At 65.9% G+C, this 55289-nt stretch carries 57 protein-coding genes and 1 tRNA gene (1 of these 58 running past the window's edge); 32 read left to right on the top strand and 26 right to left on the bottom strand.

Annotation, left to right across the window (positions count from 1 at the left end; all coding sequences use genetic code 11):
- Window positions 1–53 precede the first annotated feature (53 nt).
- Both RSO01_RS02520 and RSO01_RS02525 read right to left on the bottom strand, forming a co-directional pair.
- Window positions 54–329 carry a hypothetical protein gene (locus RSO01_RS02520; protein ID WP_147145873.1) on the bottom strand — a complete coding sequence of 92 codons (276 nt, stop codon included), beginning with the start codon at window positions 327–329 and terminating at the stop codon, window positions 54–56.
- Between the two features lie 57 nt (window positions 330–386).
- Window positions 387–710 (bottom strand): hypothetical protein, encoded by a 324-nt coding sequence (locus RSO01_RS02525; RefSeq protein ID WP_147145876.1) that lies wholly within the window; start codon window positions 708–710, stop codon window positions 387–389.
- 233 nt (window positions 711–943) lie between these two features.
- Here RSO01_RS02525 and recJ point away from each other — a divergent pair, with 233 nt between their 5' ends.
- Both recJ and RSO01_RS02535 read left to right on the top strand, forming a co-directional pair.
- A complete protein-coding gene (gene recJ / locus RSO01_RS02530; protein ID WP_147145879.1) occupies window positions 944–2764 on the top strand; it encodes a single-stranded-DNA-specific exonuclease RecJ in 1821 nt (606 codons plus the stop codon).
- Between the two features lie 45 nt (window positions 2765–2809).
- A tRNA-Glu gene (locus RSO01_RS02535) sits at window positions 2810–2885 on the top strand.
- Between the two features lie 182 nt (window positions 2886–3067).
- On the opposite strand, the gene RSO01_RS02540 is transcribed toward RSO01_RS02535, so the two are convergent.
- Complete coding sequence (locus RSO01_RS02540) at window positions 3068–3994, bottom strand: LysR family transcriptional regulator (protein ID WP_147145882.1); 927 nt, start codon at window positions 3992–3994, stop codon at window positions 3068–3070.
- Window positions 3995–4124: 130 nt separating this feature from the next.
- Here RSO01_RS02540 and RSO01_RS02545 point away from each other — a divergent pair, with 130 nt between their 5' ends.
- From RSO01_RS02545 to RSO01_RS02565, 5 genes are read left to right on the top strand one after another with little or no spacing between them, the layout of a single operon-like run.
- Complete coding sequence (locus RSO01_RS02545; protein ID WP_147145885.1) at window positions 4125–5192, top strand: LLM class flavin-dependent oxidoreductase; 1068 nt, start codon at window positions 4125–4127, stop codon at window positions 5190–5192.
- 39 nt (window positions 5193–5231) lie between these two features.
- Window positions 5232–6230, top strand: a complete 999-nt coding sequence (locus RSO01_RS02550; RefSeq protein ID WP_147145888.1) for an ABC transporter substrate-binding protein — start codon at window positions 5232–5234, stop codon at window positions 6228–6230.
- Window positions 6231–6235: 5 nt separating this feature from the next.
- A complete protein-coding gene (locus RSO01_RS02555; RefSeq protein ID WP_246157991.1) occupies window positions 6236–7081 on the top strand; it encodes an ABC transporter permease in 846 nt (281 codons plus the stop codon).
- 8 nt (window positions 7082–7089) lie between these two features.
- Window positions 7090–7881 carry an ABC transporter ATP-binding protein gene (locus tag RSO01_RS02560; protein ID WP_147145889.1) on the top strand — a complete coding sequence of 264 codons (792 nt, stop codon included), beginning with the start codon at window positions 7090–7092 and terminating at the stop codon, window positions 7879–7881.
- A 22-nt stretch (window positions 7882–7903) separates the two neighbouring features.
- Window positions 7904–9061, top strand: a complete 1158-nt coding sequence (locus RSO01_RS02565) for a M24 family metallopeptidase (protein WP_147145892.1) — start codon at window positions 7904–7906, stop codon at window positions 9059–9061.
- A 2-nt stretch (window positions 9062–9063) separates the two neighbouring features.
- Here RSO01_RS02565 and RSO01_RS02570 read toward each other — a convergent pair whose 3' ends face one another.
- Window positions 9064–10368: an NAD(P)/FAD-dependent oxidoreductase gene (locus tag RSO01_RS02570; RefSeq protein ID WP_147145894.1), complete on the bottom strand. Its 1305-nt coding sequence runs from the start codon at window positions 10366–10368 to the stop codon at window positions 9064–9066.
- Between the two features lie 38 nt (window positions 10369–10406).
- Window positions 10407–11501, bottom strand: coding sequence for a calcium/proton exchanger (gene cax / locus RSO01_RS02575; protein ID WP_147145897.1), 1095 nt, complete (start codon window positions 11499–11501; stop codon window positions 10407–10409).
- 52 nt (window positions 11502–11553) lie between these two features.
- Here cax and RSO01_RS02580 point away from each other — a divergent pair, with 52 nt between their 5' ends.
- From RSO01_RS02580 to RSO01_RS02605, 6 genes are all read left to right on the top strand, one after another.
- Complete coding sequence (locus tag RSO01_RS02580) at window positions 11554–12534, top strand: SphA family protein (protein ID WP_170302803.1); 981 nt, start codon at window positions 11554–11556, stop codon at window positions 12532–12534.
- Window positions 12531–13193, top strand: coding sequence for a VIT1/CCC1 transporter family protein (locus tag RSO01_RS02585; RefSeq protein ID WP_147145903.1), 663 nt, complete (start codon window positions 12531–12533; stop codon window positions 13191–13193). The genes RSO01_RS02580 and RSO01_RS02585 overlap by 4 nt, the downstream gene beginning before the upstream one ends.
- A 92-nt stretch (window positions 13194–13285) precedes the next feature.
- On the top strand, window positions 13286–15433 hold the full coding sequence (locus RSO01_RS02590; protein ID WP_147145906.1) for a DUF3141 domain-containing protein: 2148 nt from the start codon (window positions 13286–13288) through the stop codon (window positions 15431–15433).
- Window positions 15426–16391: a phosphate acetyltransferase gene (locus tag RSO01_RS02595; RefSeq protein WP_147145909.1), complete on the top strand. Its 966-nt coding sequence runs from the start codon at window positions 15426–15428 to the stop codon at window positions 16389–16391. The genes RSO01_RS02590 and RSO01_RS02595 overlap by 8 nt, the downstream gene beginning before the upstream one ends.
- A 9-nt stretch (window positions 16392–16400) precedes the next feature.
- Window positions 16401–17177: an enoyl-ACP reductase FabI gene (gene fabI, locus RSO01_RS02600; protein ID WP_147145912.1), complete on the top strand. Its 777-nt coding sequence runs from the start codon at window positions 16401–16403 to the stop codon at window positions 17175–17177.
- Complete coding sequence (locus tag RSO01_RS02605) at window positions 17174–18373, top strand: acetate/propionate family kinase (RefSeq protein WP_308933080.1); 1200 nt, start codon at window positions 17174–17176, stop codon at window positions 18371–18373. Before fabI ends, RSO01_RS02605 begins: the two co-directional genes overlap by 4 nt.
- A gap of 2 nt (window positions 18374–18375) precedes the next feature.
- On the opposite strand, the gene RSO01_RS02610 is transcribed toward RSO01_RS02605, so the two are convergent.
- Entirely contained in the window at window positions 18376–19143 is a 768-nt protein-coding gene (locus RSO01_RS02610; RefSeq protein WP_170302804.1) for a GNAT family N-acetyltransferase, read from the bottom strand.
- A gap of 23 nt (window positions 19144–19166) precedes the next feature.
- Window positions 19167–19862 (bottom strand): hypothetical protein, encoded by a 696-nt coding sequence (locus tag RSO01_RS47070; RefSeq protein WP_170302805.1) that lies wholly within the window; start codon window positions 19860–19862, stop codon window positions 19167–19169.
- A 114-nt stretch (window positions 19863–19976) separates the two neighbouring features.
- Here RSO01_RS47070 and RSO01_RS02615 point away from each other — a divergent pair, with 114 nt between their 5' ends.
- A complete protein-coding gene (locus RSO01_RS02615; protein WP_147145918.1) occupies window positions 19977–20492 on the top strand; it encodes a GNAT family N-acetyltransferase in 516 nt (171 codons plus the stop codon).
- Window positions 20493–20509: 17 nt separating this feature from the next.
- On the opposite strand, the gene RSO01_RS02620 is transcribed toward RSO01_RS02615, so the two are convergent.
- The 3 genes from RSO01_RS02620 to RSO01_RS47075 form a co-directional block, all read right to left on the bottom strand.
- Window positions 20510–20815: a hypothetical protein gene (locus RSO01_RS02620; RefSeq protein ID WP_147145920.1), complete on the bottom strand. Its 306-nt coding sequence runs from the start codon at window positions 20813–20815 to the stop codon at window positions 20510–20512.
- 217 nt (window positions 20816–21032) lie between these two features.
- A complete protein-coding gene (locus RSO01_RS02625) occupies window positions 21033–21956 on the bottom strand; it encodes a DUF2950 domain-containing protein (RefSeq protein WP_147145923.1) in 924 nt (307 codons plus the stop codon).
- Window positions 21953–23203 carry a DUF3300 domain-containing protein gene (locus RSO01_RS47075; RefSeq protein WP_281291401.1) on the bottom strand — a complete coding sequence of 417 codons (1251 nt, stop codon included), beginning with the start codon at window positions 23201–23203 and terminating at the stop codon, window positions 21953–21955. Before RSO01_RS47075 ends, RSO01_RS02625 begins: the two co-directional genes overlap by 4 nt.
- 169 nt (window positions 23204–23372) lie before the next feature.
- Between RSO01_RS47075 and RSO01_RS02635 the strand changes: the two genes are divergently transcribed.
- Window positions 23373–23954 carry a tetratricopeptide repeat protein gene (locus RSO01_RS02635; protein WP_170302807.1) on the top strand — a complete coding sequence of 194 codons (582 nt, stop codon included), beginning with the start codon at window positions 23373–23375 and terminating at the stop codon, window positions 23952–23954.
- 8 nt (window positions 23955–23962) lie between these two features.
- On the opposite strand, the gene RSO01_RS02640 is transcribed toward RSO01_RS02635, so the two are convergent.
- Window positions 23963–25537 (bottom strand): DHA2 family efflux MFS transporter permease subunit, encoded by a 1575-nt coding sequence (locus RSO01_RS02640; RefSeq protein ID WP_147145929.1) that lies wholly within the window; start codon window positions 25535–25537, stop codon window positions 23963–23965.
- A gap of 31 nt (window positions 25538–25568) precedes the next feature.
- Between RSO01_RS02640 and RSO01_RS02645 the strand changes: the two genes are divergently transcribed.
- On the top strand, window positions 25569–26039 hold the full coding sequence (locus RSO01_RS02645; protein ID WP_170302808.1) for a MarR family winged helix-turn-helix transcriptional regulator: 471 nt from the start codon (window positions 25569–25571) through the stop codon (window positions 26037–26039).
- Window positions 26036–27115, top strand: coding sequence for an HlyD family secretion protein (locus tag RSO01_RS02650; RefSeq protein ID WP_147145933.1), 1080 nt, complete (start codon window positions 26036–26038; stop codon window positions 27113–27115). Before RSO01_RS02645 ends, RSO01_RS02650 begins: the two co-directional genes overlap by 4 nt.
- Before the next feature lie 30 nt (window positions 27116–27145).
- On the opposite strand, the gene RSO01_RS02655 is transcribed toward RSO01_RS02650, so the two are convergent.
- From RSO01_RS02655 to RSO01_RS02665, 3 genes are all read right to left on the bottom strand, one after another.
- Window positions 27146–28957: a sulfatase-like hydrolase/transferase gene (locus tag RSO01_RS02655; protein WP_147145934.1), complete on the bottom strand. Its 1812-nt coding sequence runs from the start codon at window positions 28955–28957 to the stop codon at window positions 27146–27148.
- 104 nt (window positions 28958–29061) lie between these two features.
- Window positions 29062–30114, bottom strand: coding sequence for a WD40/YVTN/BNR-like repeat-containing protein (locus tag RSO01_RS02660; RefSeq protein WP_147145936.1), 1053 nt, complete (start codon window positions 30112–30114; stop codon window positions 29062–29064).
- 15 nt (window positions 30115–30129) lie between these two features.
- Window positions 30130–31341: an ABC transporter substrate-binding protein gene (locus RSO01_RS02665; protein ID WP_147145938.1), complete on the bottom strand. Its 1212-nt coding sequence runs from the start codon at window positions 31339–31341 to the stop codon at window positions 30130–30132.
- A 210-nt stretch (window positions 31342–31551) separates the two neighbouring features.
- On the opposite strand from RSO01_RS02665, the gene RSO01_RS02670 reads away from it, so the two are divergent.
- The 3 genes from RSO01_RS02670 (at window position 31552) to RSO01_RS49815 (ending at window position 34017) form a co-directional block, all read left to right on the top strand.
- Complete coding sequence (locus RSO01_RS02670) at window positions 31552–32292, top strand: dienelactone hydrolase family protein (RefSeq protein ID WP_147145940.1); 741 nt, start codon at window positions 31552–31554, stop codon at window positions 32290–32292.
- A 10-nt stretch (window positions 32293–32302) separates the two neighbouring features.
- Entirely contained in the window at window positions 32303–33718 is a 1416-nt protein-coding gene (locus RSO01_RS02675) for a 4-hydroxyphenylacetate 3-hydroxylase N-terminal domain-containing protein (protein WP_147145942.1), read from the top strand.
- A 104-nt stretch (window positions 33719–33822) separates the two neighbouring features.
- Window positions 33823–34017, top strand: a complete 195-nt coding sequence (locus RSO01_RS49815) for a GIY-YIG nuclease family protein (protein WP_373867864.1) — start codon at window positions 33823–33825, stop codon at window positions 34015–34017.
- Here the strand turns inward: RSO01_RS49815 and RSO01_RS02685 are convergent.
- Genes RSO01_RS02685 through RSO01_RS02695 form a run of 3 tightly spaced genes read right to left on the bottom strand, consistent with a single transcriptional unit; the run spans window position 34014 to window position 36327 of the window.
- On the bottom strand, window positions 34014–35111 hold the full coding sequence (locus tag RSO01_RS02685; RefSeq protein ID WP_147145946.1) for an NHL repeat-containing protein: 1098 nt from the start codon (window positions 35109–35111) through the stop codon (window positions 34014–34016). The two genes, RSO01_RS49815 and RSO01_RS02685, sit on opposite strands and share 4 nt — an antisense overlap.
- A 23-nt stretch (window positions 35112–35134) precedes the next feature.
- Window positions 35135–35635: a VOC family protein gene (locus RSO01_RS02690; protein WP_147145948.1), complete on the bottom strand. Its 501-nt coding sequence runs from the start codon at window positions 35633–35635 to the stop codon at window positions 35135–35137.
- A gap of 14 nt (window positions 35636–35649) precedes the next feature.
- Window positions 35650–36327 carry a glutathione S-transferase family protein gene (locus tag RSO01_RS02695; RefSeq protein ID WP_147145950.1) on the bottom strand — a complete coding sequence of 226 codons (678 nt, stop codon included), beginning with the start codon at window positions 36325–36327 and terminating at the stop codon, window positions 35650–35652.
- Window positions 36328–36411: 84 nt separating this feature from the next.
- Here RSO01_RS02695 and RSO01_RS02700 point away from each other — a divergent pair, with 84 nt between their 5' ends.
- The 3 genes from RSO01_RS02700 to RSO01_RS02710 are packed head-to-tail and all read left to right on the top strand — an operon-like array spanning window position 36412 to window position 38019.
- Complete coding sequence (locus tag RSO01_RS02700) at window positions 36412–36738, top strand: heavy metal-binding domain-containing protein (protein WP_147145952.1); 327 nt, start codon at window positions 36412–36414, stop codon at window positions 36736–36738.
- A gap of 1 nt (window position 36739) precedes the next feature.
- The gene (locus RSO01_RS02705) at window positions 36740–37042 is read left to right on the top strand and encodes a hypothetical protein (protein WP_147145954.1); all 303 of its coding nucleotides are present in this window, start codon (window positions 36740–36742) and stop codon (window positions 37040–37042) included.
- A gap of 11 nt (window positions 37043–37053) precedes the next feature.
- On the top strand, window positions 37054–38019 hold the full coding sequence (locus RSO01_RS02710) for a Bug family tripartite tricarboxylate transporter substrate binding protein (RefSeq protein WP_147145956.1): 966 nt from the start codon (window positions 37054–37056) through the stop codon (window positions 38017–38019).
- Here RSO01_RS02710 and RSO01_RS02715 read toward each other — a convergent pair.
- From RSO01_RS02715 to RSO01_RS02755, 9 genes are all read right to left on the bottom strand, one after another.
- Complete coding sequence (locus tag RSO01_RS02715; protein ID WP_147145958.1) at window positions 37991–39175, bottom strand: MFS transporter; 1185 nt, start codon at window positions 39173–39175, stop codon at window positions 37991–37993. The two genes, RSO01_RS02710 and RSO01_RS02715, sit on opposite strands and share 29 nt — an antisense overlap.
- A 6-nt stretch (window positions 39176–39181) precedes the next feature.
- Window positions 39182–40027 (bottom strand): hypothetical protein, encoded by an 846-nt coding sequence (locus RSO01_RS02720; RefSeq protein WP_147145959.1) that lies wholly within the window; start codon window positions 40025–40027, stop codon window positions 39182–39184.
- Between the two features lies 1 nt (window position 40028).
- Complete coding sequence (locus RSO01_RS02725; protein WP_147145962.1) at window positions 40029–40943, bottom strand: HpcH/HpaI aldolase/citrate lyase family protein; 915 nt, start codon at window positions 40941–40943, stop codon at window positions 40029–40031.
- 11 nt (window positions 40944–40954) lie between these two features.
- Window positions 40955–42169 carry a CaiB/BaiF CoA transferase family protein gene (locus RSO01_RS02730; protein ID WP_147145963.1) on the bottom strand — a complete coding sequence of 405 codons (1215 nt, stop codon included), beginning with the start codon at window positions 42167–42169 and terminating at the stop codon, window positions 40955–40957.
- A 70-nt stretch (window positions 42170–42239) separates the two neighbouring features.
- Window positions 42240–42719 carry a MaoC family dehydratase gene (locus RSO01_RS02735; RefSeq protein WP_174825911.1) on the bottom strand — a complete coding sequence of 160 codons (480 nt, stop codon included), beginning with the start codon at window positions 42717–42719 and terminating at the stop codon, window positions 42240–42242.
- Window positions 42719–43879, bottom strand: a complete 1161-nt coding sequence (locus tag RSO01_RS02740) for an acyl-CoA dehydrogenase family protein (RefSeq protein WP_147145966.1) — start codon at window positions 43877–43879, stop codon at window positions 42719–42721. Before RSO01_RS02740 ends, RSO01_RS02735 begins: the two co-directional genes overlap by 1 nt.
- Before the next feature lie 3 nt (window positions 43880–43882).
- Window positions 43883–44368 (bottom strand): MaoC family dehydratase, encoded by a 486-nt coding sequence (locus RSO01_RS02745; RefSeq protein ID WP_147145968.1) that lies wholly within the window; start codon window positions 44366–44368, stop codon window positions 43883–43885.
- 72 nt (window positions 44369–44440) lie between these two features.
- Window positions 44441–45790 (bottom strand): MmgE/PrpD family protein, encoded by a 1350-nt coding sequence (locus RSO01_RS02750; RefSeq protein WP_147145970.1) that lies wholly within the window; start codon window positions 45788–45790, stop codon window positions 44441–44443.
- A 148-nt stretch (window positions 45791–45938) separates the two neighbouring features.
- The gene (locus RSO01_RS02755) at window positions 45939–46538 is read right to left on the bottom strand and encodes a class I SAM-dependent methyltransferase (RefSeq protein ID WP_147145972.1); all 600 of its coding nucleotides are present in this window, start codon (window positions 46536–46538) and stop codon (window positions 45939–45941) included.
- Between the two features lie 100 nt (window positions 46539–46638).
- Between RSO01_RS02755 and RSO01_RS02760 the strand changes: the two genes are divergently transcribed.
- The 9 genes from RSO01_RS02760 to RSO01_RS02800 all read left to right on the top strand — a co-directional run.
- On the top strand, window positions 46639–47667 hold the full coding sequence (locus RSO01_RS02760) for an ABC transporter substrate-binding protein (RefSeq protein WP_170302809.1): 1029 nt from the start codon (window positions 46639–46641) through the stop codon (window positions 47665–47667).
- 64 nt (window positions 47668–47731) lie between these two features.
- Window positions 47732–49462: an ABC transporter permease gene (locus RSO01_RS02765; protein ID WP_147145976.1), complete on the top strand. Its 1731-nt coding sequence runs from the start codon at window positions 47732–47734 to the stop codon at window positions 49460–49462.
- Window positions 49459–50520 (top strand): ABC transporter ATP-binding protein, encoded by a 1062-nt coding sequence (locus RSO01_RS02770; RefSeq protein WP_147145978.1) that lies wholly within the window; start codon window positions 49459–49461, stop codon window positions 50518–50520. Before RSO01_RS02765 ends, RSO01_RS02770 begins: the two co-directional genes overlap by 4 nt.
- Window positions 50521–50550: 30 nt before the next feature.
- Window positions 50551–50922, top strand: coding sequence for a hypothetical protein (locus RSO01_RS02775; RefSeq protein WP_147145980.1), 372 nt, complete (start codon window positions 50551–50553; stop codon window positions 50920–50922).
- 111 nt (window positions 50923–51033) lie between these two features.
- Window positions 51034–52212 (top strand): CaiB/BaiF CoA transferase family protein, encoded by a 1179-nt coding sequence (locus RSO01_RS02780; protein WP_147145981.1) that lies wholly within the window; start codon window positions 51034–51036, stop codon window positions 52210–52212.
- Window positions 52213–52304: 92 nt separating this feature from the next.
- The gene (locus tag RSO01_RS02785; RefSeq protein ID WP_246157993.1) at window positions 52305–53099 is read left to right on the top strand and encodes an enoyl-CoA hydratase; all 795 of its coding nucleotides are present in this window, start codon (window positions 52305–52307) and stop codon (window positions 53097–53099) included.
- Between the two features lie 90 nt (window positions 53100–53189).
- Window positions 53190–54071, top strand: coding sequence for a phytanoyl-CoA dioxygenase family protein (locus RSO01_RS02790; RefSeq protein ID WP_147145983.1), 882 nt, complete (start codon window positions 53190–53192; stop codon window positions 54069–54071).
- The gene (locus RSO01_RS02795) at window positions 54068–54862 is read left to right on the top strand and encodes a hypothetical protein (protein WP_147145984.1); all 795 of its coding nucleotides are present in this window, start codon (window positions 54068–54070) and stop codon (window positions 54860–54862) included. Before RSO01_RS02790 ends, RSO01_RS02795 begins: the two co-directional genes overlap by 4 nt.
- A 49-nt stretch (window positions 54863–54911) precedes the next feature.
- Window positions 54912–55289, top strand: the 5' portion of a protein-coding gene (locus RSO01_RS02800) for an RbsD/FucU family protein (RefSeq protein ID WP_147145986.1). Its footprint extends 57 nt past the window's final position; the window shows 378 of its 435 coding nt (coding positions 1–378); its start codon is at window positions 54912–54914; the stop codon falls past the right edge of the window.

The following is a 55289-nucleotide window of genomic DNA, read 5'->3' on the forward strand; positions in this document are numbered from 1 at the left end:
CAGGCAATCTGATTGGCCCCGCGCCAACCCGTCATGATCACTGTGCAAAGCGACTAGCGTCCGTCCGGCTTCGGGCGATCGGTCAGCAGGCGACTGACGTCCTCGGCCGCGGTGTCGCCGTCCCATTTGACGGGCCTTTCCAGGCTGGCATAGCGCTGCAGGCCGAGCTCGGTGAGGCGCAGCGTGCCCTCGGCTTCCTCGATGAGGGCAAGCTGCTCGAGCCGCCGGACATGCTGCTCCGGCAGGCGGTCCCGCCCACCGAAGCCGAGCGCCACGCGGCGCAGGGTGATCTCTTCGTGTGGGCTGAGCGGTGCAAGGATACCACGCATGCCTGTCCTGCCGCGGTCAGGAGCTGGAAAGTGCCCGGCCCGCAAAGCATGAACGCTTCAGGGCGCCGCACGTTCCTTGGGCTGATCTTCGATCCAGTTCCGCGCCTGCCGCGGGGTGGTGAACACCCTGATCGGCCGCTTGGCCGAGGCCAGAGCCCCCAGCAGGCGGGCGAAGACCATGGTCTGCTCGGGTGTGGCGACGAGCGCCAGGGCACCCATCATGCCCTGGTCATGGTAGTCGCGGATCCTGGCGCACAGCGACAGCATCTCGTCGGGGGTCATGGTCGGGGCAGCGGCACGGCCATCGAACAGCTTGCGATACGCCATCGCCTTGGCGCCGGCCATCGCCTCCAGGAGGTCGACGGCGTCGGTCAATGTCACGTTACCCTCAGCTACTCCTGTGAACAGTCGCGCTTTGGAATCGATCGTCCAGTACAGGGGCATCAGCTTGTCGAGGGGAGGGCACGCATTGTTGTCGGCATATTATCCGTGGGACGCGGGTCGTCTACGGCGCAGCAGCAGCGCTCGCTGCAATTAGTAGGCGCTCGAGTCTTTCTCACGGCGCGTGCAGGTGACGGCCCCACTGTCCACAGCGAACTAGGGTAGGGTGCCGCATGTCCTCGGAGTTCCGCGCCGCGCGTGCAGCCTTCCTCGGTATCGAGCGCTCGCTGACCGGCCGGCGATGGGCGGCCCGGCTGGCTGACGAACGAATGGCGCTCGCCATGGCGCAGCGCCATGGCCTGCCCGATGCGATCTGCCGCCTGTTGGCCGCGCGCGAGGTCGATCTCGACGGCGTGCCGGACTTCCTCGAGCCGACGCTGCGCAAGTTCCTGCCCGATCCCTCGCACCTGAAGGACATGGACACCGCGATCGCGCGCGTCGTGCGCGCGGTGCGCGAGGGCGAGAAGATCGTTGTGTTCGGCGACTACGACGTCGACGGCGCCACTTCGTCGGCTTTGCTGGCGCGTTTCTTCCGCGCCATCGGCGGCAACGTCGCGGTCTACATTCCCGACCGGCGCAAGGAAGGCTACGGACCCAACACGCCGGCCTTGCTCGGCATCAAGGAGCAGGGAGCGGCTGTCGTCATCACCGTCGATTGCGGCATCACCGCCTTCGAGCCGCTGGCCGAGGCCAAGCGCGCCGGCCTCGACCTGATCGTCATCGACCATCACATAGCCGAGATCGCGCTGCCCGAGGCGGTCGCCGTGGTCGATCCCAACCGCCTCGACGATGCCAGCCCGTACAAGCAGATGGCGGCGGTCGGCGTGTCGTTCCTGCTGGCGGTCGGCGTCAATCGCGCGCTGCGCGAAGCTGGCTGGTACTCCAACGGGCGCAGCGAGCCCGACCTGCGCCGATGGCTCGATCTCGTCGCCTTGGGGACGGTGTGCGATGTCGTGCCGTTGACCGGCGTCAACCGGGCGCTGGTGCGCCAGGGCCTGCGCGTGATGGCCGATCGGACCAACATCGGCCTCGCCGCGCTGGCCGACATCGCGCGCCTGCGCGAGCCGCCCGGCGCCTATCATCTCGGCTTCATGCTGGGCCCGCGTGTCAATGCCGGCGGCCGCGTCGGACAGGCCGATCTCGGCGCGCGGCTGCTGACCAGCGAGGATCCGCAGGAGGTCGGCGCGCTGGCGCTGAGGCTGGACGACTTCAACGCCGAGCGTCGCGCCATCGAGCGCGAGGTGCTCGACCAGGCGATCGCCCGCATCGAGGGCCTCTACGGGCCTGATCGCACGGGGCTGCCGTCGGCGCTCGTGGTGGAGAGCGAAGGCTGGCACATCGGCGTGATCGGCATCGTCGCCAGCCGCCTCGTCGAACGCTACGGCCGGCCGGCCTTCGTCATCGGCATGGACGGCGCGCTGGGCAAGGGATCGGGTCGCTCGGTGAAGGGTGTCGATCTCGGCGCGGCGGTGATCGCGGCGCGCCAGGCGGGCCTGCTGGTGAATGGCGGCGGACACGCCATGGCGGCAGGCCTCACCGTGGCCAGGGATGCGCTGCCCGATCTCGCGAGATTCCTCGACGAGCGGCTGGCGCCGCAACTCGGGGCGGCGCCTGCCATGCGCGAGCTCGGCATCGATGCGGCGCTGGCGCCGGGGGCGGCGACGCAGGAGCTGGTCGACATGATCGAGCGGGCAGGGCCGTTCGGCGCTGGCAACGCCCTGCCGCGCTTTGCCGTCACCTCGGTGCGCGTCAACCATGCCCAGCCGGTGGGCGAGGGCCATGTGCGGTGTACCCTGGTCGGCGCCGAGCGCGGCCGCATCGAGGCCATCGCCTTCCGTGCCGGCCAGACGGCGCTCGGGCCCGCGTTGCTCGATCCGGCCCGGCCGATCCTGCATGTCGCAGGTGCGCTGCGCATCGACCGCTACGGCGGCCGCGACAGTGTGCGCCTGCAGATCGACGATGCCGCCCCGGCGGCGGGCTCAGTGCTGGCTTGATTTGCCGGCCCCGAGCCGCTACATGCTGCCGCTCTTTGGCCCTTCGTCCCCTTCGTCTAGAGGCCTAGGACACCGCCCTTTCACGGCGGCGACACGGGTTCGAATCCCGTAGGGGACGCCATTCTGCTTCGCGCTGAGCGCTACGTAGAACAAGGCCTGAACCGATGACGCGCGAAGCAGAATGCCCTCCGAAGCCTTGGCGTAGGAGGGCTGATCGCGTTGCCACATATGCGGGGAGTGGCGTGACCGCGAATCCCTGCGTGGCAATTCCGAATGCAGTCATGCGCGGTTATGAAGACCCGGTCACTTGTCGAGATGCTTCGCCGGCCAGCGGCCAGCCGCGATCAGATCGCGCACTGTTGAGCGGATCGTCACCATCAGCGCGTCGAGGGACTCCGAGCGCGGCCGTCCCGATGCCGTCATCATGGCGAGCGGCCATGACATGCGCGGTCGGATCGGTCGCGCTTCGAGCTCCTTGCGATCGATAGCATTCTCAAAAGCGCCCTGGCTCAAGACGCTGAACCCGAGCCCCTGACGCAGGAGCGTGCGGATCAGCGAGGTGTCGTCGACCTCCATTATGGCGTTCACGGTCGCATTGATGGCGAAGGCGCGCTCTTCCAGGATGCGGCGCGAGGCGTGCGAGCGGCTCGGCAGGATCAGGGGAAGATCGAGCAGCTCCGCGATCGTGACGTAGGCCCGCCGGGTTGGCAGCATACCGCGTCGGCCGACCAGGAACACCTCCTCTTCCAGCAGCGGCACGATACGAAAGCCCTTCTGCGGCAGGGGCGCGTGCAGGCAGACGACGTCGGCGTGGCCACGCACCAGCGCCTCGTGGATGTAGCCGCTATATCCGGAGATGATCTTGAGCGAGGTGTTGGGGAAGGACTTGCGATAGCGTTCGACCAGCGGCGGCAGCAGGAAGTGTCCGACCCCGGGTGGGATCGCTATCGCGATCGTGCCGGTCGAGCCGCTGGCGCTACTCTTGATCTCCGCGGCGGCTTCCTCGAGTTGCCGCAGGATCGGCTGGCTGCGCTCGAACAAGAGACGCCCTGCGTCGGTCGGAGTGGCACCCAGGCCGTTACGCACGAGCAGCCGCTTGCCGAGCTCCTGCTCGAGCCGGTCCACTTGCCGGCTGACAGCCGGCTGCGAGATGCGAAGAAACTCGGAAGCGCGGCTGTAGCTGCCGAACTCGACGACTGCCTGAAAATAACGCAGCGCCCGCGCATCCATTGTTCACTCGTCGAAGGACCTTAAAACAAGACGTTATAAACACTATGAGCATTATGTCTTGGACGCAAGACGCCGCCGCCGCCTAGGTTTCGTCCGTGTCGAGCGGAGGTGTGCCATTAAATTCGGTCTGATGACGCAATTGCAGATTCCGCAGCCATGGAAGCCGAACGCGGAGTTGGCGGCATATCGCAACACGATCGAGCAGGCGGTGGCCGGCGAGGCCGCGGGCTTTCATTACTATTGGCTGACCGAGATGCATTTCTTCAAGCAAATCGGTCACAGCCCGTGTCCGGATCTCCTGCATGCGGCGATCAGTCAGCGCACGAGCCGGATCAGGCTTGGTTTCGCGGTCATGCTGTTGACCACGCACAATCCCTACATGCTGGCCGAGCGGATCGCGACCGCCGACGTGCTGAGCAACGGGCGGATCGACTTCGGCTTCGGCCGGGGCTCGACGTCCTACATGACCGAGGCCTTCGGCGTGAAAAAAGAGGAAAGCCTCTCGCTGGCGAACGAGGCGCTCGAAGCCGTGATGCAGATGTTCGAGGGCGAGCACTTCTCCGGCTACAAGGGCAAGCATTTCGATCTTCCGCCCCGGCACGTTCTGCCGCGTCCGATTCAGACGCCGCATCCACCCCTATGGATAGCGGCCTCCAATCTCAGCACCTACGAGTATGCGGCGAAGCAGGGCGCCGGAATCATCGGCGTGACGCGCAACAGCATCGACGAGACGCGATCGGCGATCCACATGTACCGCGAGACGATCCGCTCAGCCGATCCCAAGGGCTTCATCGGCAAGGCCTCGAACGAGAATGTCGCTGCCTTTGCACTCGCCTGCTGCCACGAGGACGACCGGATCGGCAAGGACGTCGCCTGCGCGGCAGCGCGCTGGTACAACGGCGACAACGACGCCGAGCTCAACCACGTGCGCTTTGCGACCGCTGGCGGCAAGGAAGCAGTGGTGGCGAAGTTCAGCGCGCGCTCGAACGATCAGCTGCTCGCCGACGGCATGGCGATCGGCGGCAATCCGGACTCGATCTGCCGCCAGGTCGAGCAGTGGGCGGAAGCCGGGCTCGACCAGCTGATCTTCGTGCTGCAGGCCGGGAACACAACGCATGATCAGGTGCTGAAATCGATCGACCTGATCGGCGAGAAGGTGATCCCACGCTTTGAAGTCAAGGCACATGCGGCGGCCTGACCGCAGTGAAGGTCCAAACACAGCCGTTGGGAGACATTCATGGGCTACGCGTCGCGGTTGACTGTCGCAGGCATCTCGCTCGCCCTGCTCGGTGCGGTGGCGCCTGCTATCGACCGGACGCCGGCGCTCGCCCAGACCGCCAAGCTCGATGCCGCGCTATCGACCGGCTGGTGGGGTCACGTGCCGATCATACTCGCGATCGAGAAGGGCTACTTCAAGGAGCTCGGCATCGATGTCGAGGTGAAGGCGATCGCAAGCTCGGCGGACCGGATTCGCGCGCTTGCTGCCGGCTCAGTCGCCTTCAGCAACCTCGGCCGTATTGCGGTGATCAGCGAAATGGCGAACGGCAACAAGTCATTCTTCTTCTTCGCCAATGTCGATGACAGTCCCGGCAACGAGGGATGCTGGGCGAGGCAGGGCTTCGCGTCGTTCAAGGATCTCAAAGGCAGGAAAGTCGCCGCGAACACGTCGGCGCAGATCACCATGAACGGCCTGCTCGAAGCCCAGGGCATGACGGAGAAGGACGTGCAATTCGTCAACCTGCCGGGCGGCGAGATGGCCGGAGCGCTCGCGCGCGGCGACGTTGATGCGGCATGCGTCTGGGAGCCATTGTTCACCAACGTCAAGAATGCGGTGCCCGGTGGCACGCTGCTCGGCACCGACATGGACACGCCGAACTACAAGAAGTTCGGCACCATGGCCTCACCCGACATCGTGATCATTTCACGCAAGCTCGTCGAGGAAAGGCCTGACCTGGCGCGGAAGCTCGCGACCGGGATCTTCAAAGGCGTGAACTATACCAATGAGCATCCGGAAGACACTGCCAGGACCGTGGCGACCTATTTCCGGCAGGATCCAGCGGTCGTGCTCGCCGCCATGAAGAAGTTCAAATACTTCGGCGCCGAAGACTGGCAGGAGCACATGAAGCGGCACACCGGGCAAATGGAGTACCTGTCCAAGTGGCTGGCGGACAACGGCAAGATCGCGAGGATGCCGGACGTGAAGGCCTGGGAGAACGTGAGCTTTATCGAGAAGTGAGCGCCGTGACCGACGTAGCGAACGAGCGGCCGACCGGCGTCGCTGCCGAACCGACGGCGACAGCGGCGCCAGCGCCTGTGCGAACCAGGCGGCCGGCGCGCCTGTTCGCAATCAGCACGCTGTCGGTCCTGTTCGTGCTGGCGGCCTGGTACATCTCGACCGACCGCGGCTGGGTATCGCCGGTGTTCCTTCCCAAGCCCGGCCGAGTGGTCAGTGAGGCGCTCGCGAACCTTGCGAACGGTCAGCTCGGCAAGGACATATGGATGTCCACGCAGCGAGTGCTGCTCGGCTTCGTGCTCGCAGGCGTGTTCGCGATTCCGCTTGGAATCGTCATGGCGGTGTGGCCTCCCGCCAAGGCCGCTGTCGCTCCTTTCGTGTCGCTGTTGCGGCCACTGCCTTCGATCACCTGGATCCCGTTGACCATGCTGTGGCTTGGCATCGGAGAGGCACAGAAGGTCGCAATCGTGTTCATGGGATCGTGGATCTACATCCTGCTGTACACGGTCGAGAGCACCAAGCGCGTGGATCCGCTGCTGATCAGGGCCGCGCGAAGCCTCGGGGCGAACGATCTCGACGTGATGCTGCACGTGATCCTGCCCGGCGCGCTGCCGGGCATCATCGCCGGCTTGAAGGTCACGCTCGCGATCTCCTGGTCCTGCGTGCTTTCGGCCGAAATGATCGCGGCGCAGAACGGGCTCGGCGCGCTGATCTGGCAAGGCAAGGACTGGGGCAACCTCGCGCTCGTCCTGGTCGGCATGCTGTGCATCTCGATCGTGGTACTCGTCGCCGACAAGCTCGCCAACATGCTGGAGCGGCTGCTGTTGCCCTGGGAACGGCATCACCGGACATGACGGCAACGATGTCGCCCATTCTCGCCGCACGCAAGGTCACCAAGACCTTCACCAACGCCAAGGAGCAGCACGTTGTGGCGGTCGACGACCTCTCACTGGATATCCATGAGGGGGAGTTTATCTGCCTGCTCGGCGCTTCAGGCTGCGGCAAGTCGACAATTCTGAACATGTTCGCTGGCTTCATCCAGCCGACCTCAGGCGAGGTCCTGCTGCACGGACAGGCGATCGTGAAGGTCGAGCCACGCTGCGGCATGATCTTCCAGTCCTATGCGCTGTTTCCCTGGAAGACAGTGCGCGGCAATGTCGAGTTCGGTTTGCGCATGAAGGGAATGTCGCGCGCCGAACGGCGCGAGCGGGTCGCCGACTTCATTGCGATGGTGAACCTGCGCGGCTTCGAGGATCATTATCCGGCGGAGCTCTCCGGCGGGATGCAACAGCGTGTCACGATTGCGCGCATGCTCGCGGCCGATCCGGAGGTCCTGCTGATGGACGAACCGTTCGCAGCGCTCGATGCCATGACGCGCCAGGTGATGCAGGAGGAGCTGCTCAGGATCCATCAGCAGAGCGGCAAGACCATTGTGTTCATCACCCACTCGATCGACGAGGCGCTTCTCCTGTCGTCGCGGCTGATCGTGATGTCTGCGCGCCCCGGCCGGATCAAGGCGGTGATTCCCAATGAGCTGCCAGTGCCGCGGCACATCGCGGTGCAGTTCTCGCCGCAGTACGGCGAGCTCAAGTCGACCGTCTGGAGCCTGATCGAAAGCGAAGTGCGTCGGCATGGTGCGGCGCCGGATAGATAATTCTGCTCAAGGAAAGGCCGAGATGTCCAAGCACGACTTCACCAAGGAAGAATTTGCGAGTCGGCTGAGCCGGACGCGCGAGGCGATCGATCAGGCCGGTCTCGACTGGCTGCTGGTGATCCATCCCGTATCGATGCGCTGGCTGATCGGACAGGACAATAAGAGCTACACGGCGTTCCAGTGCCTGCCGGTTTCGGCGAAGCCGGGCAAGCTCACCGTATTCACGCGCGAGATGGAGCGCAACGAGTTCGAGGCGGACTCGATGGTCGATGAGGTGCGCAGCTATAACGGCCGGGAGCCGGAAGATCCGATGCAGGCCTTCGCCGCGCTGGCCGAAGAGTTCGGGCTGAGAACGGCCCGTGTCGGCATGGAGGTTCCGTCCCATTATCTGCATCCGCATCACTACTTGAAGCTGAGGGACCTGCTCGGTCCGGCGCTGGTTGCCGAGCCGAACCATCTGATCAACGACCTGAAGGTGGCGAAGTCGCCGCGGGAACTCGACTACCACCGTCGCTCCGCGCGCATCGCCGCGGACGCCTGGGCTGCGCTCTTGTCGGTCGCCCGGGAAGGGGCAAGCGAGCTGGAATTATCAGCGGCCGCCTACCAGAAGATCCTGTCCTCGGGCAGTGTCCTGCCGGCAAGCACGATGAACCTGATGACCGGCGAACGCAGCGCATTCGCGCTGGGCGGGCCGACCGAGCGGCGCATGCAGCGCGGCGACACCGGAGTGGTCGAACTCGGCGGCGCCTATAGACGCTACACCTCGACTCTCGGCCGCCAATGGTCAATCGGCAAGCCGAGCGAACGGCTGCTGGAACTGCACAGAATTGTCTGCGACGCCTCCGACGCGGCAGTCGCCGAGATGAAGGCCGGGGCACCAGCGATCAAGGCGCACGAGGCGCTGAAGGGCGTGATCGCACGTGCCGGGCTCGACCACTACCGACAGCATACTTCGGGTTACGGCATGGCACCGGGCTTCCCGCCCTCCTGGGGCGAGCCGACCAACATGTTCGGCGGCAGCAAGGACGTGCTGCAGGCCAATATGGTGATGACTGTCGAGCCCGGCCTGTTCAGCAAGGATGAAGGTCTCGGCGTCCGCCTCATCGACAACTTCATCATCACGGAGACCGGCGTCGAGCGTCTGTCGACCACGTCGCGCGATATCGCGGTGGTCGAATGAGCTTACTGTCTTGCGGCATCGATGCGATCGAGCCATCGCTTGGCCGAAGCCACAGTGGCGACAACGAGCGCGGCTGCATCGTGCAGCGGCAGCGGCCGCAGTCCCGTGACCGGGAAGACGGTTGCGTCCTCGCTGGCGCCGCCGGCGAGCGCCGCGAGGTCGCGGCCGAGTAGGCTCGCGACGGCGAGGCCGCGGCCGTTGCAACCGATGGCGCTCCATACGCCTTCGGCCAACCGATGAACGCGCGGATACTGATCCGGGGTGAGCGCTATCCAGCCGCTCCAGCTCTCGTGCACCCGTGGGGTCGGCAGGCCGGGATAAAGCTCGGTCAACCGTCGCTGCACCATCTTCGGCGCATCGGCCTGCCCCGGCACGAAGGAGGCGCCATCGATCGACACGTGCAATCGCTCGCCGAACTTGCGCACGCCCGAATAGAGACGTCTCGTGTCAGTCAACGGCTGTCCTTGCGGCAGGATGCGCGCGAGCGCGTCCTCGGGCAGCGGCTCGGTGACGGCACCGTGCACCAGGAATGGCACGACGCTACGCGCAAGGCTTGGCCAATGCGATCCCGAATAGGCATTGGTCGCGATGATCACCTGCGCCGCGGTGAGCCGGCGCGGACCACAGCAGATTTCCCATTCGGGTCCGCGCGGTACGATCCTGTCGACGCGCGTCCCAGAGTGGATCAACGCGCCATGAGCGCTTGCCGCGCGGGCGATCCCGCGCGCATAGGCGAGCGGATCGAGATGGAAGCCGCGCGGATCGAGCAGCACGGCCGGATAGAAGTCGCTGCCGACCATATCGGCAGCGTTCTTGCCGTAGAGCATCTGCGCGGGCGTGCCGGGCAGCGCGGCGGCCGTCGCTTCGAATTGCCGCCTTCCGGCTTTGGTGCGTGCGCCGATGAGGATGCCGGTCCGCGTTGCCGCGCACGCGATCTGATAGCGCTCAATGAATGCCGCAACCTCCTCTGGCGCCTGGGCGACCGCTTCCGACAGTCTTGTCCCGCGCTCTTCGCCGAGGTCGGCGATGATCTTCTCATGACCGTGCTTCAGATACGGGACGAGCTGACCGAAGGCCCGGCCGGAGGCGCCGCTCCCGATTCCGTGGGCTTCGAGCACCGCGACCCGGGTACCATTCACCGCAAGATGGTAGGCGGTCCAGAGTCCCGTTATCCCGCCACCGACGATCGCGACATCGACGCGGCTCGCCCAGGGCGTGGCAACCGGCGGCGGCTCGACGCCGGCCGCGCCATAGAGCGACGGCGGAACGCTCGTGTCACTCGCGACGCGGCGTTGAATCAGACCCATGCGCTGCCTCGATCGATCGAGCGGCGTGCTGGCATGGTTCAGGCCGGCACGCCGTACACCGTGATGGCCATGACCAGGTAGACGGCCAAAAGCTGGACTCCGGTGAACCAGGTCGACTGGCCGTCGACCAGGAGGATCGAGGCGACGAAGGTCGCCATCAGCACCAGGAATATCTCGACCGGCGGGAAGGCGAAGCTGAGCGGCGCCGGCGCGATGAACAGGCTCAGCAGGACCAGCAGCGGCGCCACGAACAGCGCGATCTGCGTGGTGCTGCCGACGGCGACGCTAAGGGCGATCTCCATGCGGTTGCGCATGGCCATGATCACGGCCGTGCTGTGCTCCGCGGCATTGCCGACGACCGCCACGACGACGATGCCGACGAACATGTTGGTGAGGCCGAGCGCCTTGGAGGCATGCTCGACGGTGGCGACCAGGATCTCGCTCATCCAGACGATCAGGACGGTCACGGCGAGCATGACGCCGACGGCGAGGTTTATCGACCAGGGTGTGCCGTGTTCTTCTTCCGCCGCCTCGGTAGATCCGCCGCTGAACAGGTGAACGTGCGTGCGCAGCGAGAACACCAAGCTCAGCAGGTAGACACCCAGCAGGATGACCGAGACGACGATGCTGAAGTTCACCGACTTGGCGACGAACTTGGCGCTGTCCACGGCGGAGACGATCGACGGGACCAGGATGGCCATGGCCGCCAATGCCATCATGCCGACCTGGGCGCGGGCGCCGATCGTGGCGAAGGTCTGGATCGGATGGCGGAGCCCGCCGAACAAAAAGGCCGCGCCCATCACCAGCAGCAGGTTGCCGATGATCGAGCCGGTGATCGACGCCTTGACGATGTCGAGCATGCCGGCGCGCAGGGCCACAATGGCGATGATCAGCTCGGCGGCATTGCCCAGCGTGGCGTTAAGGAAGCCGCCGATCGCATCGCCGACCCGGGCGGCGAGCTTCTCGGTGGCATGCCCCAGCAGGCCGGCCAGCGGAATGATGGCGACGCAGGCGAGGATGAAGCCCAGCAGCGCGGCATGAGGCATGGCGTAGTGCACCCCAGCGGCCACCGGAACGGCGATCAGCAGCCAGACCAGCGGCGCCTCGGCCAACACGCTTCGTATTGTCTTCATTGCGACCTCCCCGACGCAGCCATGATACACTCAAATGAAACGGGGGGAGCGAATGCAACTGAGGGCAATCGCCGTCGTGCCGTTGGCCGCCGCCATTGGCCTCGTGTTGGCCCCAGCGGCGGCGATCGCCGATGAAGGCGGCGCCAGCGTCTGGCTGCCGGGCCAGTTCGCAAGCTTCGCCGCGGTGCCGGGCGATCCCGGCTTCTCCCTCGAGGCGCTCTTCTACTTCCGGAAGGCCAGCGCCACGGCGGGCACGAGCTTTTCACGCGGCGGCGGCCTGCTGCTGGGCTACGAAACGACCGAGCAGTACCTCTACCTGACGCCAGGCTACACCTTCGCCGATCCGGTGCTGAACGGGCAGCTCTGGCTAGGCGTGACGTTCTCGGCCGGCCGCGCCGATACATCTGTATGGGGCGTCCTGTCCGGCCCCCGTGGCAACGCTTTTTCAGCCGGCACCAGCGACACGGCGACCGGCGTCAGCGACCTCTATCCCATGGCTTCTCTGAAGTGGCAGACGGGCAGCCACAACGTCATGACCTACATCATGGGAAGTGCGCCTGTCGGCATCTACGATCCCAATCGCTGGGCCGGCGTCGGCGTCGGTCATTGGGCGATCGACTGGGGCATGGGCTACACCTACATGCCGGCCTCGCCCTTCGAGTTCTCGGTCACCGCCGGCATGACCTACAACTTCATCAATCCGACGACGCAGTACCAGAGCGGCACGGATGCGCACATCGACGTCGGGGCCTCCTGGTCGTTCAGCGATTCGCTCTATGTCGGCGTGGCCGGCTATTTCTTCAACCAGCTCAGTCCCGACACCGGTGGTTCGGCATTGCTGGGCGATTTCCGGTCGCGGGTGGCGGGCGTGGGCCCGCAGGCCGGCTGGTCGTTCCGCCTCGGCGGCATCGCGACCGATGTCAGCGTCCGGGGCTACAAGGAATTCGCCGCCCAGAACCGTCCGGAAGGCTGGAACGTTTACCTCACTTTGTCGCTGTCGCGTGCCCGGCGCTCGGGAGACAAGGCGCCATGATCGCCCGTTTCGTCGGCCGTTACCTCGATCCGTCGGAGACACTGCTCGAGGTGCTGTTCGGCCTGATCATGGCGCTCACCATCACCGTTGGCGCCCGGCTGCTGTCCGAGCGCGCCGACATCGTCGGCGTCGAGCTCGCCGTGGCGCTGCTGGGCTGCAACGTGGCCTGGGGCGTGATCGACGGTGCGTTCTTTCTCCTGGGTACGATCTTCAACCGCAACAGGCGCGTGCAGTTCGTCAAGCGGCTGCAGGCCGCCGCCGATGAGACGGAGGCGCTCGCCGCGGTCAGGGACGAGTTCGACCTGCAAGGCGAGCCGGCGATGCGTGCCGAAGACAAGGCCAACCTGCACAGCTCGCTCTTGCAGTTGTTCCGGCATGCCGGGACGGCGCGGGCGCAGTTGCGGGTGGACGACTGGATCGCCGCCGTGCTGATCGCTGTCTTGGTCAGTGTGACGGCGATCCCAGGCCTCATTCCGCTGCTGCTGATCCAGGATGGCTTTGTCGCTTTGCGCATGGCCAATGCACTGCAGATCGGCCTGCTGTTTTTCGTTGGCTATTGGTGGGCGCACTACTCGGGAAGCAATCGCTGGCTGGTCGGCCTGGGAATTGCATTATTAGGGACGGCACTGGTTCTGCTGGCGGTACCATTGGGAGGCTAAGTCGCAGGGACGATCATCGAATTGCAACGTGCACCAGCTACCGGCAAGTGCTTCACTGATGACCTGAGAGGAACCGCGGGGGAGTGCTCATCATGCCTGCTACCTCAAATCCCAATTTCTTCCAGGAATACTGGCTCGACGTCTGGCAGCGCTCGATCCTGACGCTCGACGTGCTGCGCGAGCGCGGCAACACCTACATGGAGCGCCGCGACAGCCCGACGCCTCACGTCCTGAGCTTCAAGTTCGAGCTGGTCTGCGACGGGCGGGCCCTGCCGCGGCCGGTCAACTACATGCTGGTGCAGATCGTGCCGCCGGCCGGCACCGCGACCGACGAATCCAAGCCGCCGTTCGTCGTTGTCGATCCGCGCGCCGGCCACGGCCCCGGCATCGGCGGCATGAAGCAGGACAGCGAGATCGGCGTGGCGCTGGCCGCCGGCCATGCCTGCTACTTCATCGGCTTCCTGCCTCAGCCCATGCCCGACCAGACGATCGAGGACGTGTGCATCGCCGAGGCGTCGTTCATCGAGCAGGTCGCGGCGCGCCATCCCAAGGCCGAGGGCAAGCCCGTCATCGTCGCCAATTGCCAGGCCGGCTGGCAGATCATGATGATGGCCGCGATCCGGCCAGAGATCGTCGGACCGATCCTGCTGGCCGGCTCGCCGTTGTCGTACTGGCAGGGCGTGCACGGCCACAATCCGATGCGTTATCTCGGGGGCACCTTGGGCGGCACCTGGCTGACGACGCTGTCGGGTGACCTCGGCAACGGCATCTTCGACGGGGCAAACCTGGTCTCGAACTTCGAATCGCTCAATCCGGCCAACACCTACTGGGAGAAGGCCTACCACCTCTACTCGAACGTCGACACCGAAGCGCATCGCTTCCTCGATTTCGAAACCTGGTGGGGCAGCCCGGTGCTGCTCAATGCCAAGGAGATGCAGTGGATCGCCGACAACCTCTTCGTCGGCAACAAGCTGACCTCGGGTGAGATCCACACTTCCGACGGCGTGCGCGTCGACCTGCGCAACATCAAGTCGCCGATCATCGTGCTGTGCTCGTGGGGCGACAACATAACGCCGCCGCAGCAAGCGCTGGGCTGGATCACCGACCTGTACGCGACGGATGACGAGATCGTCGCCGACGGCCAGACCATCGTCTACACGCTGCACCAGACGATCGGCCATCTCGGCATCTTCGTGTCGGGTAAGGTGGCGACCAAGGAGCATGCCGAGTTCGCCGCCTGCATGGAGATGATCAACCTGATGCCGCCCGGCCTGTACGAGGCGGTGATCACCGAGGTGCCGGAGGATGCGGCAAACCCGCAGCTCATCCACGGCAAGTACCTGTTCCGGCTCGAGGCGCGGACCCTCGACCACATCCGTGCACTGGGCGGCAACGACGACGCGGACACGAAGCGCTTCGCGACCGTGGCCCGCCTGTCGGAGATCAACCACGGTCTCTACAGCACCCTGGTCCAGCCCGCGGTCAAGGCGATGACGACGGAGCAGTCGGCCGAGATGATGCGGCAGATGCATCCCAGCCGCCTGCGCTTCGCCATGTTCTCCGACAAGAATCCGATGATGCAGCCGGTCAAGGGCCTGGCCGAGGCCGTGCGGGCCGACCGCAAGCCGGTGGCCGCTGACAATCCGCTGCTGTCGATGGAGAAGATGACCTCGACCTGGATAACGACCTGGTGGGACAGCTACCGGTCGGCGCGCGACGCCATGACGGAGACGATGTTCCTCGCTCTCTACGGCTCGCCGGTGATGCAGGCGATGGTCGGCATGGCCAACGGCAGCCTGGAGCATCGCCGCATCGAGCGCGACCTGCAGCACGAGGCGAGCGAAGCGCGGATGCGCGCCGACCTCGAGAAGCGCTTCGATGTCGGCGGCCTGCCGGAGGCGGTGATCCGCAGCATCATCTGGATCCGCCTGCCGCAGGAAAGCGTCGACGAGCGCGGCTATGCCATGCTGATGGCGGTGCGCGAGATGCAGCCGGTGAACCGGCGGCTGACGCTCGGCGAGTTGAGAACCACGTTGCGCGACCAGTACCTGCTGCTGCGCCTGGACGAGGAGCGGGCGGTCGCGGCGATCCCGCGGCTGCTGCCGGACAATGAGCAGGCGCGCCAGGCAGCGCTCGGCGCCGTCCGCCGGGTCGTCGAGGCGTCTGGCGCCCTGTCGGAGGAGAGCGTGCGACGCCTGGCCCGGATCGAGAAGCTGTTCGGAATGCCAACCCATGCCTGATACGGCCGGCCAGGCCCCGGAGGCGCCGCACGCCAAGTATCGCCGCCTCATCGAGGTGGCGGCCAAGCATCCGCCGCTTGCCACCGCGGTGGCGCATCCCTGCGACCGCGTCTCGCTCGAAAGCGCCGTCGAGGCCGCCAATCTCGGCCTCATGAAGCCGATCCTCGTCGGGCCGCCGGCGCGATTGTTCGATGTCGCGAGTCGCGAGGCCCTGGGCATCGGCGGCTTCGAGATCGTTGAGGCCAAGCACAGCCACGATTCGGCGGCCAAGGCGGTCGAGCTGGTGCGGGCAGGGCGGGCCCAGGCCCTGATGAAGGGCAGCCTGCACACCGACGAGTTGATGGGCGCCGCCGTGGCGCGCGACACGGGCATCCGCACCGAACGGCGTATCAGCCATTGCTTCGTCATGGATGTGCCGTTGCACGACGATGCGCTGATCATCACCGACGCCGCGGTGAACATCGCGCCGAGCCTGGCCGACAAGGTCGACATCGTGCAGAACGCCATCGATCTTGCGCATGCGCTGGGTGTTCCCGAGGTGCGTGTCGCGATCCTGAGTGCCATGGAAACCGTCAATCCCAAGGTACTCTCGACGATCGAGGCGGCTGCCCTGTGCAAGATGGCCGACCGTGGCCAGATCACCGGGGCGCTTCTCGACGGGCCGCTGGCGCTCGACAATGCCATCGACCCCGAGGCTGCCGCGTTGAAGCGGATCGTGTCGCCGGTCGCCGGCAAGGCCAACGTGCTGGTGGTGCCCGATCTCGAAGCCGGCAACATGCTGGCCAAGAGCCTGTCTTTTCTGGCCGGGGCCGACGCCGCGGGCATCGTGCTCGGCACGCGGGTTCCCATCATCCTCACTAGCCGCGCCGATTCCCTCACCACGCGCCTTGCCTCATGCGCGGTCGCCGTCCTCGTGGCGGCGGCGCGGCGAGCCAGTTCTGCCCACGCAATCGTCTGAGCAGGAGACATGACCGAAATCCGACCTGTTCTCGCCGGCCAGAAGGCCCTGGTCGTGGGCATCGCCAACGACCATTCGATCGCGTACGGCTGCGCCAAGGCCTTTCGCGAGGCCGGCGCCGATCTCGCCGTGACCTGGCTGAACGAGAAGGCGCGGCCTCATGTCGAGCCGCTGGCGCGCGATCTCGGGGCACCCATCACCGCCGAGCTCAACGTCACCACGCCCGGGCAGCTCGAGAGCGTGTTCGAAACCATCACGCGGCAATGGGGCAAGCTCGACATCCTGGTGCACTCGATTGCGTTCGCGCCGATGGAGGATTTGCGCGGCGGGCTTCTCGACTGCTCGGCCGAGGGCTTCGCCAAGGCGATGGACGTCTCGTGCCATTCCTTCATCCGCATGGCGAAGCTCGCGGCGCCGCTGATGAAGGACGGCGGCACCATGTTCGCCATGAGCTACTACGGGGCGACCCGGGTGGTGCCGAACTACAACGTCATGGGGCCGGTGAAGGCGGCGCTGGAAGCGGCCTGCCGCTATCTCGCCTATGAGCTCGGCGGCAAGGGCATCCGCGTCCATGCGATCTCGCCCGGACCGCTCAAGACGCGGGCGGCGTCGGGGCTCAAGGATTTCGAGCTGCTGCTCAACGAGGCGGTCGAGAAGGCGCCGCTGGGCGAACTCGTCGACATCATGGATGTGGGCTGGGCCTGCGCCTATCTCGCCACGCCGTTCGCGCGGCGCATCACCGGCGGCACGGTGTTCGTCTACGGCGGCGCGAACATCAGGGCGTGACGGTTCGACCGATGCCACAGCAGGGCTGCATCGCCGTCCTCAATGCCGGGTCGTCGAGCATCAAGTTCGCCGTCTACGAGGCCGAACGCGACGGGCCATTGCTGTTTCATGGCCAGGTCGAGGGCATCGGCGTCGCACCGCATCTCAAGGCGACGGATGCCGACGGCAAGTCGGTGGCCGAGCAGCGGTGGGATGCCGGCGCCCTCGACCATCACGCGGCGACCGACGCCATCCTCGAGCTCGGCCGCAAGCTGCTGGCCGGCCGGCCGGTGCTGGCCTTCGGCCATCGCGTCGTCCATGGCGGCACGGCCTTCGCGGCGCCGACACGTGTTGACGCCGGCGTGCTGAAAGCGCTCGCCGAACTGGTACCGCTGGCGCCGCTGCACCAGCCGCACAATCTGGCGCCGATCGAGGCCATTGCCCGGGCAGTGCCGCACATCCCTCAGGTCGCCTGTTTCGATACGGCCTTCCATCGCAGCCAGCCGGCGCTGGCGCAGGAGTTCGGCCTGCCGCGCAAGCTCACCGCCGAGGGCGTGCGGCGGTACGGCTTCCATGGTCTTTCCTACGATTTTATCCTGACGCAACTGGGCGAGGCGATGCCGGCGCTGGCGCGCTCCCGCCTGATCGTTGCTCATCTCGGAAACGGGGCCAGCCTGTGCGCGGTCCGCGATGGCAAGAGCGTGGCCAGCACCATGGGCTTCACGGCCGTCGACGGCCTGATGATGGGCACACGCACCGGCGCCCTCGATCCGGGCGTGCTGCTCTACCTCATGGAGCGGCACGGCATGGATGCGCATGCCATCGAGGACCTGCTTTACCGACAATCGGGGTTGCTCGGCGTGTCGGGCATTTCGTCGGACATGCGGGCGCTGCGACAGTCTTCGGCCGCCGAGGCGCGCGAGGCGATCGCTCTTTTCGTCTACCGCATCGTCCGCGAGATCGGTTCGCTGGCGGCGGCGCTGGGCGGGGTCGACGGCATCGTCTTCTCGGCCGGCATCGGCGAGAACGACCCGCGGACCCGCGCCGAGGTCGCGGCCGGATGCCGATGGCTTGGCCTGGAGATCGACGAGGAGCGCAACCGACGCGGCGAGACCCGCATCAGCACCGATCGCTCTGCCGTTTCCGCCTGGATCATTCCAACGGACGAAGAGAGCATGATCGCGCGTTACACCCGCCAGGTGATCGCCGGCTCGTGACGTCACCAGGTGCGAAAGTGGGTGAGCCGCAGGAACTGGCGCAATCCGACCGACGTCGCCAGTCGAATGGACGGGAGGTTGTCCTCGTTCACCTGGTACCTCGGCACGAGCCTCCGCCGCTGCAGCTCTGCGAGCGAACTGCGAACGACTCGCGAGGCCAGGCCCTGGCCGCGATGCTGCGCTGGCGTGACGACGCCGCCGACTTCCCAGATCTGCCGATGGTTCTGGAACGCCAGGCACACCGAGCGCGGCTCCCGATTCTCTTCCAGGACACAGGTGAAAGCGTGGCCGGACGACAGGAGAGGGCATAGCCATTCCCTCGAGTGTCCTTGCGATTCGAACAAGTCCAGCATGGTGTCCGGCGCTGAATTCGTGATGGATACTTTCTCGTCGGCGCTGAAGTCGGCCGGCTCGCCGGCGGTGAAGGACAAAAAGCTCGTCGCCCGCCTGAGCGGGAACTGCTCGGCGACGACGTCCCGGTCGGCGTCGTTGGCGAGCTTGAAGACGATATGGCGTTGGCGGGGCAGAGAGCCGATCAGCCTGCGCGTCAGGCCCGGATCGTCGCTCGATATGAGAGCGGCAAAGGCGGCTTCCGGATAGGTTTCCCGGTCGTAGGCGCTCGCGCTCGTGTCCAGCAGGACCAGTGTCGCGGTATTCCGCCCGGTCGATAGCTGCGCCACCGAGACGTGATCGCGGAACGCCTCGATGTGCTTCAACAGAACGATGTTGCGCAGCGGCTCGTGCTCCAGCCGCGCCACCGCCTCGCTCACATCGTCGGTCGAGCGGACCTCCGTCATCTCGGCTCGATCTTGATGAACTGCACCGAGAAGTAGGGCATCCGGAACTTGGCCTTCTCGGCTTCGTTGGCCTTGAAGGTGACCTTCGACGATTCGAACAGCGGTCGGCCGTCCTCGGCGGGGAAGAAGCGCCCGGAGACGACGGCTTTCAGACCCGGTCTCATGTCCCTGACGATATCGTGCAGGTCGGAGTTCGGCAGGATTGCCGTCTCCCGGCCGATCTTCCCGGGACCGCCGTTCCAGTAAGTCGGGCGAACGTTCCGGAAATCGGCCATCACGGGATCGACGAAGCGTACGAAGTAGCCGCCGCGCGGCGTGGGTTCGATGCCCCTGAGCTCGAGCAGCCATCCCTCGAACGACAGGCCCTGGCCGAGGGACTGTGCGAACGCTTCCGACCGGGCATGCTGCAAGTCGCCGAAGCGTGCCGTTTCAGTCTCCTTTTCACACTTCTTGTAGAACTTCGTCAGGGCAGCACGAAACGCCGCCTGGGACGGCGGTACATTCGGATCACGCGCGCAGACAGGCCCGGCCAGGACCGCGAGCAGCGCGGCAAGAAGAACGGCTGTTTTTCCCACTCCCACTCCCGTTTCCCCAGGGGAGCGCCATGGAGCTAGCCGCTTTTGATGGTGTCGTCCAGCTTTGCCGGCCATGGAGGTCTGGATATGCGTTGGGTCGGGATTGACCTTGGTCAATGGTGGCGCGTCAGGGACGTGTAAGGTTAAAGGACGCCTTGCAGAGCCGACTGCGGCTTCTGGTAGGGGCGACCAGTCGCAACCGTCCTGATCACGTGACGGAGGACGTAAACCATGGATGCCGCGACGTACGCCGCCACGGAACGCCTACGCGACGGCGCATCTCTGGAAGTCCGGGCGTTGCGGCCCGACGATCGCGCGGCGATGCTCGAGTCGATCGGACGTTTCAGCAACGAGGCGCTTCACCGCCGGTTCTTTGCCCCGAAACGGAACTTCAGTGAGCGCGAGATCGACTTCTTCCTCAACGTCGACTTCGAGAGTCATGTCGCACTCGTCGCCGTGCTTGCCGAGGGTGGGCGACCGGTGATCGTGGGCGGGTCAAGGTATGTCGTTTGTCGGCCCGGTTGCGCAGAGGTCGCGTTTGCGATCGATGACCCGCATCAGAAGCGTGGGATCGCCACCCATCTCATCGCCCATCTGATCAGGATCGCACGCGCCGCCGCGCTCAAGGAATTCGTCGCCGAAGTGCTGCCCGAGAACATGCCGATGCTGAAAGTCTTCGAGCGATGCGGTCTCGCCATGACGACCCGGCGGGATCGCGGCGTCGTGCATGTCACGCTTGCTCTTTGATCGGCCCGAGGAGGGTGTCACATCGCCTTTTCGAAGGTGACGGGCACGTTCATCGTGGTCCCCCGGGTGTATTCTCCGGTCAGCCGGCCGCTGGCCGCGTTCAGCCGATAGGTGCCGCCCAGGGCGGTCTCGATCGTCAACACCGATCCCTGGACAACGCCGTGGTTGATGCTGTTCACGATGTCGAGCTTGTCGCCGAACTTGAAGGTCTTGGCCTGCTCCGGGAACGTCATCGTGCCGTCGACCTGTCCATTCGCCCGCACCGCAGTCACCAGGATCTCGGCTTCGCCCAAGCCGCGCACGTTGCCTTTCCAACGCCCCACGAACGGGGATCCTGACGGCTGCGCATGTGCCAGCGAACTGGTGGCCAGTCCACCCAGGATGAGAAGCCTTCTGGACGTCTTGTTCATCTCTTCGCCTCGTCGCTGCGCAGCGTTCCCTCGAAGAAAATCCTAGCAGTTTGCCGTGGACGACTGCACGCACGTTTCCAGGGCTTGGCGGTCACGGGAACGAGAACGAACGACCTCGACCAATGGTCCATTACTTCGGCTCGTCGGGCGGCGGCGTCATGTCGGCTTTGTCCCAGTCGTCGTCGGGATTGAAGGCGTTGACGTTGGCGACCGCGGTCGCGGTGTCGGGGCCGAAGTCCCGTTCGTAGACGTCGCCCGACTGGCTCACCATGAAGGTCATGACGCCGGTCTCGCCATAGGTCACCGGCCAGGCGATCACCGCGAAGCCCGCGATCATGCGATTGTTGACTAGGTAGGAGTAGGCGCCGCCCGGCGCCGACGGTCCCTGGGCGTACAGCATGCGGAAGCGATAGCCCCAATAGCCCTGGCCCTCGGCGTCGCCGGGCTGGGCCTTGGCCACCAGTTCGCCGATCGGGCTCTCAGGCTCTCCGGGCTTGGCCTCCCAGTACAGGCCGTCCATCTTGCCGGGCGAGCTCAGCAGGCGGCGCGCATAGGTCGGCGCGCGATCCTTCATCGGATTGAGCGACACGTACTCGCGCTGGGCGTCGACGATCGCGAGCAGCGTCTGGATGACCGTGTACTCGTTGCGGCCGATCTCGCGGGCGATGATCTCCTTGCGGCCGGCCTCGACGTCGAAATACCACCCCGCAGCATCCTTGATCAGCGGCAATGGGCTGCGCCATCCGGTGGTGCCGGCTTCGACGTATGCCCGCTCGCCACCGTCCGGGATGATCTTGTGGTTCTTGTCCCACGCCTCGAGGTAGCGCTCGCGCAAGTCATCCTCATGGCCGGTGGTGCCCGGTATGATATCGCGCCAGCCTGTGCCGAGGATCGCCTGCACTGCCTTGTCGTCGTCCTTGCGGATGGCTTCGGTGAGGGCGGTTGCCGCTTCTTCGGCCGTCGCGAAGTGCTTCTGCTTCGCTGGCTGCGCCAGGACCGAGCCCGCGCCGATGACCAGCGCGACCAGGAACAGGATCCGTACAAGGATTTTCATCGCCGGCCTCCACCGCGTGCTCCGCCGCCAGCCCGTGCGCCGCCGCCGCCACCACGGGCTCCACCGCCGCCACGATGTGCCCCGGCGCGGCTCTGCTGGGCGCGTCCGCGTGCTGCCTCGCGGTTGACCTGTTGGCCGCGATTGACGCCACTCAGGCCTGATGGGCGTCCGCCGCCGCCGCGGTTCTGCAGCTGCTGGCGCTGACCCTGGCCGACGTTCGGCCGTTGCCCGCCTTGTCCGACGTTGGGTCGCTGGCCGCCTTGTCCGACATTCGGCCGCTGACCGCCTTGGCCGATATTGGGCCGTTGGCCGCCCTGACCGACGTTGGGCCGGTTGGCTGCCTGGCCTCGGAACTGCTGGCGCTGCTCGGCGCCGGGACGCTGCTGGCCGAACTGCTGACGGGTCGCGCCATCGCGATAGGCTACGCCGCGGCGATGGCCGGCGTCGTGCTGCCAGCGGCCGGAGTTGTTGTAACGGTTGCGGTCGAAGCGATTGTCGATGTTGACGGCGCGGTTGGAGTTGATGTTCACGTAGCCCGCGCCGCGCGCCCAGTTCCAGTTGCTGTACATCGCGCCGGCCGCAGCAAGGCCCACGCCCCACATCAGGCCGGTCGCCAGCAGCGTTCCATAACCGTAGGCTGGCGCCGGCGGATAATAGACGGGTGGGTTGGCGGGATAGGGCCAGGACCCGTAGGCCCACGACGGATTGTAGGACGGCACGTAGACGACGTCGGGGTTGGTCGGCTCGATGACGATGGTGCGGTCGTTGCCGGTGCCCTGAGTGGTGACCGTCTGCTGCTGCCCGCTCTGCAGGTTGCCGGCGTCAGCGGCCTTGGCGCGCAGGCGCTGGATGGAATCGGCCACGTCCTGCTGCTGGCCGATCATCGCGTCGCCGAGATTCTGCGTCCAGTCGAGGTGATCGTTGAGCTGCATCAGCGCGGGCGGGAAGGCGACCAGGGATTTGACGCTGACGTCCCAACTCTTGTCCTTGACGGCATTGACGGCGACGTCGCCTTTCAATCCCGGATTGGCCTGCAACCAGCGCGCCGCCTCGACGATCTCCAGGGGATAGCTCGCCGCCATCAGCACCTGGCCCAGCACGGCATCGGGATAAAGGGCAATGGGGGCAAGCATCTGATCGAGCTCTTGCGGACTGAACTGCCGGCGCTCGTCCTGTGCCCGGGAGGGAGACGCCAATCCGCACGCTGCAAGGCCGCCGAAAAGCACCAGTAGAGTCCGTCGGTTCATGTCCGTCCCCCGGAGCCACGGACAGCTTGTGCCCGCGGTCCCGGCAAGGTCAAGAATGCGTCATCGGCGATGCGTTGACTTTTCAGTGTTCTCTACACGCGATAGGTTCATGTCCGGGTCCCGGAGGCTGCGAAGAATGATTCGCAGGTGCAACAGCGTCGCCGCCGCATTGCTGCTGCTGGCGATGATCCATCCTATCGCCGGACACGCCGGTCCGTACGAGGGCGGCGATCTGGCTTTCCACAAGAAGAACTACGAGGCAGCCCTGCGGCATTGGCGGTCAGCCGCTTCCGCCGGCCATGCCCGTGCTCAGCTTGGCGTTGCGACCCTGTACTACGGTGGGCTGGGTGTGGTGGTGGACTATGACGAGGCGTTCGAATGGTGCGCCAGGGCGGCGGATCAGGGCCTGCCATCGGCCCAGTATATGCTCGCGGCGTTGTATCGTGACGGCAAGGGCGTCGAGCAGGACCACGCCAAGGCGGCCAGCTTGTTCCGCAAGGCTGCGGAACAGGACGTGCCGGGCGCCCAGTACAGCATGGGCCTGATGTACTTCGCCGGGCAGCATGTCGTCGTCAACTACGACGAGGCCTATTACTGGCTCAGCCTTGCGGCCGGTGCGCCTGGCAAGGAGCACGCTCAGGTGCGGTCTACGGCAGCCTACCTGCGCGATCAGGCGGCGGAGAAACTCAGCGCGGAACAGATCGCGGCCGTGAAGACGCGCATCGCCGACCGGGTGGCGGCCGCCCGCTAGTCCGACGGCTAGCGCGCCCGCGAGCGGCCGCCGACCAGAAGGATCAGCGGAATGGCCATCGCCGAGGCGAGCGTATAGAGACCGAAGGCGTTGATGTAGCCCAGCATCGCGGCCTGCCGGCTGATCTCCTTTGAGAGCTTGGCCAGGCCCGTGACCGTCTCGGTGTCCCAGGCGCCGGTCACCCAGGGCAGCAGGAGCGAGCGGTTGAAGGGGTTCACCATCTCGACCAGGCGGCTGTAGTTGGCGCTCGAGGCGCGTACCACCTCGGCGACGCAGATCGAGATGAAGAAGCTCGAGCCGATGTTACGCAGCAGGTGATAGACAGCGGTGCCCTCGGCCAGGTTGGCCGAGCTGGTGGTGGCGAAGGTCGCCAAGGTGAGGGGCACCCAGATGACGCCGATGGCGATGCCTTGGACCAGGCTGTTGGCCATCAAGGTGGCGGCGTCGACGTTGAGGTCGAGCGCCATCAGCCACAGGCCGGAGATCACCTGCAGGGCGAAGCCGCCGATGAGGCCGATGCGCGGATCCATGCGGCCGACGAAGATCGCGATGAAGAAGCCGATGGTAGCGCCGACGCCGCGGGCGGCGATGATCTCGCCGATCAGCATGTCGGGAAAGCCGGCATGCTGCTGCAACAGCGGCGGCAGCAGCACCATGGGCGTGAAGTTCAGCATGCCGTAGATCATCACCAGCACGAGGCCGAGCGCGTAGTTGCGGTCGCGCAGCAGGCCAAGATTGAGGAACGGCCGCCGCGCCGTGAGGCTGTGGGCGATGAAGATCCAGAAGGCGAGGATGGCGACGAAGGTCTCGATCAGGATCTCGCCCGAGTCGAACCAGTCGAGCCGCTGGCCACGCGACAGCACCAGCTGCACACAGGCGATGGCGACGGAAAGCGAGAGGAACCCTGTCCAGTCGAGCGCAATGCGTCCCGTTGGACGGTCGGCCGGCAAGGTGAGGCGCAGGCCGATGAACGAGATCAGGCCGACTGGCACGATCATGTAGAACGCCCAGCGCCAGCTGTAGAGCTCCGACAACAGGCCGCCCAAGGTCGGGCCGATCACCGGGCCGATGACCACGGCCATGCCGAAGATCGACGTCACGAGGCCCTGCTGCCGCTTGGGGAAGGCGTCGAGCAGGATGGTCTGCGACAGCGGGATTACCGGCGCCCCCAGGGCGCCCTGCAGGACGCGCCACAGGATCAGCGTCTCAAGCGAATTGGACGCGCCGCACATGAAGGTCGTCGCGGTGAACAGCAGCACCGACCAGGTCATGGTCTCGCGCCGGCCGAAGCGGGCGGCCAGCCAGCCCGTCATCGGCGTCATGACGGCGGTGGCCAGGATGTTGAAGGTCATCGCCCAGGCGATCTCGTCCTGGGTGGCCGACATGGTGCCCTGCATCTGCGGCAGCAGGGTCGAGGCGATCAGCAGGGTGGTGGCGTAGAGCGTCGAGCCCATCACCACCATGACCAGGATCAATACCCGGCGGCCGACCGAAAAGGCGTCGGCCGGGCTAGGCGCCGCCGGGGGAGCGGCGGGGCTGGGGATCGCGGCTTCAGCCGTCGTGCCATCAGCGCTTGAAGTCATAGCCAAGTCTATTGTAGCCTATGCAACAATCATGAGCCAAGCCGCCATGCGCAATACCGGCCCGGAGGACGACAGCTATATCGGCTACATGCTGTCCGATGTGGCCCGCCTGATCCGGACGATCTTCGACAGGCGCGTGCGCGACATCGGGCTGACCCGCGCCCAGTGGCTGGTCCTGACGCGGGTCTATCGCCGTCCCGGCGTCAGCCAGACCGAGCTGGCGGAGATGCTCGAAATCGATCGCGCCAGCGCCGGCCGCATGATCGACCGCATGGAACGGAATGGCTGGGTCGAGCGGCGTCCGGACCGAACTGACCGGCGCATCAATCGTCTGCATCTGACGGACGAGGCGCGCAAGGTTCATGCCGCCATGTGGGCGATCGCCGAATCGACGGTCGACGACGCCTTGTCGCCGCTCTCGGCAACCGAGCGTGAGCAGTACGCGGAGCTCACTGCCAAAGTGAAAGGCCGGCTGCAGAACCTCGCCGGCGCCGTGCCGTGAGGCGCGGACAGGCCGGGCTGCGGCTCGTCCTGCTGGTCGTCATACCGCTGGTGGCGATCGCGGGCGGCGCGTTCTGGTGGCTGTCGGGCGGCCGCTACGTCAGCACCGACAATGCCTATGTGAAGGCGCATATCGTGCAGATCGCGCCCGAGATCTCGGGCCAGGTGCGTCGCGTGCTGGCGCGCGACCATCAGGAGGTCCACGCCGGCGATCCGCTGATGACCATCGAATCGCGACCCTTCAAGCTCGCGCTGGACAGCGCCGAAGCCGAGCTCGATGCGGCGCGCAACCAGGTCGAGACGCTGCGCGGCACCTGGCGCGAGGTCATGGCCGAGCTGGCCGACGCCGAGGCGCGCGCCGACTACTTCAAGCGCCAGTGGCAGCGCCAGGAAGAGCTCGCGACCAAGGGCATAACCTCGGCCTCCAAGCGCGAGGAATCCCAGAACGACGCGCGGGCCGCCGCCGACCGCGTCACCTCGGTGCGCGAGAAGCTGCAGCGCGTGCTGGTGGCACTGAACGGCGATCCGCAGATGTCGGCCGACGAGCATCACCTGGTGCGCGACAAGACCGCGGCCCGTGAGCGCGCGGCGCTCGATCTCGCGCGCACCACCATCCGCGCGCCGATCGACGGTGTCGTGGTGAACATGCGCGTGCAGCAGGGCGAGCAGGTCAAGGCCGCGGCGCCGCTGTTCGTGCTGGTGGTGGTGAGCCGGCCGTGGGTCGAGGCCAACTTCAAGGAGACCGAGCTGACGCACGTTCGGGTCGGCCAGAAGGCCACGGTGGTGCTCGACACCTATCCCGACGTGACCTGGGAGGCCGTGGTCGAGAGCCTGAGCCCGGCGACCGGCGCGGAGTTCGCCGTGCTGCCGCCGCAGAACGCCTCGGGCAACTGGGTCAAGGTGGTTCAGCGCCTGCCGGTGAAGCTCAGGCTGGCGCCACAGGCCGGTGAGCCGCCGTTGCGTGCCGGCATGACGGCGACGGTGAAGATCGACACCGGCCGCGAGCGCACGGTTGCGACGACGGTCGGCCAGATGCTGGGCGGCCGCAACGCGGACGCGGCGACGGTCGAGAAGTGACGGGAGCGCGGGCCGGAGGCCCGCGCTTCCCTAAAGATTGAGGTTGGCGGCGTTGCCCCAGTCGATGAAATCCTTGAACGGCAGGAAGCTGCCGTCGTCGACGCCGATCTCGTTGGCGATCAGGGCATTCAGCTTGGCGTTCATGCGCGCGATCAGGTCGCGGTTGGCGTCGAAGTCGTAGGCGAGGTTCACGACCTCGTCGGGATCGGCCTGCAGGTCGTAGAGCTCGAGGTCGTTCTTGGCGCGCAGGTCGTCGAGCGTCGTCGGCGTGTTGAAGGCGCGGAACGGGAAGTAGCGCGTGAAGCGGTAGCGCTCGTCGGTGATCGAGCGGATGGCGACGCGCAGCGACCAGTCGATCGGAAACAGCTCGATCGCCCTCAGTTGGTCTGTCTTCGCGACCTGCTTGTTGAACAACGTCTCGTACAGATACTTGGTGAAACCGGCATCGTGGACCATGAGCTGGCTGTAGCAGAACAGCACGCCGCCGCGCGTCCGGCTGAACTCGGGATTGACCGGCTGGCGCAGCAGCGGGGTCAGGTCCTTGCCCTTCATGCGCGCCATCACGTCAGCGACCGGCGTGGTCGCCTTGCCGGTCATGGCGACGAGGGTGGGCACGAAGTCGATATGCGACGTCGTTTCGCGGCAGCTCTGGCCGCCCGGGAAGGCGGGATGCACGACGATCATGGGCACGTGGTTCTGCTGGCTGTAGGCCGTCGTGCCCTTGCCGGAGAGGCCGCCGTGCGAGCCTAAGAGCTCGCCGTGGTCGGAGGTGAAGACGATGATGGTGTTGCTGGTGAGCCCGAGACGATCGAGCTGGTCCAGTACCTGCACGATCTGCTGGTCGACGTCGCGGATGGCGTTGAAGTAGTAGTTCTGGCGCATGCGCACGCGCCATTCGTCGTTGGGGATCAGCCCTGTCAGGTAGCCGTTGGCGTCGTGATAGATGCGGTGCGCGGCGACGCGACCCGGCGCGTCGAGCGCCTGCTGCCAGGTGTTCTGCAGCGGAAGGTTGTTCCATTCCTGCCGGTACAGTGAATCCGCAGGCGGGAAGGCGATGCCGAGCTTGGCGTCCTTGGCCTGGACCGGCTGCCCGGGCTGGTCGGTGTTGACCCACATCACGTCGTGCGGATTGACGAAGTTCACCGCGAGGTACCAGGGCTGCTGGCGGTCGGCCATCGGCCGGCCGTTGGCCTTGAGCCACTGCATGGCCTGCGCTGCGGTGATGGCGTCGTACTGGTAGCCGCCCAGCGCGCCCTCGATGTAGTCGCCGGAGCCGGTGTAGTCGTAGAAGCCGTAGTCCTTGTCCATCGTGGATTCGAACAGCGCCTTGATGTTGTTGGCGCGGTTCTCCATCGCCATGGCGCCGTTCAGGTGCCACTTGCCCTTGTAGGCGGTGTAGTAGCCGAGCTTGCGCAGGATCTTGCCGATGGTCGGCAGCTTGGGATCGAGGCTCTTCTGGTAGGGCACGCCGGCATTGTCGAAGATGCCGTTGAGAGGCTGGTGCAGGCCGGTGTAGATCACCGCCCGCGAGGCCGAGCACATGTCGGCCGCGATGTGATGGTTCTCGAAGAAGGTGCCCGCGTTGCGCAGCCTTTCGCGGCCGGGCAGCGACACGGGCCACGTGTAGCCCATGTACTGTTCCTGGTCGGTCAGGATGAACAGGATGTTGTAGGCGCCGTCGTTCGAGCCCGGCGCGTCGGCCGAGGGGAACTTCGATTCGCTGCCGCCGGTGATGGCAGGAGCGGGCGCCTGGGCGACGGCGGTGTCGGCAGCCATCGTGGCGCCTGCGAGTGCGGCGCCGGACTTGAGGAACGTCCTGCGAGAGGAAGTTGGCTTGCTCATCAGGAAAGGTCCCTCGCTACGCTCGGGATGACAGCGGGTGTGTCGTCCGCACCGCCTGTCATCCCGAGGGCGGAGCCCGAGGGACCTTTAATGTAACAGCAAGCCTAGCCGCAAGCGACAGAATAGATATGCTGCACTTCGCCCGGCAGCGGCATCGCTTGCCAGGTCTTGCCGGCGTCCTGCGTCCCGAACACCTCGCCGTCGTAGCGGGCGCCGATATAGACCTGCTTGGGATCGCTGGGGTGCAGGCCGATCGACATGATCGTGCCGTGCACCTGGACCTTGTCGAAGCGCTGCCAGCTCTGGCCGCCGTCGGCGCTGCGATAGAGGCCGCCGTCGTGGCTCGCGGCGGCGACGGAGAGCGCCGCGTAGAGCGTGTTGGGCTCGGTCGGCGAGGCCTTGACGTCGCGGCCGTAGGTGGTGGGCGAGAAGCGTCCGACCTCCATGTCCTGCCAGCTCTTGCCGCCGTCGCGGGTGCGGAACAGCCCCATGCGCAGCGCCACGATCGGCGAATCGGGGTCGGCCGCGTTGATCGTGACGGCATGGCCGTCGAGCATGCCCTCGGCGGTGGTGTCGCTCACGATCTTGCTCTTGAGATGCGGCCGCTCGGAAAGCTCGATCAGCCCGGCGCTGCAATCCTGCCAGGTCTCGCCACCGTCAGACGAGCGCATCACGCCGTTGATCTCGAGCGCAGCGTAGATCTCGTCGGGCTTCTTGGGGTTCTGCGCCAGGCGCATCACGCGGGAAGCAAACGGCCCCGAGCAATGCGTGCCGATCTTCGGGGTGGCGAGCTTGCGCCAATTCGCGCCGCCATCGTCGCTGCGATAGACGTCGATCGGCGAGGCGCCGGCGAAGATGCGCTTGGGATCGCGGCTGTCGACCATGAAGCACCAGACCTGCTTCTTTTCGTCGGGGAAGCCGGTGCGGCGGAAGGTGGCGCCGCGATCGGTGCTGCGCCACACGCCGTCGCTGGTGCCGGCGAACACCGTCTCGGGATCGTTGGGATGCACGACGACGGTGTAGGCCTCGACGGCGCCCAGCACGTGGTGCCAGTCGCCGCCATTGGCGGCGCGGCGGAAGACGCCGACTTTGCCCTTGTGGTCGGGCTTGCCGAAGTAGCCCGCGACGCCGACGTAGATCTGCGACTGCTCAGCCATGGCTCTCTCCTCGATTTACTTCTTGATCATCGGGCATTCGCCCTGGTCGAGCGGGCGGAACGCCTCCTCGGCCGACATCTTGGTCACGAGCTTGTAGTAGTCCCAGGGACCCTTGGACTCCGATGGCTTCTTGACCTCGAACAGGTACATGTCGTGCATCTTGCGGCCGTCGGCGCGGATGTAGCTCAGGCCGAAGACCGGGTCGTCCCACTTGATCTCCTTGAGCTTGGCCATCACGGCGTCGCTGTTGTCGGTGCCGGCCGCCTTCACGGCATTGAGGTACTGCAGCGCGCCGGAATAGAAGCCGGCCTGCACGCTGGTCGGCATCTTGCCGCCATGCTTGGCGGCGAAGCGCTTGGAGAAGGCGCGGGTCTTGTCGTTGAGGTCCCAGTAGAAGGCCTCGGTGAGGTTGAGACCCTGGGCGCGCTCGAGGCCGAGCGAGTGCACGTCCGACACAAACACGAGCAGGCCGGCGAGCTTCTGGCCGCCCTTGACGATGCCGAACTCGGACGCCTGCTTGATCGAGTTGATGGTGTCGCCGCCGGCGTTGGCCAGCCCGATCACCTTGGCCTTGGAGGCCTGGGCCTGCAGCAGGAACGACGAGAAGTCGTTGGTGTTGATCGGGTGCCGGACCTCGCCCAGCACCTTGCCGCCCGCCTTGGTGACGACGTTGGCGACGTCGCGCTGCAGGGCGTAGCCGAAGGCGTAGTCGGCGGTGAGGAAGAACCAGCTGTCGCCGCCGGCCTTGACCACGGCTGAGCCGGTGCCGTTGGCCAACGCGAAGGTGTCGTAGACCCAGTGCACCGTATAGGCGTTGCAGAGCTTGCCGGTGATGTCCGACGAGGCCGGATCGGGGGCGATGTAGATCTTCTTCTTGTCTGCGGCGACGCGCGAGGTGGCGATCGACGAGGACGAGGCGCCAGCGCCCAGGATCACGTCGACCTTCTCGGTGTCGAACCAGCGGCCGGCGATGGTGGCGGCGACGTCGGCCTTGTTCTGGACGTCGGCCTGGATCATCTCGATCTTTTTGCCGTTGAGCGAGCCGCCGAAATCCTCGATTGCCATCTGGACCGCGATCACGGCGCCGGGGCCGTTGATGTCGGAATAGAGGCTCGACATGTCGGTGAGCACACCCAGCTTCACCGTGTCGTCCGTCAGTTGCTGGGCCGACGCTGGCGCGGCCATCGCCGCGACGGCCAATACTGCACCACAAAACGCACGCTTCATAAAAGTCCCCTCCCAGGGCTTTGTTGTTGAGCGAAGCCTAAAGCACTTTCGGTCCGGCTGGAACAGCCGGACCGAAAGTGCCTTCTGGCCCGAGATCGCCCGTGCGCGCGTTTGCAACTGAACAGAGCCGCTTTGCGGCTCCGCTCAGTTGCAAACCGCTCTAGCAAGGTGCTGGCATGGGCAACAAGCACGGGGAAGGAAACAAGTCGGATGATCGAGAAGATTCTGGATGTCCCGACCAAGGACGGGGCGATGGAAACCTTCGTTTGCTATCCGGAACGGGGCGGGCCGTACCTGCCGGTGTTGTTCCTGATGGATGCGCCTGGCATCCGCGAGGAGCTCTATGACATGAGCCGCCGGCTGGCGTCGGTCGGCTACTATGTGCTGCTGCCCAACCTCTATTACCGCGCGGGCAGGGACACCAAGTATGGCCCTGACGTCCTGGAGAAGGGCAGTGCCGAGCAGGCGCGCATGCGGTCGGTGCGCACCAAGATGACGATCCCGCCGGTGATGGACGACGTCGCCGCGCTGATCGCCTTCGCCGATTCACAGAAGGAATCGAAGAAGGGACCGGTCGGAACTCACGGCTACTGCATGAGCGGGCCGTATTCGCTGGCGGCGGCCGCGCGCTATCCCGACCGCATCGCGGCTGCGGCCTCGTTCTACGGTACCTGGCTGGTCAGCGACGCGGTCGAGAGCCCGCATCTCACGCTCGGCAAGGCCAAGGGCGAGCTCTACATCTCCTGCGCCGAGCACGACGATCTCGCGCCGCCCGACATGGTCAAGGAGCTGAAGAAGCTGTTCGACGCCTCGGGCGCCAAGGGCGAGCTGGAGATCCATCCCGGCGTCCACCACGGCTTCGCCTTCCCGCAACGCTGGTGCTACGACAAGCCCGCCGCCGAGCGCCACTGGGAACGCCTGATCGCGCTCTATCGGCGGAACCTTGGCTAGGGAGGACGTCATGGGCCTCAAGACTGCCGCCGCGTACGTCGAGAGCCTGCGCGACGGCCGCGTCACCTACTGGCACGGCGAGCGCATCGACGACATCACCACCCATCCACGCTTCCGGGTGCCGATCGAGGTGGCCTCGCGCGACTACGACTATGCCGATCCGAAGCATGGCGAGCTGCGTGCCTTCACGACGGAAGAGGGCGGGCGTGCCCATCGCATCTACCAGGTGCCGCGCGACGAGGCCGATCTGGCCAAGCGCGTCGAGCTGATGAACCACACCTCGATCGTCGGGCTGGTGAGCGGCGTCTACATGGCCTTGATGAGCGTCAAGGACGCCGTCGCCAAGGTGAACCCGCAGTATGCGGCCAACATCGAGGCGATGTACCGCCACGCCCGCGACAACGACCTGCGCGCGGCCGAGGTCATCACGGACGCCAAGGGCGACCGCAAGCGCAAGGCGCATGAGCAGGACGACCCCGACCTCTATCTGCGTATCGTCGAACGGCGCAACGACGGCATCGTGGTGCGCGGCGCGAAGCTGCACATCACCGGCGCCTCGCTGTGCCACGAGCTGGTGGTCATGCCGACCAAGGGCATGCGCCAGGACGAGACCGACTATGCGGTGTCGTTCTCGATCCCGGTCAATACCAAGGGCGTGAAGGTCATCAACCGCAGCTTCGCGCCGGCCGAGCTCAATGCCTTCGACTATCCGGCGAGTGCGCACCACAGCATCCCCGAGGGTTTCGTGGTGTTCGACGACGTGTTCGTGCCCTGGGATCGCGTGTTTTTGGCGGGCGAAGTCCAGCTTGCGAGCCTGTTCGCCCAATCGCTGGGACTTTGGGAGCGGACCGGCGGCGTGGTCGATGCCGTGCGGGTGTCGCAGCTCTATGTCGGCCTCGCCCAGCTCGTCCTCGAGCATCAGGGCAAGGAACGCGATCCGGTGGCGCAGAACGCCGTCAGCGAACTCATAAGCTTCGCCGAGATGATGCGCATGAGCCTGGACTATGCCTGCCGGCACTACGAGCGCACGCCGTCGGGCATGATCCATCCGAATGTGCTGGCGATCAACGTCGCCAAGTTCCACTGGGCGTCGAACTACCACGCCATGGTGCGCCACCTGCACGACGTCAGCGGCGGCCTGGTGATCACCGTGCCGCTCGAGGCCGATCTCCGGAACGAAGAATCCGGCAAGTACCTGCGCAAGTACCTCAAGAGCGTCCCCGGCGCCGAGCCCGAGACCCGCATGCGCGTCTACAACCTGATCCGCGACCTGACGGCCGACGCCTACGGCGGCTGGCAGTTCGTCGTCGCCCTCCAGGCCGGCGGCGGGTTGAACGCCCAGCGCATCATGATGCACCGCACCTACCCGATGGCGGATGCCAAGGCGAAGGCGCTGGACGCGGCGGGGGCGACGCACGGCAGCTGACGCCGACCTCGCTGTCATCCCGAGCGCAGCGAGGGATCTTTAAGGCCACAGAAAAGCCGCCCCGACCTTCCATCGTCGAGGCGATGTAAGTCTACTGCGTCTATATCCTGACGAATGTCAGCCGGAGCGTGATGTCTGTCGGCGTGACGAAGGATATTGAACGTCGCCTCGCCGATCATGCGGACGGCAGGGGCGGGATCTTCACCCGCAAGTACCGACTCAACACGTTGGTGCGAAAGATCCCTCGCTGCGCTCGGGATGACAGCTTGTTTGGTGTCGGCGTCGTGCTTCAAGACTAAGGCGCCCGGTCCGGCCTGAACTTCTGCACGCGCTTCCCGTTGTCGACTTCGCCCGTATAGATGTTGCCCTTGGAATCGACGGCGATGCTGTGGACCCAGTGGAAGTTGCCGGCCTGGCGGCCCGAGCGGCCGAAGCCGCCGACGACCTTGCCGTCGCTGCGCTGCAGGATGCGCAAGAGGTTGTTCTCGCCGTCGATGTTGAACAGCCAGGTCTGGTTGGCGTCGGGCCAGAAGTTCAGGTCCCAGACCGCGCCGGCGCCGAGCGTAGGCTTGTCGTAGAACCACTCGGTCACGAAGGTGCCGTCCTTCTTGAACACCTGGATGCGATTGTTGGTGCGGTCGCAGACATAGACCATGCCGTCCCTCGACGGCTTGGCGCAGTGCACCGGATTGGCGAACTGCTGCGACGGCGCCGCCGCCGGATCGTAGGCGGCCTGCTTGTCGTCGTTGGGCTTGTTGCCGTAGGCGCCCCAGTAGCGCTTGAAGGCTCCCGTCTCCGAATCGAACACGATGACGCGCCGGTTGCCGTAGCCGTCCGCGACGAACACCTCCTTGGCATCTGCGTCGACCTGGATATCGGCTGGCCGGCCGAGCAGGGCTGTGTCGTTGCTGCCGCCGGTCGGCCCGAGCTTGCCGATGGTCAGCACCGGCTTGCCGTCCTTGGTGTACTTGAAGATCGCGCTGTCGTTGGCGGCGTTGCCGGCGATCCACACGAAGCCCGCCTTGTCGACATGGATGCCGTGCTCGTTGGCGACCCACGGCGTCGCCTGCGGGAAGCCCCAGCCCTGGATGAAGGTGCCGTCGGCATCGAATTCCATGACGGAAGGTGCCGGCGCGCAGCATTTGTTGCGTGGAGGCGTCAGCGTCGCGCCCTTTTCATCATCTGTGAGCGAGCGCGGCCGCTGCAGGATCCAGACATGATCGTCGGGACCGACGGCGACGCTCGCCACCTGGCCCAGCAGCCAGTTGTTGGGCAGGGGCTTGGGCCAGAACGGATCGACCTGGAACTGCGGAGGGTCGGCGGCGAGGGAGGACGAGGAGAACGCGACAGCACTCATCAGGGCGATCAACGCGCCCCACACGCCACGCTTCATCGTTTCCTCCGTCGTTCTTGTCGTTACGCCGCCTTTGCCTTGCCCTTGCTCGCCTGCCAGCCGTTCAGGATGTCGCGCGCATGGTTCTGCTTGGGATCCATGTCGCGTTCCATGCCCGGGACCTTGGCCGTCAGCTCGATGACGTAGCCGTTGGGATCGCGGAAATAGATCGAGCGGATGAACTTGTGATCGCTCACGCCGCGCACTTCCCGGCCGTCGGCCTTGCCCTTGGCGAACATCTTGTCGAGCGCATCGGGCTCCACCTCGAGCGCGATGTGCAGGTCGAAGTCGTGCTGCTCCTTGAACTCGAACGGCATGTCGGGCGCCTCGAAGAAGGCGAGGCACGATCCGTCGTCGAGCTGGAAGAAGGAGTGCAGCACGCCAGTGCCGGTCTTGCGGCCGGTCTGGGTGGTCTCGATCTTGAAGGCGTTGACCAGCGGCAGGCCGAGGAAGTCCTCGTAGAACTTCCGGGTCTCCTCCGAATCGCGGCAGCGATAGGCGTTGTGGTGCAGACCCTTGATCATGGGATTCTCCTCAATCAGGTGATCGCCTGCCAGGGCTGGCCCTTGGTCGAGGCGCAGAAGCCGTTGAAGGTCTCGTAGACCTTGGCGTAGTTCGGCCCGGCCTTGAAGGTGTCGAGCCAGCGCTTGATGTTGGGATAGGCCGAGAAATCGCAATGGACAAGCTCGCCTGCCGTGGTGATGGCGGCGCCGAAGTAATCCGCGACCGTGAGCTGGTCACCGACCAGGTACTTGTGGTTCGGCCCGATGAAGTGGTCGTTCAGGATCTGTAGCCAGATCTTCGACTTCTCCTTGCCGTAGGCCACGACGGCCTCTTGCACCTTGGCATCCTCGCGCTTGAGGTGCGGGAAGAGCTGCGGATAGATCAGCCCATAGCCCCAGTCGCGATAGAAGTTGGAGTTGAACCAGTCCATGACCTCGTTCACGCGGGCGCGCTGCTTGAGGTCCTTGGGGAAGGTCGGCGAATCGATCTTCTCGGCGAGGTAGCGCAGGATGGCCGCACTCTCGGTCAGGCGAAAGTCGCCGTCCTCGAGCATCGGGATCAGGTGGTTGGGATTGATCTTGCTGTAGGCGGGCTCGTAGTGCGCGCCCTTCAGGATATCGACCACCTCCATGTCGCACTTGATGTCGTTGTCGGCGATGAACTGCATCACCGGACGGCTGGTCGTGGATACCGGGTGCATATAGAGCTTCATGAAAGCCTCCCTGGTGTCACTGTTCTGAAGCTCCGGGTAGTCTAGTCCTTCCCGGTTACCAAATCACTTTGCACGGAGCTTCTCATGATCATCGCCACCACCGAAAACATCGCCGGGCACCGGGTGGTAACTACCCTGGGCCAGGTCTTCGGCGTGGTCGTGCGCAGCCGCGGCATCGGCGGCAACATCGTCGCCGGCCTGCGCTCGATCGTCGGCGGCGAGATCCACGAATACACCCAGATGCTGGAGGAGGCGCGCCGCCACGCCACCGACCGCATGGTCGCCAATGCGACGGCCATGGGCGCCAACGCCATCCTGGTCATGCGCTTCGATTCGTCGGAGATCGGCGAGACGATGAGCGAGATCGTGGCCTATGGCACGGCGGCAGTCATCGAGCCGGTCCGCACCTGACATGCTGCGCGGCGCCGTCCTCGCCGTCGGCATCCTGATGCTGCTGGCCGGCGTGGCCACGGCCGGGCTCGGCGTGCCGGGCGCGCCGCTGTGGCTCCTGATCGCCGGCGGCACCATCACCGCGGGCACTTTGCTCGAGCGGGTGATCTACAAGCCATTGCTCCGCGAAAAGCCGGGCGCGGGCTGGGTCAAAACTGCAGAGCGCTTCATCGATCCCGACACTGGTCAGCCGGTCGACGTGTTCTACAATCCGCGCACGGGTGAACGGCAGTATGTTGCCGACGAGCCGGAGAAGAAGGCGTAAGGGAGGACTTGATGAAGGTGCTCGGCAGGCGGGCCGCGATCGCGACGGCCGGCGCATTGGCCGTGACGGGGCAGGCATCGGCGCAGGATTTCCCGTCCAAGCCGATACGTGTGATCGCCCCCTTCGGACCCGGCACCGCGACCGACACCGTGGCGCGCGTGATCGCCAACGAGCTGGGCAAGCTCACCGGCCAGTCGGTCGTGATCGAGAACAAGCCCGGCGCCGAGGGCCAGATCGGCGCCCAGGCCGCGGCCGCTGCGGCGCCCGACGGCTACACGGTGTTCATCACCACCCAGACCACGCAGGCGATCAACCAGCACGTCTACAAGTCGCTGACCTACGACCCGGTGAAGAGCTTCGCCCCCGTCTGCGGGCTGACCTTGGGCGCGCAGATCGTCATGGTGAAGAACGAGCTGCCGGTGAAGACCGTGGCCGAGTTCATCGCCCTCGCCAAGAAGGAGCCGGGCAAGCTCTCCTTCGGCAGCGGCAACGGTTCCAGCCGCGGCGGCGCCGAGTTGTTCCGCGTCATGGCCAAGATCGACGTTCTGGGCGTGCCTTACAAAACCCAGCCGCAGGCGATCGGCGACCTTTTGGGTGGCCGCATCGACATCATCTTTTCGGATTTCACGGCCGGGCTGCCGGCGGTGCTCGACGGCCGTGCGCGAGGCATTGCCGTCACCAGCAAGAAGCCCATTCCCGGGCTGGAGCAGTTTCCCACCGTCGATTCGACCGTGCCCGGCTTCGAGATGTGGGCCTGGACTGCGGCCTACGTTCCCGTCGGCACGCCGAAACCCATCGTCGACAAGCTGAACGCGCTGATTCGCGAGGCGATGAAGTCGGAGTCCTACCTCACGCTGACCAAGACGACTTACGGCATCCCATTCCCGGGCACGCCGGAGGAGCTCGCGGCCTTCCAGGCGAGCGAGACCAAGAAGTGGGGCGAGATCGTCACCGTGGCGGGGATGCAGGAGCCCTAGCCGCCACAAGCTGCCAGACGGCGGACGCCAGCACGCAGGCTGCGACGGCGAAGAAGGCGGCGCGATAGCTGACGGTCGAGGCGATCAGGGCGAACAACGGTGGACCGAACACGGCGCCGGAGAAGGCGAGCGAGGTTTGCACCGCGGCCACGGCCGCCGTCTCTCCCGGCGGCGACAGATGGGCGAACTCCGCCTGCGACGTGCCGTTCCAGCTGATGACGACCGAGCCGTAGCCGATCACGACGAGCGTGATCAGCCAGAAGGGGGTGTCGGCCTGGATGAGGCCGATGGCGACGCAGCCCGCGGTCATGCCGAGCCCGGTCCAGCCCAGCACCAGCATGCGCGGGACGCGGTCGCCGACGGCGCCGCTCACCAGCCGCATCGCCGTGCCGGCGAGCTGTGACAGCGCCAGCAGCAGGCCGGCGCGGGCGATGCTGAGGCCGCAATGCTCGTAGAGATAGGTCACGAGATAAAAGGTGAAGGTGTGCTGGGCGATGACGAAGACCAGCGCCGACCAGCCCAGCACGCGCAACTGAGCGTGGCCCAGCACGAAGCGCACCGAGCGCCAGATGCCGGCCGACGGCCGGCCGGAGGCGACCACGACGTCGATGCGTGAGCGTAGCAGCTCGACGACCAGGATCGCCACGACGGCCATGGCCGCCGCGACCAGGCTGGCGCCGCGCCAGCCGAAATGGCCCATCAGGAAAGGGAAGATGATACCGGCCAGGGCGAAGCCGATCGGCACGCCGGTCTGCTTGATCGAGAACACGATGCCGAACCATTCGCGCGGCACGCGCTGGGCCAGCACGTGCGCGGAGGCGGGATTGATCGGCCCTTGCGCCGCGCCGATGAAGATGACGGCGATCACCGTCGTCGCGACCAGCGCCAGCGCATTGAAGGCGAGCCCGATCGCGGCCATCAGCAGCGCGAACTGGCAGACGCGCACCGCGCCCAGGCGCACGATCGGCCCGGCCGCGAACAGCGCCAGGACGGCGGCGACGACATAGATGATGGCGGTGAAGATGCCGACCAGCTTGGGATCGATCGCGAGATCCTTGGCGACCGCCGGCATCATGACACCGAGCGCCAGCACGCAGACCGAGATCATCGCCTGGATGGCCAGCATGCTGGCCACCGGGACGATCGCCCGGTTCATGACGGGTCACCCGCCAGCAAGGCTGTCCGCCAGTGTTTGCGCCTCTTTGGTCACGGCCGGGAAGGCACGGTTCGTGGCGCGTTCCGCCCAGCACTTTTCGAATGCCGCTTGGCCTTCCTCCTGCAGGCGGTTCGACACCTTGATGTCTTCCGGCTTGGCCTTGGCCTTTGCCTCGTAGCCGGCGAACAGCGCGCCGCAGATCTCGATCGGCGGGTCCGTGGCCGTGCGGTCGACGAAGGCGATGTAGACCCGCCCGCCTTTGAAGACCGAGACGACGATCTGCGGCGGCGGCCCATAGGCGAAGCCCTGGTTGCCGTACGCCAGGTCGGCGACAGCCCGGCTGGCGCCCGGCGGCGTGGCGATCGGCAAGGCGCCGAACAGCCCGATCGTCCAGTTGGCCGCGATCGCGGTGGCCACGAGGCCGCCCGACTGCAGCGCCTCCTTCGCCTCTTTCCCGGGCGCGTGTGCCGCCAGCCAGTGTCGGAAGATGCCCTCGGTCGTCACCAGCACCTGTCCGGGCCCGGTCGCGCTGAAGAACATCTGGCCGTCGAGCATCTGCAGGCCGACGCCGCAGCAGAGCGTGTCCGGAACCGTCATGACTTCGCGGTCGAAGCCTTTCGGCATGGGGATCGGTCCAATCGCCGCCTGCAGGAGCGGCTGCAGCTTGCCCAGCAGGCGGTCATCCGCGGCCCTCTTCGCCTGGTCGTCGCTTATCGCCTTCAGCTCGGCGTCCGCCCGTTCACGGGCGGCGATGTAAGCCTGCTCGGCCGACGGATCGGGTGGCGGGTAGGACGATTGGGCACTGGCGGCCGTGGCCGCCAGTGCGAACAACAAGGTGAGGAGCGGCCGCACCTCACATGCCGAACAGATCGGCCTTGTTCAGGATCGTGTTGCGCAGGATGCGGATCGAGGCAACGTCGACCATGATGCCGTCGACGTTGATGGCGCCCAGGCCCTGGGCCTCGGCTTCGGCATAGGCCTTCTCGAGCCTGCGGGCGCGCGCCACGTCCTCGGGCTTCGGCGAGTAGATTTCCAGCGCATGCTCGATCTGCGACGGATGGATCGCCCACTTGCCGACGCAGCCCAGGATCATCGAGCGGCGGCACTCCTCGCGATAGGCATCGGGGTTCTTGAAGTCGGCGAACGGGCCGTCCACCGGATCGATGCCGGCGGCGCGGCAGGCCATCACCAGCCGGAAGCGCGCGTAGTGCCAGATGTCGCCGGGATAGCCGTCGGTCTCGCCGACGTTCTTGTTGGTGACGCCCATCGAGGCGGAGAAGTCGCCCATGCCGAACACCAGGCATTCCAGGCGCGGCGTCGACTTCGCAATGGCGTCGACGTTCTGCATGCCCTCGACCTCCTCGATCAGGGCTTCGAGGCCGATGCGGTTCTTGAGCTTCAGCTTCTTCTCGAGCTGATGCAGCAGCTTGTCGGCGAACAGGATGTCGGCCGGCGTCATGACCTTCGTCATCATGATGGTGTCGAGATGCTCGCCGGCGCCCTCGACCACCTCGATGATGTCCTCGAAGGCGTACTCGGTGGTGAGGTCGTTGATGCGCACGCAGCGCGTCTTGCCCTTCCAGTTCAGCGTCTTCAGCGCCTGCACGATCTTCTTGCGGGCATCGCGCTTCTGGCTGGGGGCGACGGCGTCCTCGAGGTCGAGGAAGACATGGTCAGCCTTCGACTCCGACGCCTTCTGCATCATCTTCTCGCTCGAGCCGGGCGTGGAAAGCTGCACGCGGCGGGCGCGGCGCGGACGGTCGGTCATGTCATGTCTCCTCAGGCAACGATCTTTTCGGCCCGGAGACGCGCAATATCCGCGCCACTGAGGCCGAGGCCGGTCAGATACTCATCGGTATGCTCGCCCAGCAAGGGGGCGCGATGGCGCACGCGGCCGGGCGTCTCGCTCATCTTGATGGCCACGCCGGCCACCTTCATCTCGCCGTCGAGGCCCGGGTGGGGCACCGACACGACCATGTCGCGGGCGGCGAAGTGCGGATTGGCGAAGACGTCGCGCACGTCGTTGACCGGCGCGAACGGCACCTGGCCGCCGAGGTGGGCCAAAAGCTCCTGCTTGGTGCGCTGGCTGGTGAAGGCCGAGACCGCGGCGATGATCTCGTCCTGGTTGGCGCGGCGGTCCTGGACGGTGGCGAGCCGCGGGTCGGTGCCCATCTCCGGCCGGCCGATCAGGCGGCACAGGATTGGGAAGTGCGTGTCGGCATGGGCGGCGATGGTGACGTGGCCGTCCTTGGCCGGGAACATGCCGAACGGGCAGAGCAGGGGATGGTGGTTGCCTTCGGGCACGGGCACGCCGCCGGTGAAGGAATGCTGGTGCACGATGCGCTCGCACATCGACAGGATGGCGTCGACCATGCCGACATCGACGAACTGGCCCTTGCCGGTCTTGTGGGCGCGCAGGATGGCGCTGACGATGCCGACGGCGCACATGGTGGCCGGCATCAGGTCGCCGATGCCGGGGCCGACCTTCATCGGTGTGTCCTTGTCCGGGCCCGTGATGGCCATGACGCCGCCGAACGCCTGAGCCACGACGTCGTAGGCCGGCCAGTCGGTGTAGGGGCTGCGGCCGGTGCGCCAGTCGCCGAAGCCGCGGATGGTGGCGTAGACCAGCTTCGGGAAACGTTCGTGCAGGGTCTCGTAGCCCAGGCCCAGGCGATCCATGACGCCGCCGCGATAGTTCTCGACCACGGCGTCGGCGTTCTCGCAGAGCCGCATCACCAGCTCACGGCCCTCGGGCTGCTTGAGGTCGATGGCGATCGACTTCTTGTTGCGGTTGACCGAGGCGAAATAGCCGCCGAAGGCCTTCAGCTTGTCGTCGGCATGGTAGGGCCCGACGATGCGCGTGTGGTCGCCGTCCAGCGGCTCGACCTTGATGATCTCGGCCCCCTGGTCGGCCAGCAGCATGGTGCAGAAGGGGCCGGCCAGCATCTGCGTCAGATCGACAATGCGTACGCCGTCGAGGGCGCCGGTGGTCATGTGGACCGCGGGCCTCCAGGCCCGCTCATGATCATGATGCGGGCCTGGAGGCCCGCGGTCCAATGAGACTTCACTTGTCGCCCCAGTGGCTGCGCCGCTTGATCAGCACCCAGCGCTCGCCCTCGAAGACATGCTTGTCGTCCTGGTTCACGCCGTAATGCTTGAAGCGCACGATGCCGGCGTCGGGCTGTTCTGCGTCTGTCTTCTCCAGCACCTCGGAGTAGCAATAAAGCGTATCGCCGTGGTGGACGGGCGCCTTCAGGCGGATCTTGTGCAGCCCCATCTCCATCAGCGCGTTCTCGGCCGTGTCCTGGGCGGCGAGGCCTATGCACATCGAGATGGTGACGCCGCCGAAGCCCAGCCGCTTGCCCCACGGGCTCGACTTCATCAGGTGCTCGTTGAAGTGGCCTTCGGCGGTGTTCATGGTGACGTTGGTGATCCACACCTGCTCGAGCGGCTCGACCGTCTTGCCGCGGGCATGCCTCAGGACCTCGCCGACGGTGAAGTCCTCGAAGTAGTTGTTCTTGCCGGTGAGTGCGGAGACTTTCATCAGTTCCTCCCACGTCCGAGCAGGCGGTCGGAGATGATGCGCTTCTGGATCTCCGACGTGCCCTCGAAGATCTTGGTGAGCCGCGCATCGCGCCAGTGTCGCTCGACGGCGTGCAGGGTGGTGTAGCCCGCGCCGCCATGGATCTGGATGCCCTCGCTGCACACGCGCTCGGCCATCTCCGAAGCGAACAGCTTCACCATCGAGGCTTCCTTGTCGCAGCGCTGGCCGGTGTCGATCTGCTCGCAGACGAAGTAGTTGAGCTGCCGCGCCGCCTCGATCTGGGTCGCCATCTCGGCGATCTTGAAGCGGATCGCCTGGAAGTCGGAGATCGGCCGCTCGAACTGCCGGCGCTCGTTGGCATACTTGATCGAATCGTCGAGCGCGCCCTGGGCCAGCCCGATGGCGCGGGCCGCGGTGTGGGCGCGCGCCGTCTCGAGGCCTGAGGTTGCATAGTAGAAGGCGTGGCCTTCCTCGCCGATCATGTCCGAGGCCTCGACACGGAAGTTGTCGAAGGCGAGCTCGTAGGTCTTCCAGCCGAAGTAGCCGATCTTGGGGATCGGAGCGCCGCTGCAGCCCTTGGGCAGCGTGCCGCGCTTCTTCTCGACGAAGAACATGGAGAGGCCCATGTGCCGCTTGCCCGGCGGCGCATCGGAGGTGCGGGCGATGATGATCAAAAAGTCGGCGCCGTCGGCGAAGGTGCACCAGTATTTGTTGCCGCTGATCAGGTAGCCGGTGCCATCCTTGCGGGCGCGGCAGGAGATATTGGAAATGTCGGAGCCGGCATTGGGCTCGGACATCGAGAAGGCGCCCAGGAATTCGCCCTTGGCCATGCGCGGCAGGTAGCGGGCGCGCTGCTCCTCGCTCATCATCTGCGCGCCGATCAAGAGGTTGCCGCGGGCGATCAGCGAGGCGACGCTCATCCAGCCGCGCGACAGCTCCTCGGTGACCAGGCAGTACTCGAAGCAGCCCAGCCCGAGACCGCCATACTGTTCGGGGATCAGGATGCCGAAGTAGCCGAGCTCGGCCATCTTGTCGCGCAGGTCCATCGGGATGTCGCCTTTCTCGGGATCGAGCTTGTTGGCGACGGGTAAAACCTCGTTGAGGGTGAATTCGCGCGCCTGCTCCTGGATCATGCGGCGCTCTTCGGTGATATATGGCATGGCTTAGGCGTTCCTGAGACGGACGAGATTGGTGCGCTTGAAGTCGATGACGAGCTCGTCGCGCTGGTTGAGGCCCTTGGTGTGCCAGGTGACGATGCCGAATCCCTTGTGGGAATCCGATATGCGCCGGTCGAGCACCTCCGACTCGGCCCGCAGCGAATCGCCGGGATAGACGGGCTGCTGGAAAGAGAGCTCGTTGACGCCAAGGAAAGGCCCGCCACCCTCGCTCAGATCCTCGACCGTGAGGCCGAACACCGTGGTGAAGACCAGCATTGGATTGGCGACAATGCCTGGATGGCCGTGGGCGCGGGCATAGGCGGCGTTGTAGTAGTGCGGGTTGAAGTGCAGCGTCAGGGTCGAGAAGAGGGTGCTCTCCGACTCGGTGACGGTGCGACCCCAGTGGTGCTGAAACACACGACCGGGTTCGAAATCCTCATAGCGGTTGCCCTTCGGGACCAGCCGGGCCCGCGTCCTAAAATCCTCTGCCATTCCTTCTCCTCACGGGAGCGCGGGCCTCCGGCCCGCTCATGATGCGGGCCGGAGGCCCGCGCTCCCAAATAACTAGCTCTTCGCCGAAGCGCGAGCCAATTCGCCCACGTCGCTCATGCTGTCGATGCGCTCGATGGCGTCGGCCAGCCGGCGTGTGCCGGCGGCGCCCAGCACCGGGCTCACCAGGCTCTCGAACTTGGTCTCGATGGCGTTGCGCTGCTTCTTGACGTCGGCCCACGGGATGCCCGAATCGTGGCTCGCCTCGATGGTCGTGCCGTCGTCGAGCTGGATCGCCATCTCGGCCAGCGAATGTTCCCAATTAGGCTTGAACTCGATCGACACCTTGTCGCGCAGGGCCTTCATGCGCGGCTCCTGGGTGACGGCGTCGCTGTAGGAATCGAGCGCCGCCGTATCGACGCCGTTCAGGGCCATCGCCACGGTCTGGCGCAGCGAGAACTTTGCCTCCAAGCCCGTCGTCGGGTTGGGGATGTTGCAGACCTTGTCGGCGCCGGCGTCGATCCTGAGCAGGATCTTCCTGACGCGCTCGGGCGGGAAGTTGCTCTTCAGCCTGATCTCCTTGGCGCACTCGATCGGCGCATGGGTGAGGTAGCAGGCGGCGTGATACTTGAAGAGGTTGTTGCGCAGGTGCCAGCCCTGCGGCGGCTCGCCGAGCGCGGCGTCGGTATTGAGATGATCGCTCTGCGACGACGCGAAGCCCTGATCGCACTCCAGCGAATCGCCGCGTGCGGTAAAGCCCTTGGCGGCGAGTCGCGCGGCGCGCAGGCCGTGCTCGGAGGCGGTGCCGGCATGCAGCGGCTTGCACATGGTGCCGAAGTTCGACTTCAGGCCGGCCGCCTGTGTGGCGGCGATGCCGAAGGCAACGGCGAGCTGCTTGTCGCTGAGGCCGAGCATGCGGCCAGCCGCGGCCGTAGCGGAGAACGAGCCGACCGTACCTGTGACGTGGAAGCCCTTTTGATAATGGCTGGGCGAGACCAGCCGGCCGACGCGGCCCGACGTCTCGTAACCCGCGACGAAGCTCTCGATGAACAGCCGGCCCGACGCCTGGATCTGCTCGCCCAGCGCCAGCAGGGCAGGCACCACGGTGACCGTCGGATGGCCGCCCATCGAGAAGTTGACGTCGTCGTAGTCGAGCGCGTGGCTCGCGGCGCCGTTGATCAAGGTCGCGGTCGAGGGCAGGACCTTCTCGGTTCGACCGACCAGCGAGGCCTGGCCTTTGGCGCCGTCTTCCAGCGCCTCTCGTATCAGGATGTCGGTGAGCTCCTCCTGCGCGCCAGGAACGGTGACGGCGAACCAGTCGAGCAGGCATTGCTTGGTGCGCTCGACGAGGTCTTCCGGCAGGTCGTTCCAGGCGAGGACAGCGGCGCGGCGAGCGATTTCGGCAGTGACGGGAACGGCGGCCATGATTGCCTCCTGGGAATTTCGTGAGGCCGAAGTGTCGGACAGAGGGTGATACGTTGTCCACTGCCTCAGTCATCCTGAGCGTAGCGAAGGATCTCGTGGCGGTTGCAAGCGGCGATGAGGTCCTTCGCTACGCTCAGGACGACATGAACTACTTCCGCGCAACGATATGGAAGATGTGCCAGTGCTTGGCGTTGCCACGCGGCGTGACGCCGTCGTCTTCTTCCTCCTCGAACATTTCCAGCTCGAGGCCGGCCAGCATAGCAAGCGCCTCATCTCGGGCGACGAAGGTCATGCCGGCACGGCCGGCCCAGCTATCGCGAGGACCATACCATTGGCCGCTGAAGCGTCCGCCGGAGGGCAAGGCCTCGCGGATACGTTCCCATAGGCGATGGAACGCCTCGGGTTCGCAAAGCGGCATGGCGAAGCTGGAATTTACCAGGGTGAGGCCAAGAGGAAGCGGCACGTCCTCGAAGCGCGCCTGGATGGGCGTGAGATCGTGTCCCTCCGGCAGCGGCCGGCTCTGCAGCGCCTTGAGGGCCGCAGGTTCGGCGTCGACAGCGACGACGCGCCAGCCGCGGCGCAGCAGCTCGATCACGTCGCGACCATCGCCGCAGCCGAGATCGACGGCGAGTGAGCCGGCTGCATCGGGGCCGAACCGGTCGAGCGCTGTGATCAATGTGCGACGCGGTGGGCGCTCGCGCAGCTTCTCGTAGTAGGCTGCCCAGCCAGCGGATTTATCTTCCGTCATGCGCTCGTTCACACTGTGTCGCGCTTGTCGCCCGTTTCATCGTGTGATCGTATGCCCACCAAACAATAACAACAATGAAGTCACGTTCAGGGAGGTACTGATGAAGAGGTTGGCAGGCCTCGCGCCCATCGCGGTGCTCGTCGCAGTGCTCGCCTTTGCGCCGGCGGCGCACGCGGATATCAAGGATCTGGAGGAGGGCGCCAAGAAGGAAGGCGAGCTCACCTGGTATGTCGCGCATTACACGTCGGAGGGCGCCGAGGACCTGGGGCGCGGTTTCACCGAGATGTATGGCGTGAAGGTGAATGTGGTGCGCACCACGGCACAGGTCGCCTATCAACGCCTGCTGCAGGATATCAAGAACAACCAGACGATCTGCGACGTCTTCTCCTCGACGGACGTCGGCCACTACGTCCGCTTGGCGGCGGAGGGGCGTTTCGAGAAGTACATGCCGGAGACAGAGTCCAAGATCGCCCCGACGTTCCGCAACTTCGATCCGGCGGGCTTCTATCACACGACCTCGGCCGGCCTGGTCGTGCTGACCTACAACTCGGCCAAGGTGAAGGCCGAGGAAGCGCCCAAGAAGTGGCAGGACCTCCTGGACATGAAATGGAAAGGGAAGGTCTCAATCGGGCACCCCGGTTTCTCGGGCTATGTCGGTACCTGGGTGCTGACCATGAAGAACCTCTATGGCTGGAGCTATTTCGACAAGCTCGAGAAGAACAAGCCGCAGATCGGCCGCTCGATCAACGACACGGTGACAGCGCTCAATGCCGGCGAGCGGCAGGTCGCGGCAGGCGCCGACGGTTCGACCCTGTTCAGCGCTTCACGCGGCAACCCGCTGGCGGTGTCCTATCCGACCGACGGCTCGGTGCTGATTATCGCGCCGTCGGCGATCATGAAGGGCACCAAGCATCCCAACGCGGCCAAGCTCTTCATGGAGTACCTCTATTCGGTCGAGGCGGCGAAGATCAACGCCAAGCACTTCGCCATCCCGCTGCGGCCGGAAGTGCCGTCGCCGCCGGGAGCCAAACCGATCAGCGAGATCAAGACCATCCGGCCGACCGTGGCCGAGATCGACAAGGGCGTCCCCGAGGTGATCGAGCAGTGGCGGGATACGTTCGGGAACTGACCGGAGCGCGGACCTCCAGGTCCGCTCATGATCATGATGCGGACCTGGAGGTCCGCGCTCCGTCATGACAGTCACCGCACCGGCTCTTTCGACTCCCGACGCGCCGCGGCGCGCGATCTCCTTCGATTCGACGTGGCTGATCTGGATCGCGATCATCGCGGTCCTGCTGTTCCTGGTGGTGAGCCCGTTCATCTACCTGGTGGTCACCAGCTTCACTGCCGAGAAGACCGGCGGCTTCACCTTCGCCAACTATCTCACCGCCTATGGCCGCGCCCGTTACGTCGATGCGCTCCTGAATTCGCTCAAGCTAGGCGGTGCGGCGGCGGCGCTGGCCGGCCTGTTCGCCATCCCGCTCGCCTGGGCGGTCGCGCGCACCGACATGCCGGGACGCGGGCTGACGCGCGTGCTGGTGCTGATGACCTTCATCACGCCGCCTTACACCGGCGCCGTCGCCTGGATCCTGCTGGCCGGACCCAATGCCGGCTGGCTGAACCGCTTCTTCATGATGGTGACGGGCGCGGAGGCGGGGCCCTTCAACATCTACAGCTTCTCCGGGCTGGCGCTGGTCATTGCGCTCTATTCCTTCCCGTACATCTTCATCTTCACCACGGCGGCGCTCGAGCTGGTGTCGTCGGAGATGGAGGATGCCGCCAACATCCTGGGCGCGGGCGCCTGGCGCACCATGCGGCGCGTCACCCTGCCGTTGGCCCTGCCGGCGATCCTGGGCGGCCTGATCATCTGCTTCCTGGAGGCGATCGCGCTGTTCGGCTCGCCCGCCATGATCGCCATCCCGGCGCGCTTCAACGTGGTGACCACGCAGCTCTTCCAGTTCTTCGGCAATCCGGTGCGCGTCGAGGTCGCCGCCGCCTACGCCATGCCGTTGCTCGGCGTCACCATCCTGCTGATCCTGATCCAGCGGCTGATGACCCGGCGCAAGGGCTTCGTGGCGCTGACCGGCAAAGGCGGCGAGCGGCGCGCGATCCGGCTCGGGCCATGGCGTTGGGCGATGTTCGGCTATGCCATGCTGATTGCTGCTCTCGCGGTATTCCTGCCGTACCTCTTTCTGTTCCAGGCTGCTTTCGCCAAGGCCTGGGGACGCGGCTTCGGGCTCGACAACCTGTCGCTGCGCAATTTCCATTTCGTACTGTTCGAGCACGCCACCGCGGCCAAGTCGGTGCTGAACAGCTTCCTCTATGCCGGCGTGAGCGCCACCGCCGTCGTGATCCTGACCCTGGGCGTGGCCTACATCGTCACGCGCCGGCTGGTGCCATTCGGCGGCATTCTGGGCTTCCTCTGCATCGCGCCGTTCGTGATCCCGGGCGTGGTGCTGGCGATCGGCTTCTATGCCGCCTATGCACCGCCGCCGCTGGCGCTCTACGGTACGGCGCTGATCCTGATCCTGGCCTTCACCACGCGCTTCCTGCCGATCGGCTACGTCAACGCCAGCGCGGCCATCCGCAGCCTCAATCCCGAGATGGAGGAGGCGGTGCGCGTGCTGGGCGGCAGTCGACTGACGGCGCTGCGCCGTGTCGTGGCGCCTCTGCTCAAGCGCAGCCTTTTGGGCGCCTGGCTGCTGATCTTCATTCCGGCGACGCGCGAATTGTCGGCCGCGATCTTCCTCTACGGACCCAACACCAAGGTCGCCTCGGTCATGATCTTCGACATGAGCGAGGAGGGGAATTTCGAGTACCTTGCGGCCCTGGCCCTGATCCTGCAGGTGCTGACCCTGCCGCTGCTCTGGATCGGCCAGAAGGCGCTGGGACGGGATTTCATGCTGAGACGCAACGCGACATGAGCAAGCTTGTCCTGAAGAACGTCGCCCGCCGCTACGGCGCGGTCGAGGCGGTCGCCGACTTCTCCCTGGAGCTGGTGCCGGGCGAGTTCGTGTCGCTGCTGGGGCCGTCAGGCTGCGGCAAGACCACGACCTTGCGCATGATCGCGGGCTTCGTGCCGCCGTCGGCCGGCACCATCGAGATGGACGGCCAGCAGATCTCCTCGCCGTCCAACGTCGTGCCGCCCGAGAAGCGGCGCATGTCGATGATCTTCCAGAGCTACGCCATCTGGCCGAACATGACGGTCGGCGAGAATGTTGGCTTCGGCCTGCAGGTGAGGAAGCTCAGCCGCGGCGAGATCGACCGCAGGGTCGACGCCATCCTCGACGTCGTGCAGATGCGCAACCTCAAGGGCCGCTATCCCGCCGAGCTGTCGGGCGGCCAGCAGCAGCGCGTGGCGCTGGCCCGCGCCATCGTCGTTGAGCCCGAAGTGCTGCTGCTCGACGAGCCGCTTAGCAATCTCGACGCCAACCTGCGCGAGGAGATGCGGTTCGAAATCCGCCGCCTGCACGACGAGTTCAAGATCACCACGGTCTACGTCACGCACGACCAGTCAGAGGCGATGGTGACGTCCGACCGCATCGTGGTCATGAACCACGGCCGCATCGAGCAGGTCGATGCGCCGCACAAGCTCTATGCCCGCCCGCGCAGCCGCTTCGTCGCGGGCTTTATCGGCCGCACCAACTTCCTCGAAGGCACGCGGGAGGGTAGCGACATCCGCTTCGACGGCTTCTCGGCAGCCGCGGCCCGGCTCGAAGGGGCGAGCGGAAACGGCGCTCTTCTCTATTCACTTCGCCCGCAGGCGGTTGGGCTCTCTGGTCAGAAGCCCAATGGCGGCGCACTGGCTGTCGAGTCGGAAATCTCAGGACGGTCCTATCTCGGCGAGTACTGGGACTATCAGGTGCGGCCGCTAGGCGCTGCCAAGCCAGTGCGCGTTTCCACAGGTCCGAATGTCGTTTTCGAGGTCGGCAGCCGCGTCTGGCTGGAGATTGATCCTGCAGCGATGGTGCGCGTCGAGTGAATAGAGTCCCTATGGTCGGAGGTCGCGGCCATGACCCACGAACTCCGGCACAAGCGCTACGGGCACACGGTTGAAGAGTGGATAGCGCTCGTTCCCAATGAACTCGAGTACGCTGAGGTCAGCCTCTGGCACATCGCTGTTGCGGGTATCGAAGGCTTCGGTCTTTCAGGCGAAGCGCTGACGGATTACATGCGTCGCAACATAATTGCGCTGCTTGATGCAGGTGGGGTACCAGCCAGGCACGTCGCAAATGCAATCCATGGCCGAGGTTGGCTGCCGGCCGACTACGGGAGCACGCCGGACGAGATCGCGGACGCGGTAGTCGCAGAGTGGCTTGGACAAGGCGTGCAACCCAATTGGCACCATTGGTTCGTTCTGGCCAGCAAGTGCCTGAAGCCCTGAAGCGGGCAGGCGTGGAAATCCCAATCGCAGGGCGGCTCTTTTCTGATGTCTGGCTGGAAGTCCAGCGGACGTGGTACGGGTAGACCATTCGCGCAACACAGAGAGAAGCCTATGACCGCCGGACCGCTTTCCCGATTCACAGTCCTCGACCTGACTCGGGTGCGTGCCGGCCCGACCGCCGTGCGCTATCTCGCCGATTGGGGCGCCAACTGCATCAAGGTCGAGATGCCGCCGGGCGCCGGCGACATGGACATGGGCGGACCGCGTCATGGGCCCGACTTCCAGAACCTGCATCGCAACAAGAAGTCGATCACTCTCAACCTCAAGGAGCCGGACGGCCTCGCCGTCTTCAAGAAGCTGGTCGAGAAGGCCGACGTCGTGGTCGAGAACTACCGCGCCGACGTGAAGTTCCGACTGGGCATCGACTATGAGAGCCTGAAGAAGGTGAATCCGCGCATCGTCCTGGGCTCGATCTCGGGCTTCGGCCAGGACGGGCCCTATGCCGAGCGCGCGGGCTTCGACCAGATCGCCCAGGGCATGGGCGGGCTGATGTGGGTCACCGGCATGGAAGGCCAGGGGCCGGTACGTGCCGGCATCGCCGTCGCCGACGTGGGCGCGGGCCTGCACTGCGCCATCGGCATCCTGATCGCGCTGCTCGAGCGCGAGACCTCGGGCCAGGGCCAGTGGGTGTCGAGCTCGCTGCTGCAGGCTATGATCTCGATGTGCGATTTCCAGGCCGCGCGCTGGACCATCGCCAAGGACGTGCCCGGCCAGGCCGGCAACAATCACCCGACCTCGATCCCGACCGGCGTGTTCAAGACCAAGGACGGCTACATCAACATCGCGGCGTCGGGCGGCCACATCTACAAGCGCTTCTGCGAGAGCATCAACGCGCCGGAGCTGATGACCGACGAGAAGTTCTCGAGCGACAAGGCACGGCGCGCCAACCGCGACCTGCTGAATGCCGAGATCGAGAAGCGCGTCGGCGCCTACGGCAGCGCCGAGCTGGTGGAGAAGCTCAACAAGGCGGGCGTGCCGGCCGGCCCCATCTACAAGATGGACGAGATGTTCGCCGATCCGCAGGTCAAGCACCTCAAGATGGCGCATCCGGTGAACTCGCCCAAGCTCGGCCCGATCGAGCTGATCGGCCAGGCGATCAACATGAGCCGCACGCCCTTCGAGATGCGCACGGCCACGCCCGAGCAGGGCGAGCATACCGAGGCCGTGCTGAAGGAAGCAGGCTACGACGCCGCGGCGATCGCGAGCTTCAAGCAGCGCGGCGTCATCTAGCGCTGGGGGCGCGCCACTCCAGTGGCGCGTCTTTGGTTGCTTCAACGCATGATCGCGCCACTGGAGTGGCGCGCCCCCAGCAGGAGAACACCATGATCAGTCCCACACCCAACATGATCGCCGAGAAGCATGGGCCGGTCGGCAAGCTCATCTTCAACAAGCCGGCCAAGCACAATGCGACCTCGACCGACATGTGGGAGGCCATTCCGGTCATCCTCGACGACTTCGAGAAGGATCCGGCGGTCCGGGTCGTCGTCGTGACCGGCGCGGGCGACAAGGCCTTCGTGTCCGGCGCCGACATCTCCGAGTTCGAGAAGGCGCGCTCGACGCCAGAGCAGGTCGCCTACTACGACAAGATCGGCGAGATCGCCAACGCCCGCCTCACCAAATGCTCCAAGCCGACGATCGCCCGCATCCGTGGCTATTGCATCGGCGGCGGCCTGGCCGTGTCGCTGACCTGCGACATCCGCATCGCGTCGGACAAGTCGAAGTTCGGCGTGCCGGCGGCCAGGCTCGGCCTCGGCTACCGCGCCGCCGGCCTCAAGAACCTGATGGATCTCGTCGGACCGGCCTATGCCAAGGAGATCTTCTTCACCGCCCGGCATTTCAGCCCCGAAGAGGCGCTGGGCATGGGCCTGCTCAACCGCGTCGTGCCGGACGCCGAGCTCGACGCCTACGTCGACAACTACTGCAAGCTGATCGGCGAGAACGCGCCGCTCACCATGCATGCCGCCAAGCGGACGGTCGAGGAACTGGCCCGACTCGACGGTAAGCCCGACTTCGGCCGCCTGACGGGGCTGGTGAAGGAATGCTTCGCCTCCGAGGACTACATCGAGGGCCGTACCGCCTTCATGGAAAAGCGCAAGCCGCAGTTCAAGGGGCGGTAGGCTGGGGGCGCGCGACTCCAGTCGCGCGTCATTGTAGGCTGCACCGGAGATCGCGCCACTGGAGTGGCGCGCCCCAGCAGGAGACCGCACATGCCTGTTCTCAGCCGCGAGCAGATCGACGCCTTCTGGCGCGACGGCTATCTCATGGTCGAGGACGCGGTGACCCCGACGCAACTCGCCGCGCTCAAGGCCGAGATCGCCAAGTGGGTGGAAGAGAGCCGGGCCCACAGCAGCCCGTTCGGGCCGCCGACGATCGACGGCCGGCCGCGCTTCGACATGGGCGGCGAGCACAGCGCCGAGAAGCCGGCGCTGCGCCGCATCAACAATCCGTCCGACATTTCCGACGCCTACCGCGAGGTCATGCTCGACGCGCGCACGGTCGACATGGTGGCCGACCTGATCGGGCCGGACGTCAAGTTCCACCACTGCAAGATCAACCTGAAGCTTTCGGGCGCCAAGACCGAGGTCTCCTACCACCAGGACTTCGCCTACACGCCGCACACGAACTCCGACATTGTGACGGCGCTGCTGTTCCTCGACGACATCGACGAGAGCAATGGCTGCCTGACCGTCGTCCCGGGCTCGCACAAAGGGCCGATGCTGTCGCTGTTCGACGGCGAACGCTTCACCGGCGGAGTCGCCGCCGACGCCGAGAAGCAGGCGCTCGCCAAGTCGGTGCCCTGCCTCGGCAAGGCCGGCAGCGTCTGCCTGATGCATACCAAGCTGCTGCATGGCTCGGCGGCCAACGGCGCCGACAAGGCGCGCGGGCTCTATATCTGTGTCTATACCGCGGCCGATGCCGTGCCGATCGCGCGCAATCCCATGCCCAGTCCGAACGAGGGCCGCATCGTGCGTGGCAAGGAAGCGCGCTTCGCCCGCCTGTCCGAAGGCCGGGTCGAGCTGCCCAAGCAGCCCAAGTCGGCGTCGTTCTTCACCGTGCTCGGGCAGGAGTCCAAGCAGGCCGCCGAGTGAGCGACCCGTTTCCGGCAATCGCGGAGCCTGCCGCGACCGGAGAAACGGCAGCTCTCTTCGCCGACATCCGCGCCACGGTCGGTGTGCGCGTGGTCAATCTCGTGTGGCGGCATCTGGCCACGCTCGATGGCGCCCTGCCGTGGGCGTGGCATGCGGTGAAGCCGCTTTATGTGCAGGGCATGGCCGATCGTGCCGTCGTCGATTTTCGGCGCGAGATGACCCTGCCGAAGCTCGGCTCGCTGGCGGGGACCGAACCGGCCAGCGTCGATGCGGTGCTGGCGAGCTACGATCATTCCAACACCGTCAATCTCTTCGCGCTCGGTGCGCTGATGGCACGGCTGCGCGGCGACGTGGCTGAGGAGGGCGTGCCGGAGCAGGGGCCGCGCCTGCCAGCACCCGATGTCGACTTGCCGCCACTCGCGTCCGAAGCCGATGTCCCACCTGAAACCTGGCAGCGCGTGCTGCGGCTCAACCACTTCGGAGACCGACCCGAGCCTCTGATCCTCGCCAGCATGTATCGCCATCTCGCCCATGCGCCGGCCTTCCTGCAGCGCCTGGAAGCCGCGCTGACGCCGGTGCAGGCCGACGGCTCGCTCGACCGCGCCATCCTCGCCAATCGCCGGACGGCCCATCAGCGAGCGCGGGTGCTGGCGCGAGCGATCGCCACCGAGCCGCCGCGGCTCGCCCGGGAGATCGAGGCTTCCGTCTCGGCGTTCGTCGAGCACGCCATCGGCAAGATGGTGACGATCTGTCGGGCGATCCGCGTTGCGCGAGGGGCCGTGTCGTCCTGAGCGACGCACAGGATCTCGTGCTACGGTCACCGCAAAAGCCGGAGGAAACATGCTGCTCGGCCTCGATCCCGTGCTGGGTCCCGACCTGCTGCACGCCCTTGCCGCGATGGGCCACGGCGATCGCATCGCGCTGGTCGACGCCAACTATCCGGCCACGCGCGGCCGCCGCCTTGTCCACCTGCCGGGCCTCTCGACCCCGCGTGTCCTGCAGGCGGTGCTGTCGGTCTTTCCGATCGACACCTTCATCGCCGACCCCTGCGCCGTCATGCAGGTTGTCGGCGAGCCAGGTGCATTGCCGCCGGTGGTCGCCGAGATGAATGCGGCGCTGGCCAAGCATGGCGCCAAGGCCGCCGTCGGCATCGAGCGCAACGCCTTCTATGCGGCCGCCGAGAGCGCCTACGCCATCGTGCAGACCGGCGAGCGCCGG

Source organism: Reyranella soli, from assembly GCF_007992495.1.
Classification (GTDB): Bacteria; Pseudomonadota; Alphaproteobacteria; order Reyranellales; family Reyranellaceae; genus Reyranella; species Reyranella soli.

Bases quoted from the DNA above. Each gene is read 5' to 3' on its own strand.
- RSO01_RS02655 (WP_147145934.1), bottom strand. From the start codon at position 28,957: ATGAGCAAGCCAACTTCCTCTCGCAGGACGTTCCTCAAGTCCGGCGCC.
- RSO01_RS02765 (WP_147145976.1), top strand. From the start codon at position 47,732: ATGACAGTCACCGCACCGGCTCTTTCGACTCCCGACGCGCCGCGGCGC.
- RSO01_RS02520 (WP_147145873.1), bottom strand. From the start codon at position 329: ATGCGTGGTATCCTTGCACCGCTCAGCCCACACGAAGAGATCACCCTG.
- RSO01_RS02675 (WP_147145942.1), top strand. From the start codon at position 32,303: ATGGGCCTCAAGACTGCCGCCGCGTACGTCGAGAGCCTGCGCGACGGC.
- RSO01_RS02745 (WP_147145968.1), bottom strand. From the start codon at position 44,368: ATGGCAGAGGATTTTAGGACGCGGGCCCGGCTGGTCCCGAAGGGCAAC.
- RSO01_RS47075 (WP_281291401.1), bottom strand. From the start codon at position 23,203: ATGAACCGACGGACTCTACTGGTGCTTTTCGGCGGCCTTGCAGCGTGC.
- recJ (WP_147145879.1), top strand. From the start codon at position 944: ATGTCCTCGGAGTTCCGCGCCGCGCGTGCAGCCTTCCTCGGTATCGAG.
- RSO01_RS02710 (WP_147145956.1), top strand. From the start codon at position 37,054: ATGAAGGTGCTCGGCAGGCGGGCCGCGATCGCGACGGCCGGCGCATTG.
- RSO01_RS02595 (WP_147145909.1), top strand. From the start codon at position 15,426: ATGCCTGATACGGCCGGCCAGGCCCCGGAGGCGCCGCACGCCAAGTAT.
- RSO01_RS02540 (WP_147145882.1), bottom strand. From the start codon at position 3,994: ATGGATGCGCGGGCGCTGCGTTATTTTCAGGCAGTCGTCGAGTTCGGC.
- RSO01_RS02700 (WP_147145952.1), top strand. From the start codon at position 36,412: ATGATCATCGCCACCACCGAAAACATCGCCGGGCACCGGGTGGTAACT.
- RSO01_RS02695 (WP_147145950.1), bottom strand. From the start codon at position 36,327: ATGAAGCTCTATATGCACCCGGTATCCACGACCAGCCGTCCGGTGATG.
- RSO01_RS02785 (WP_246157993.1), top strand. From the start codon at position 52,305: ATGATCAGTCCCACACCCAACATGATCGCCGAGAAGCATGGGCCGGTC.
- RSO01_RS02585 (WP_147145903.1), top strand. From the start codon at position 12,531: ATGATCGCCCGTTTCGTCGGCCGTTACCTCGATCCGTCGGAGACACTG.
- RSO01_RS02730 (WP_147145963.1), bottom strand. From the start codon at position 42,169: ATGACCACCGGCGCCCTCGACGGCGTACGCATTGTCGATCTGACGCAG.
- cax (WP_147145897.1), bottom strand. From the start codon at position 11,501: ATGAAGACAATACGAAGCGTGTTGGCCGAGGCGCCGCTGGTCTGGCTG.
- RSO01_RS02660 (WP_147145936.1), bottom strand. From the start codon at position 30,114: ATGGCTGAGCAGTCGCAGATCTACGTCGGCGTCGCGGGCTACTTCGGC.
- RSO01_RS02705 (WP_147145954.1), top strand. From the start codon at position 36,740: ATGCTGCGCGGCGCCGTCCTCGCCGTCGGCATCCTGATGCTGCTGGCC.
- RSO01_RS02580 (WP_170302803.1), top strand. From the start codon at position 11,554: ATGCAACTGAGGGCAATCGCCGTCGTGCCGTTGGCCGCCGCCATTGGC.
- RSO01_RS02750 (WP_147145970.1), bottom strand. From the start codon at position 45,790: ATGGCCGCCGTTCCCGTCACTGCCGAAATCGCTCGCCGCGCCGCTGTC.
- RSO01_RS02735 (WP_174825911.1), bottom strand. From the start codon at position 42,719: ATGAAAGTCTCCGCACTCACCGGCAAGAACAACTACTTCGAGGACTTC.
- RSO01_RS02670 (WP_147145940.1), top strand. From the start codon at position 31,552: ATGATCGAGAAGATTCTGGATGTCCCGACCAAGGACGGGGCGATGGAA.
- RSO01_RS02760 (WP_170302809.1), top strand. From the start codon at position 46,639: ATGAAGAGGTTGGCAGGCCTCGCGCCCATCGCGGTGCTCGTCGCAGTG.
- RSO01_RS02770 (WP_147145978.1), top strand. From the start codon at position 49,459: ATGAGCAAGCTTGTCCTGAAGAACGTCGCCCGCCGCTACGGCGCGGTC.
- RSO01_RS02645 (WP_170302808.1), top strand. From the start codon at position 25,569: ATGAGCCAAGCCGCCATGCGCAATACCGGCCCGGAGGACGACAGCTAT.
- RSO01_RS02615 (WP_147145918.1), top strand. From the start codon at position 19,977: ATGGATGCCGCGACGTACGCCGCCACGGAACGCCTACGCGACGGCGCA.
- RSO01_RS02685 (WP_147145946.1), bottom strand. From the start codon at position 35,111: ATGAAGCGTGGCGTGTGGGGCGCGTTGATCGCCCTGATGAGTGCTGTC.
- RSO01_RS02560 (WP_147145889.1), top strand. From the start codon at position 7,090: ATGTCGCCCATTCTCGCCGCACGCAAGGTCACCAAGACCTTCACCAAC.
- RSO01_RS02550 (WP_147145888.1), top strand. From the start codon at position 5,232: ATGGGCTACGCGTCGCGGTTGACTGTCGCAGGCATCTCGCTCGCCCTG.
- RSO01_RS02715 (WP_147145958.1), bottom strand. From the start codon at position 39,175: ATGAACCGGGCGATCGTCCCGGTGGCCAGCATGCTGGCCATCCAGGCG.
- RSO01_RS02545 (WP_147145885.1), top strand. From the start codon at position 4,125: ATGACGCAATTGCAGATTCCGCAGCCATGGAAGCCGAACGCGGAGTTG.
- RSO01_RS02780 (WP_147145981.1), top strand. From the start codon at position 51,034: ATGACCGCCGGACCGCTTTCCCGATTCACAGTCCTCGACCTGACTCGG.
- RSO01_RS02640 (WP_147145929.1), bottom strand. From the start codon at position 25,537: ATGACTTCAAGCGCTGATGGCACGACGGCTGAAGCCGCGATCCCCAGC.
- RSO01_RS02725 (WP_147145962.1), bottom strand. From the start codon at position 40,943: ATGACCGACCGTCCGCGCCGCGCCCGCCGCGTGCAGCTTTCCACGCCC.
- fabI (WP_147145912.1), top strand. From the start codon at position 16,401: ATGACCGAAATCCGACCTGTTCTCGCCGGCCAGAAGGCCCTGGTCGTG.
- RSO01_RS02755 (WP_147145972.1), bottom strand. From the start codon at position 46,538: ATGACGGAAGATAAATCCGCTGGCTGGGCAGCCTACTACGAGAAGCTG.
- RSO01_RS02570 (WP_147145894.1), bottom strand. From the start codon at position 10,368: ATGGGTCTGATTCAACGCCGCGTCGCGAGTGACACGAGCGTTCCGCCG.
- RSO01_RS02775 (WP_147145980.1), top strand. From the start codon at position 50,551: ATGACCCACGAACTCCGGCACAAGCGCTACGGGCACACGGTTGAAGAG.
- RSO01_RS02590 (WP_147145906.1), top strand. From the start codon at position 13,286: ATGCCTGCTACCTCAAATCCCAATTTCTTCCAGGAATACTGGCTCGAC.
- RSO01_RS02665 (WP_147145938.1), bottom strand. From the start codon at position 31,341: ATGAAGCGTGCGTTTTGTGGTGCAGTATTGGCCGTCGCGGCGATGGCC.
- RSO01_RS02790 (WP_147145983.1), top strand. From the start codon at position 53,190: ATGCCTGTTCTCAGCCGCGAGCAGATCGACGCCTTCTGGCGCGACGGC.
- RSO01_RS02740 (WP_147145966.1), bottom strand. From the start codon at position 43,879: ATGCCATATATCACCGAAGAGCGCCGCATGATCCAGGAGCAGGCGCGC.
- RSO01_RS02625 (WP_147145923.1), bottom strand. From the start codon at position 21,956: ATGAAAATCCTTGTACGGATCCTGTTCCTGGTCGCGCTGGTCATCGGC.
- RSO01_RS02565 (WP_147145892.1), top strand. From the start codon at position 7,904: ATGTCCAAGCACGACTTCACCAAGGAAGAATTTGCGAGTCGGCTGAGC.
- RSO01_RS02690 (WP_147145948.1), bottom strand. From the start codon at position 35,635: ATGATCAAGGGTCTGCACCACAACGCCTATCGCTGCCGCGATTCGGAG.